Below are 50,792 nucleotides of genomic sequence, written 5' to 3' on the forward strand. Positions count from 1 at the left end.
CCCCCCCCCCCCCCCCCCCCCCCCCCCCCCCCCCCCCCCCCCCCCCCCCCCCCTCGCCCCCCCCCCCCCCCCCCCCCCCCCCCCCCCCCCGCTGCGCAAGATCGGTGCGATCGACTTCGCCACCACCATCGCCCCCGGCCTGCGCGACGTCCTGCTCACCGGCAAGGTGAAGGAGGCGACGACCCGCTCGTCGGACGGCCGCCGGGTGTACGACGCCGTCGTGCTGGACGCGCCGCCGACCGGCCGGATCGGACGGTTCCTCAACGTCACCGCGGAGACCGCCAAGCTGGCCAAGATGGGTCCGATCAAGACCCAGAGCGACGGGGTGGCCTCGCTGCTGCGCTCTCCGATGACCGCCGTGCACGTGGTCACGCTGCTGGAGGAGATGCCGGTCCAGGAGAGCCTGGACGCGATCGGCGAGCTGTCCGCGCTGGGCATCCCGGTCGGCCGGATCATCGTCAACGGCGGCCGGCCGCCGCTGCTGGCCACCGGCAAGATCACCAAGACCGAGCTCAAGCGTGGGCTGGCCGCCGCCGGCCTGCCCACCGACGCCGCGACGGTCAACGGCCTGCACGCCGAGGCCCGGGCCCACCTGACCCGCCGGGAGCTGGAGGAGTCGCTGCGCTCGGAGCTGTCCGAGCTGGGCCGCCCGATGCTGGAGCTGCCGCTGCTGGCCGGCGGGGTGGACCTCGACGGGCTGCACGAGCTGGCCGACCTGCTGCTGAGCGCCTGACCCGGCCGGTCACCCGGGCGCCGGAGTGTCTGACCCGCCACACACCGCAGTGCTGCACGCCGCGCGAGGGGCTACGAGTCAGTACGCTCGGAACGTGGCCGCTGATCAGACCGCCCCTCGCCTGGACGTCGACGCTCTGCTGGCCGATCCGGCCACCAGAATCGTGGTCTGCTGCGGCGCCGGCGGCGTGGGCAAGACCACCACGGCGGCGGCGCTCGGCCTTCGCGCGGCGGAGCAGCACGGCCGGCGCACGGTGGTGCTCACCATCGACCCGGCCCGCCGGCTCGCCCAGTCCATGGGCCTGACCGAGCTGGACAACACCCCGCGGCAGGTCAAGGGCATCGACACCGAGGCCACCGGCGGCGAGCTGCACGCCATGATGCTCGACATGAAGCGCACGTTCGACGAGGTCGTGCAGGCGCACACCTCGCCGCAGCGGGCCGCGGAGATCTTCGCCAACCCGTTCTACCAGGCCATGAGCTCCACCTTCTCCGGCACGCAGGAGTACATGGCGATGGAGAAGCTGGGCCAGCTGCGCGCGGGCGACGAGTGGGACCTGATCGTGGTCGACACCCCGCCGTCCCGCTCGGCCCTGGACTTCCTGGACGCCCCGGCCCGGCTGTCCCGCTTCCTGGACGGGCGGATGCTGCGCCTGCTGATGGCCCCGGCGCGCGGCGGCCGGAGCATGTTCAGCCTGGTCACCGCCTCGTTCGGGATCTTCTCGCGGGCGGTGCAGAAGATCCTCGGCGCGCAGCTGCTGACCGACCTGTCGGGCTTCGTGGCCGCGCTGGACTCGATGTTCGGTGGCTTCCGGCAGCGCGCTGACGAGACGTACCGGATCCTGCAGGACCCGCAGACCGCGTTCCTGCTGGTCGCCGCCCCGGAGCGGGACGCGGTCCGGGAGGCCGCGTATTTCGCGGAGCGGCTGGTCGCGGAGCGGATGCCGCTCGCCGGCCTGGTGCTCAACCGCACCCATGAGACCGCGTTGCCGACCGTGACCCCGGCCGAGGCCGAGGCGGCGGCCGCCGAGCTCGACGCGGCGGGCGATCAGCAGGCGACCGCGGACGCGCTGCGCATCCACGCGGCCCTGCTGCGGCAGATCGACCGGGAGGTACGGGTGGCGGCCACGTTCACCGAGGCCTTCCCGGACGTCCCGGCCGTCGCAGTGACAGCGCAGCCCGCCGACGTGCACGACGTCGACGGGCTCCGGACAATCGGTGCTGCCCTGTCCCGGGACCAGGTGTCCCGGTCCTGAAGAATCAGCGGGTGGAGACGAGCACCTTGTCGGCGCCCTTCTCCCGCAGCGCGGCTTCGAACATCTTCCGCCAGCTCGCCACGTGCGGGTGCCGGCGCAGCAGTGCGCGCCGCTCCCGCTCGGTCATGCCTCCCCAGACGCCGAACTCGATCCGGTTGTCCAGAGCGTCGGCCAGGCATTCGTAGCGGACCGGGCAGCTGCGGCAGATCCTCTTCGCCACGTTCTGCTCGGCGCCCTGCACGAACAGCGCGTCAGGGTCGCCACTCTGACATGCCGCCATACTGGGCCAGTCGCTGATCATCCCCATCTGTTCACGTCCCCCCTTGCTTCCCCTGACGCCGGCGGACTCATGTCCCCTCAAGTCACACAGGCGTCGTGCGATAGCTCGCCGGATCATCATGCTCTGTAGTCGGGCGATTACGCAACGTTGTCCCTCAAAAACGTATACCTCGGTAGTTCCGGGCATCTCGGGCTGACCGAACGACGGGAAGTTCGCGAAAACTCTGGAAAAACGCCACACCAGGCCGAGGTAAGAGGCAGAATCATTCTGGGCAAACCGTAACCTTCGCGACGGGCGGTCACGGGTATCTTTCGCGTACCCTGCTCAGGTGACCTCCTGGATGCGCAGACGCGATCACAACATCTTCGCCAACGCGACCTCGCTGCTGATCTGCGGCCTGCTCGCAGGCGTGGTGGTGGCCGCCGCGGCGTTCCCCGCCGTGGCCATGTCCGGCCTCGCGGCCAAGGCCGGCGGAGAGACGTTCGCCAGCCTGCCGAGCGAGCTCAAGCAGGCGAGCGCCCCGCAGATCAGCCGGGTCTTCGCATCGGACAACAAGACGCTGATCTCGGCGTTCTACGACGAGTTCCGCAGTGAGGTCCGGCTGGCGGACATCTCGATCAACATGCAGAACGCGATCATCGCCGCCGAGGACCACGAGTTCTACAAGCACAACGGCGTCGACATCAAGGGTGTCGCCCGGGCGTTCGTCAACAACAAGAGCGGCAAGTCCCAGCAGGGCGCCTCGACGCTGACGATGCAGTTCGTCCGGATGTCGCTGGCCTACTCGGCGACCAGCCCGCAAGAGGTCGTCGACGCCACCAAGGACACCCCCAAGCGCAAGATCAACGAAATGAAGTACGCGCTGCAGATCGAGAAGGATCTCTCCAAGCAGAAGATCCTCGAGGGCTACCTGAACAAGGCGCCCTTCGGCAACGGCTCGTACGGCATCTTCGCCGCCAGCCAGGTCTACTTCAGCAAGAAGCCCAAGGACCTCACGGTCGCCGAGTCCGCCCTGCTGGCCAGCATGGTGAAGGCCCCGACCGCGTTCAACCCGACCACCGCCAGCGGCTACCCGCAGGCGCTGGACCGTCGCAACTACGTCGTCAAGCAGATGCAGGACCTCGGCTTCGTGACGGCGGCGGACGCCAAGAAGGCCACGGACACGAAGATCAGCCGCACGGTGAAGCGCCCCGGCAACGGCTGCGTCTCGGTGGCCAAGAACCACTGGGGCTTCTTCTGCGACTACTTCTACCGCTGGTGGCTGAGCCAGGACGCCTTCGGCGCGACCACGTACGACCGGGAGCGGCGCCTGAAGAGCGGCGGCTACCGCATCCAGACGTCGATGGACATCAAGGCGCAGCAGGCCGCCCGGGACAACATCGGCGAGCACATCTCGCAGAACAACCAGAACGCGCTGCTGCTGGCGGCCATCCAGCCCGGCACCGGCAAGGTCCGGGCGCTGGCGGCGAACCGCAAGTTCAAGCTGGACGATCCCGCCGACCCGAAGAACAAGATCTCCTCGGACCCGGCCAAGGCCCGCAAGAAGATCCGCGGTACGTACCCGAACACCACCAACCCGCTGCTCACCGGCGGCGGCGACATCACCGGCTACCAGGCCGGCTCGGTGTTCAAGATGTTCACCCTGGTGGCCGCGCTGGAGAACGGCTATCCGCTGGCCTACTCGATCAACGCCCCGGCCAAGGCCATCACGAAGTACCGGATCGCCCCGGGGCGGTCGACGTGCAACGGCATCTACTACTGCCCGAGCAACTCGGGCGGCAAGGCCGGCGGCGTCACGAACATGTGGACGGGCTTCAGCCGCTCCATCAACACGTTCTTCGTACCGCTGCAGGAACGGGTCGGCGCGGAGAAGGTGGTCGACGTCGCCCAGCGCTTCGGCGTGAAGTTCCGCACGAAGACGGACATCGACCTCGCGTCGAGCCGGGACGCCGCCCACCAGTGGGGCGCCTTCACCCTCGGCGTCTCGTCCTCCACCCCGCTGGAGATGGCAAACGCGTACGCCACGCTGGCCGGCGACGGCATGTACTGCGACCCGACCCCGGTGCAGCAGATCATCTCGCGGACCAACGAGAAGATCGACATCGGCAAGCCGCACTGCACCCGCGCCACGTCCCCCGACGTGGCCCGCGCGGCGCTGGACGCGGCCCGCTGCCCGGTGGGTGACAACGCCCAGCTCGGCAGCTGCGGCGGCAGCCGTACGGCCGGCGCCGCCCGCGGCATCATCGGGCACCCGATCTTCGGCAAGTCCGGCACCACCGACAACGACAAGACCGCCGCGCTGATCATCGGCAGCAGCTCGCTGACGGTGGCCGGCTACCTGGTCAACCCCGACTACCAGAACCACAAGGACCGGATGTCGCACGGCATCGTGAACCCCGCGGTCTGGAACACGATGGCCGACTACATGCGGGGCAAACCCAAGGTCCAGTTCAAGAAGCCGGGCAGTTCGAAGATCTCGATCGGCGAGCAGCGCTCGATCCCAGGCGTGGAATGCGCGACCATCGCCGGCGCGATAGCCCGCGTGGAGAGTGCCGGCTTCACCGCCTCGGTGGGCCAGGAGGTCGAGTCGGACTGCCCGAAGGGCACGGCGGCGGGCACCAATCCGCCCAACCGGACCATCAAGAACGGCTACGTCAGCATCGAGATCAGCAAGGGCAAGGGCGACGACAAGCCGGAGGGCCCCGAGAAGCCGAGGCCACCAGGACGACGCTGAACGAGGACGGGCGGGCCACCTTCGGGTGACCCGCCCGCTGCGTATCAGGGGTGTTGCACGAGCCCTTCGGGCGGCCCGGCCGCCGCATCCGGCGGTGCTTCGTCAGCCTTCGGCCGGCCCCGGCCGCTGCGCTCCTGGCGGTGCTTCGTCCGCCTTCGGCCGGCCCCGGCCGCTGCGCTCCTGGCGGTGCTTCGTCAGCCTTCGGCCGGCTCCGGCCGCTGCGCTCCTGGCGGTGCTTCGTCAGCCGAGCTGCTTGCGTACCGCTGCCGCCACCCGGCCGCCCTCGGCCCGGCCGGCCACCGCCGCCTGGGCCGCCTTCATGGCCGGGCCCATCTGGGCCTTGCCGGTGAAGCCACCGGCCTGGAGCGCCCCCGCGACCAGCTCGGCGATCTCGTCGTCGGTGAGCTGCGCGGGCAGGTAGCGGTCCAGGATCTCGCCCTCGGCGTTCTCCTTCGCGGCCTGATCGGTGCGGCCGGCCCCGGCGAAGGCAGTCGCCGCCTCCCGGCGCTTCTTCGCCTCCTTGGTCAGCACGGCGAGCACCTCGTCGTCACTGAGCACCTTGGCCGCGTCCCCGGCCGTCTCGGCGTTGCGCACAGCGGTCAGCGCCATCCGCAGCGTCGAGGTGGTCAGCTCGTCCCGGCTCTTCATGGCGGAGTGCAGGTCATCGTTCAGGCGGTCTTTCAGCGTTCCCATGGACGCCCAAACTACTCTGGCCTCCATGCGCAAGCGTCCCTTTATCTCTCTGGCCGCCGGTGTGACCGCCGCCGGTGGCGCCGCCCTCGCCTACGCCTCGCTGATCGAACGCAACCTGTTCACCCTGCGCCGCATCGACGTCCCGGCGCTGGAACCGGACGCCGAGCCGATGCGCATCCTGCACATCTCGGACCTGCACATGATGCCGGACCAGCGCCGCAAGCAGGCCTGGGTGGCCGCGCTGATCGGCACGGACCCGGACCTGGTGGTGGTCACCGGGGACAACATGGCCTCCCCGGAGGCGATCCCCGGCGTCCTGCGCGCGCTGGACCCGCTGCTGCACCTGCCCGGCGCCTTCGTCTTCGGCTCGAACGACTACCGCGGCCCGCTGTGGAAGAACCCGCTGCAGTACCTGCTGCCGGAACGCGAATACGTGCAGGGCGTGGAACTGCCGGCGGAAGACCTGCGAGCGGCCTTCACCGACGCAGGCTGGACCGACCTGAACAACGCCCGAACCGTGATCAAAGCCGGCGGCCGCTCGGTGGAACTCGTCGGTGTCGACGACCCCCACGTGGACCGCGACGACTACCCGTCCGTGTCCGGCCCGGCCTCAACCGGCGCGGACCTGCACATCGGCGTGACCCACACCCCGGCCTCCCGCGTCCTGGACCCGATGGCCGCAGACGGCTTCAACCTGCTGCTGGCCGGCCACACCCACGGCGGCCAGGTCTGCGTCCCCGGCTACGGCGCCCTGACCACGAACTGCGACCTCCCGACCGCGATGGCCAAGGGCCTGCACCGCTGGCCGGGCTCAGACGCCTGGCTGCACGTGTCGGCCGGCCTGGGCACCCACCCGACGGCACCGATCCGTTTCGCGTGCCGCCCGGAGGCCACGATTCTGACGCTGATCCCGCGCTGACCTGCGGTTTTACGGACCAGGGATACCGATTTCGCGACGGCCGAAGCGTCGGCTAGTATTGCTGAGCACGCTCGGGGTGTGGCGCAGCTTGGTAGCGCGCTTCGTTCGGGACGAAGAGGCCGTCGGTTCAAATCCGGCCACCCCGACCACGAGAAAGTGCAGGTCAAGGCCCCTCCACGGAGGGGCCTTCGCCATATCCCGGGTTGGGCGCGTCAGACCAGCATGAGGCCGCTCGGAACAAGGGGCGCAACCAGGCAGGCGGTCCAGTACCAGGACCCCGGAACCGGCGTCCTGCGGCGGAGCCACACGTTGACCAAGCCCCAGAGCGAACCGAACCCCAGCACGCCGACGGCGGCGATGAGATACCAGACGAGCATGCCGTCGTTCTCAGTCGGTTCGCCCACCGTCCAGCCGAGGGACGCCAGCGGCCCATTGGACAGCGCGTACCAGGCAAGAAAGATCACGACGACGGCCGGAACGCCCAGCAGGACGTTGACGCCGACGGGGACGATCATCAGTCGCAGACCATTCGGCGCCGGGCTCATGGCGGCGAGGGTACGGGGCTCCCGCAACGAAATGTCATCCGAGGCTGCGTTGAGCCAGTGGCCAACGCCCATCGATGACCGCCGCGGTCCTGGCGCACGTCGGAGGTTGCGCAGACCGGGCACGCCGACTTGACCACGCAGACAGCCTACGGAAGTCCGAGGCAGCTCAGGTGTCGTAGATGCCGCAATCCCACGGCGCCGCGAACGCCATGTAGTTGCCCGGCTCAGCCGTCACCCACCAGATGTCGTCAGGGCCTTCCGGCGCCTGAGCGATGAGCCCGAATTCCGCACCGAACCGCGTGACGGCGAAGGGGGCTCGACCTCGATCCGGCCGAATGAGACCTTGCCGAGCTCGTCGAGGCGGGTTCGGTACACCCGATCCACCTCGGCACCAGCCAGTTCGTCGATTTTTGCTTCCAGGAATCGCCCGTCCTGATCGAACAGGTATTGGGCCACGAAATCGCGGTTGGTGGGATTGCTGTCGGTGCTGTCCTCGTCCGGCAAGAAAGGCGTGGTCAAGAAGAACTGACGGCCGTCCGCGAGGCGCCCGACGTACCGCGCATCGAAGTCGTCGTGGTTGATGGCGATGCGGCTCGGCCGGCCTGCCGCGCCGGAGGCGGGCTCACCGTCGCCGGCACATTCGTCGGCGAAAGCGCCCGGGGAGCATCCTCCGGCAAGGCCGGCTCCTGCGACCAAGGCCACGACAACACTGGTTGTGCGCCACCGCGACCAACGCCCCACGCCGACTACCTCGTCACTCTCGACCTACACGCGGCCATGAGCGTACGCAACAGCCCAGGGCCTCATTCTGTGTCCGCGAGTTTCTCAGCCAGGAGCCGCTGTCCGTCCAGATTCAGCGCCACCTGACTGTTCACGTGTTGCCGGAGTACTTGCTTCAGGCCGTCGACGTTGTGAGCCTGCTCCAAGATTTCGGCCAACGGCGCTACGATCTGCCCCGCCACCGCCTCTCGCCATGCGTCCGCCCCGAGGCTTTGCCGCAACTCGCCCTCCAGCAGATGAAGACTCTCGACCGGAATGGGCTTGATGCTCTCCGCACGGATCCCCACGCCGCACTGGTGGCAGGGCCGCCATCCGGAAGGCACCTGGTCAGCGCCGGCGAAGCCGATATTGAGATACCAGCGGTCACCCCAGTCCGACTTCTGGACGTTGACCACCGAATACAGGCTCGAGCCGAGGCGGTACCAGTTGTACCGCCGTTTGCGGTAGCCCATCGGCTTGAGCCGGACACCCAGCTCCGCCGTCAGATCATCTTGCAAGGTCACGAAGATCTCACCGGTCCTCCGATGGCCGGGCTAAGCCCACGTGAGCGCGGATCGGGCCAGAGCTAGAAGCACGCAGGTGGCCCCGGAGAGACCGCCGATCAGCAGCCACAGCGCCAGCGGGCGAGTACGCCGAACCAGCGCCGCACCCAGAGCCACCGAAAGCGTGGCCGGGATGATGACCAGCTCAGCCCGGCTGAAGCGGGCGTAAGGAATCCCCGCCGCCTCGGAGCCTTCCGTCCAGGTGAACCAGACGGTGTGCGGCCACCACCAGTACCCGAGCACGACCAGATTCGGTGCGGCCCCGAGAAGGATCATCAGCCACCGGAGGGGAAGCCCCGCTGACGGCCTCGCCTCCTCGGTCACAGGGGTCAAGTTAACCCAAGCCGGGGCCGGTCTGCCCCGGGAAAGCGGGGAAGACCGGCCCTGACAGCAGCTCACTTACAGGCGAGGTCCTGAGCCGGAAGCTCACCCGTCGTCAGGTACGCCTCAAGCGCCCCCATCGCACAAGCACTAGGCCGAGGGTGAACCACCACCCCATGCCCACCAGCATCAACAGTCACCAGCACCGAATCCGCTCCCATAGCCCGCCGCATCCCCTGCGCCGTCCGCAGCGGCGTAGAAGGATCCCGCTCGTTCTGCAGAATCAGCACGTTCCGCTTTCCCGTCTCCTTCACCACCGGCTCCGGCCCCGCCGGCCGCACCGCCCAAGCCGAGCAAGGCGCAACATTCGCCGGAGCCCCACCCATCAACGGATGCGCCGCCCGGTCAGCCGCCACATTCCGCGCGTACGTCCGGACATCCCGCGGCCAAGCCTTGTCCCCGCAGCTGTACGCCCACCCAGCCGAAAACAGATTGTCCTGCGGCACATCAGCCAGCGTCCCGTGCGCAACCAGCCCATTGGCCAGCCCCGCCAGGAACGCGCGGTCGTCGTCAGTGGCCCGCCCCGCCGCCACATTCCCGGCGGCCCGCCACAGCTGGGCCATCGGCGCCGAGGCACCCATCAAACTCGCGTCGCTGTACGACAACTGCCACGTGAACATCCGGACGAAGTTCCCGTTGATCGGCGCCTTCGTCTCCGCCAGCTTGACCGGCTTGCGATCGAGGGCAGCCGTCAGCGCCAGGTAGTTCTTCCGGACCTGCCGCGCGGTGCTGCCCAGGTGCACGGTGTCAGCGTTGGCGACACCGAACGCGGCCAGATCCGGCCACCGGTCCTCCATCGCCCCGCTGAAGGCCTGGAAGTCGGCGTAACCACGCTCGTTCGGGTCCACCGAGCTGTCGATGACCATCCGGTCGATCGTCTGCGGGAACTGCGCCCGGTAGGTGGAGCCGACGTAGGTGCCCCAGGAGATGCCGTAGTAGGAGACCGTGCGCTCGCCGAGGGCCCGGCGGATCTGGTCCATGTCCCGGGCGACGTTCGCCGTGGTCAGGTGTTGCAGCATCGGGCCGGAGTGGGCGGCGCACTGCTCGGCCATCCGCTTGGCGTAGGCCACGTTCGCGCCGATCGAGCCGTCGGCGGACGGGAAGGACAGGATGCCGTACTGGAGGTCGCGGACCAGTTCGTCGGCGCCTCGGCCGCAGCTGATCGGGGTGCTGTAGCCGATGCCTCGGGGGTCGAAGGCCACGAGGTCGTAGCTCGCGCGGACCTCGGCCGGCAGCAGCCCGCCCAGCGCGGTGGGCACGTCGAGGCTGGCGCTGGGGCCACCGCCGTTGGTCATCAGGACGCCCTTGCGTTTCGCCGGGTCGGCCGCCGGGATCCGGGAGATCTCGATCGCGATGGTGCGCCCCCGCGGGTGACGGTAGTCGAGCGGCACCTGCAGCGTCGCGCACTGCTGGGGAGCCGGTGCGCCGGTCGGGCAGGAGCCCCACTTGACCTCGGATCCGGCCGGGCGGGCGGTGGGCGTCGCGGCTCCGGCCGGTGCGAACGAGGTGACCGCGACTGCTGCCGCGGCGGCGACCAGGGCCAGGCGGCGGAGGGACGAGGTGTGTGAACTCATGTCCGAAACCCTAGGAAAGACGGGTACGGGCATCGATCCATCTGGCTGCCCACCGCAGGTACAGCCAGCTGGAAGGCGTCACGTTTCGCCGCGCCGGCTCGTCCTTCTCCCAACAGGTCCAGGAGGGACGTTCATGTTCGCTGCTTACGTCACGGTCACCGTCATCGGCGCCGTCTTCACCGGCACCGCCGCCGTCTTCTATCTGATCGGCCACGACTTTCCCCGGGCTCAGGCCGACATGAAGCGGGTGCCGCGGTCGTGGCTGCCCTGGCTCGGTTCGTGCCTGGCGGCCGGTTCACTCGGGCTGCTGGCCGGGTTCGCCGTACCGCTGCTCGGCATCCTCGCCGCCGCCGGCCTCATCCTCTACTTCGTCGGTGCGTTCGTCGCGCATCTGCGGGTGGGCTCCCGCCAGCTCGTGGGCCCCGCTGTCTTCCTCACCACCTCGGTGGCCGCCTTCGTGCTGAACCTCAGCTACCACTCGTGAGCTGCCAGACGTTGGCCCGCCCGTTGCGGTTCGCGCAGGCCAGGTAGGCGGCGACGGCCAGGCACCGTTCCAGGGACATGCCGTCGAGGCGCCCGATCGTCCGCAGTTCGCCGACGGTTCCGACCTGCTGGATCCAGGTGCGCCCGGGCTCCGCCGTGTCCAGCCGCAGCAGCAGAGCACCCACCTGCTCACTCAGGCCCAGCATCAACCGCACCTGACCGGTGGCCGGATCGAGCAGGGCGCGCCGCGGGGTGTCCCCGACGTCGGTGACCAGCAGCCGGGGTGGCCCAGGAATCCCCAGCGCGACGGAGTCGAGACCCGACCGCCAGCGGGTGCTGGTCCAGCGCGCTGCACCGGTGCCGGCGTCCAGCACCGTCATGCCCGAGACCGTCGACAGGCACAGGTACGCGCCACAGCCCGTCGGCTGGCCGAACACCCTCGCCGGGCTGCGCCACAACAGCCGCAGGTCGGTCAGCCGGTACGCCGTCACCGAGCCGACGCCACGCTCCCGGCGGGTCAGGTACAGCCGGTCGCCGTTCGTCTCGAAGCGCACGGTGCCGCCGTCACCGACGTACCGTTCCGGATCCCATTCGAAGCCCAGGTCCGCGGTCGCCCGCACCGCGCCGTCGGCGGCGTCCAGCACGGCGGCGTGGCCCTGCCGGTCCACGGTGATGATCCCGCCGGCGTCGTCGACGTCGAGGTAGCCGGCGGCGTCCAGGCGGCGGGACCACAGCGGTTCCCCGGTACGCAGGCTGGTCCGCTCCAGGACGGCGTATTCGATGGCGGCGCGGGTCGAGGTCAGCAGAACGCTGTCGCCGAGCACCCGCAGCACCGTGGTGGCGCCGGATGTTCGGCGCCACAGGAGGGTGCCCGTGTCGCTGTCCAGGAACGACACCTGGGCGTACTCGGGCGAGATGACGGCCAGGACGCCGGCGTCGGTGAGTTCGAGGTCGCCCACGGACTGCGGCAGGGCGGTGGTCCACTGGACCGACCGGTCGGCCAGCGAGTGCCGGCGTACCAGGGCCTGCCGGCCGACGAAGCTCGACGTGAACAGGGCCGACGGCGCGAGCGTGAAGGCTCCGGCCAGGTCGTCGGTGACCAGGATCGGGCGCAGGCGTGGTGGCTCGGCCGGCACGGACCCCGCCAGCGCCAGCGAGGCCAGCACGACCAGACCCAGGGCCGTCGGCCGCCTGCGGATGGTGCCGGGAGGCGGTGGTGTCTCCGGTACGGCGGAAGCGTCACCGAGATCGATCACCACCAGTCGAGCATCGCACCGCGGCAGAATCCTGGCCATGACCGACGAACAGATCTGTGAGGTTGTGGTCACCGCGGCCGACGGCGAGTGGCTGGCCGGTTTCACCCGGCGCCTCGTCGAGGACCGGCTCGCCGCCTGCGGGCACCAGACCACCGCGATCCGCTCCATCTACCGCTGGGAGGGTGCAGTGCACGACGATCCGGAGGCCCGCGTCGCCTTGCACACGCGGGCCTCACTGGTGGAGCGGATCGTCGCCCGGGCCGACGCCGAGCATGCTTACGACGTACCGTGCGTGCTCGCCCTGCCGGTGACCGGGGGTAATCCCGCCTACCTGGAGTGGGTCCTGGCTATGACAGATCAGCCCGGGTGAGCAGCGCCCGCAGCTTGATGCCCTCCTGGGCCAGCGACTCGGCGCCGCCCTCCTGGCGGTCGATCACGCACAGCGCGTGGTCGACGTGGGCGCCGAGCTTGCGCAGCTCGCCCGTGGAGATCACCACCTGGCCGCCGGAGGTGACGACATCCTCGACCACCAGCACCCGGCGGCCGGCCACCTCGGCGCCCTCGGCCAGGCGGGCGGTGCCGTACTTCTTGGCCTCTTTGCGGACGAAGGCGCAGGGCAGCTTCGCGTGCCGGCCCAGGGCCGTCACCACCGCGATGCCGCCCATCTCGAGCCCGGCCAGCACCTCGGTGCCCTCGGGGATCAGCACCGCCATCTGCTCGGCGAGCTGGTCCAGCAGCACCGGGTCGGCCTCGAACTGGTACTTGTCGAAGTATTCCGTGGCGGTGCGGCCGGAGCGGAGCACGAACTCGCCGGTCAGCCGGCTCACGTCGCGGACCTGCCGCGCAAGGTCAGAGTCAGTCACCGGAACAGCCTGTCAGGCGGTCTGCCGACGGTGCCGCCGGGGGCCCGGCGGCGCCGCCCAAACAAAAGTCACCCGTACGCGTAGTTGATCTGCGGGCGCGCATTAATGGTGTCCCGTTTCGGCTATTTTGCGGGCTATAGGCCGTCAATTTCGCTGAAAGGCTTGTCGTGACACCCTTCGCGCTGCTCTTCCTCTTAGCCCTCGCCGGTTCGTCCTGTTTCGCCATCGGTCGTGCTCTCGGTCGCGGCGAACGCTATGAAAAGGGCTATCGCGAGGGCTTCCGGGACGGCGAGACCGGCTCGCTGGCCCGGGCCGCGCGGCTGATCCAGATCAACGAGCGCCGGTCGATCGCGCCCGCGCTCGAATCGATGCTCGTGCCCAGCACCGTGCCCCAGCAACTGCCCGCCCGGTCGGTCAGCCCGGCCGTCGTCGGGGTCCCGGCCCGGCCGCAACTCGCGCTCTGAGCAGGACAAACGGCAGCGGGGGTACGGCCGCAGCGACCGTACCCCCGTGCACCCGGCGAACAAAGATCAGCAGGACAGGTTGCCGCCCGGGCTCACGCCGAGAATGCTCGTGAACCGGTTGTAGGCGTCGATCCGGCTCTGCACCTGGGCGGGATTGCCGCCGTTGCACTCCAGCGAGCCGTTGATGCTGCGGATCGTCTCACCGAAACCGCGGCTGTTGACCATGGCGTCGTGCGGAGTCATCGAGCCCGGCCCGCGCTGGGTCATCCAGTACCAGACGGCGGTCTGATAGGCCACCGACGCCTCGTTCTTGACCCGGTCCGGGTTGTTGAGCAGGTCGATGCCGAGCGCGTCGCCGGCCGCCTTGTAGTTGAAGTTCCAGCTCAGCTGGATCGGGCCGCGCCCGTGGTACGCGTTCTGCCCGGCCGGGCAGCCGTACGACTGGGACCGGTCGCAGTAGAGCGGCCAGTTCGCCTGGTTGATCTCCTCGACGTAGACCAGGCCACCGGACTCGTGGTTGACGTTGGCCAGGAAGGCCGCGGCCTCCTGCTTCTTCACCGTGTCGCTACCGGTTTTGGTGAACGCGGGGTACTTCTTGACCGCGTCGATCAGGCCGGCGTACGAGTAGAACCCGATCCGGTTCGGGAACATCTGGTTGAACTGCGCCTCGCTGACCGGGAAGTCCCCGGATCCGACGGGCGGCGGAGTGGTCGTGCCGCCGCCGCTGCAGTTGTACGGCTCCCAGTACCAGGTGCTGATGACCGGGTCGTAACCCGGGTTCTCGTTCTTGGCCCGGTAGTAGCCGCCGTTCGTGTACCGCACGATCGAGCCGGCCGGGTAGAACGTGCCCGCGGCCCAGTTCGGGTAGTTGCAGGTGGTATTGCCGGGCGGGGGCGTGGTGCCGCCGCCGCAGGCGCCGTTGTCGGCCCAGACGCCCGAGCCGCCGGTGCTCGGCGCCTCGCCCTGGGTCCACCACTTGGCGGTCCAGTTACGGCCGTTGTACGAGGCCCGCTGGCTTCCGGTGTAGACCGTCGAACTGTTGTAGGCGGCGACGCAGGCCTCGGCCGCGTTCGATGCCGTCATGGGCAGCACAGCCGCGGCGGCGCCGGCCAGGGCAACGCTGAGCGTGGCCACGATCGATAGGAGCCGTTTTTTGGACATGGCTCACCTTCCGTGCGTCGGGGGACGCGCACTGGCGCGAGAAAAGCGGGGAGTTACATCGACTCAACTAGATGCGGAGGTATTTGTAAAGAAACTTCAAGGATTAATTCGGGCGGCAACCGGGGAGCTACTGCCGGACACCGGCGACGGCACCGCGGGCGGCACATCCTGATCCAGGACCCCGCCATGTGAAAGGTGCACCGATGACCCTGCTCAGCCGCCTCGTACTCGACGTCACCCTGTCGGAGGAGGCATTCGCCGCCCGGCACCGCGTGCTACGGCTGCTGCTGTGGACGCACGTGCCGGTGATCCTGACGCTCGGCTTCTTCAGCGGCGAGCTCAGCCCGGGACACCACGCCACTCTGCTGCTCTGCGTACTCGGCGCGGTGCTGGTGTGCGGCGTCGTCTCCGGCACCGCGGCGACCCAGCGCGGCCGGGCCATCGCCACCAGCGTCGGCTTCCTGCTGGCCGCGGACGCCCTGGTGCACGCCGGCGGCGGCATGATCGACCTGCACTTCCACTTCTTCGTGGTGATCGCCCTCATCGGCCTGTACCAGGAGTGGATCGCCTTCGCCCTGGCCGTGTCCCTGGTCGCCGCGCACCACTTCGGCATCGGCCTGATCGCGCCGGAGCTGGTCTTCGCCCACACCGACCACAGCACCAACGGCGTGCTGGGCCGCGCGTTGCTGCACACCTTCTTCGTGCTGGCGATGGCCGCCGCCCAGATCACGTACTGGCACTTCGACGCCGCGGCCCGCCGCGAGAACGAGCGCCGGCAGGCCGCGCAGGCCGAGGAGAACGCGAGCCGCCTCCGCGCCGCCGCCGACGAGGCCGCCCGCCGCGAGGAAGCGGCCCGCGCCGAGGCCGCGTCCCAGCTGGACCGGGCCGAGCAGATGGCCGTCCGGTTGGAGAACGTCCTCCAGCACACCAGCGAGACCGGAGCCCGCCTGCGCACCGACGCCGACGAGGCCCTGAGCGGCTTCGAATCCGCCCTGTCGGACGTGGCCCGCACCGTCGAGCACGCCAGCGACCAGGTCGGCACCACCCTGACGGACGCCGACGTGGCCCTGAAGTCACTCGAGGAGCTGCGCACCTCCGTGGCCGACATCGCCACGATCGCCGGCCTGATCCAGGCGGTCGCCGACCAGACCAACCTGCTCGCCCTGAACGCGACGATCGAAGCCGCCCGCGCCGGCGAGGTGGGCAAGGGCTTCGCGGTCGTGGCCAGCGAGGTCAAGCAGCTGGCGGGCCAGACCGCGGAAGCAACGGCCCGGATCGAATCCACGGTCAACGAAGTGACCACCGGCGCGGCCGCGGTCGGCGCGGCGGTGTCGGGCATGACCAGCCGGCTCAGCTCGGTGGCCGACGCCCAGCGGCTGGCGTCCTCGGTCATGGGCGAGCAGGTGACTCTGGCCGGCCAGACCCGCGGCCTGGTCATCGACGCGGCGGACGAGGTGGCCCGCTCGGCATCGGCCGTCAGCGTCCGCTGACCCGCCGACGGGACACAAACGCTCCTCGTGACGGCCCGATCCAGTTCCGCTGACCGGCTCGTCCCGGCAACCTTTGTCGGCCGGTCGATGCCGTTCGGCTCGATCGGGTCGTCACCAGGCGGAGTCTCCGACGCGCCTGCGTTGCGTCGGCGTGTTGAGCACCCAGGGTGATTGCGCGGCCGGGTTTCTTGGACTGGGGCCCGGCCGCGCACCAGTCCTCACCCGGTCCGCCTGGAGCTACTCCATGTCGTACGACCCCCAGCAGCCGTACCAGCCGCCAGTGGCACCCGGCTACGGCCCGCCACCGCCGGGATATCCCCCGGCCGGACAGCCACCGGCGCCGAAGAAGGGCAACGCGAAGCTCATTCTCGGCATCGTCGCCGGCTTGTTCGGTCTCTGCTGCGCCGGCGGAGTCATCGCCGCCGTCGCCGGTGGAGGGGACGAGACGAAGGCAGTCGCTGAGGAGGCCGCCGCACCCGCCGCGCAGGAGACCACCACCGCGGCGAAGGCGGCGCCCGCCGAGAAGACAGCGGCACCGGCCAAGAAGACACAGGCCACGAAGTCCGCGCCCGGCCTCGGCGATCCGGTGCGTGATGGAAAGTTCGAGTTCGTCGTCACCAAGGTCGACTGTGCCAAGACGAAGGTCGGCAACGAATACCTGAACAAGAAGGCGCAGGGCAAGTTCTGCATGGTCAGCGTGACCGTGAAGAACATCGGCAAGGAAGCTCAGCTGTTCCATGGTTCGTCCCAGAAGGCGATGGACGCGCAGGGCACCGAGTTCTCCAACGACGGCGCGGCCGAGATGTACGCCAACCAGGACAACGCCACGTTCCTGAACGAGATCAACCCCGGGAACAGTGCCAAAGGCCGCCTCATCTACGACGTGCCCAAGTCCGTCAAGCTCACCAAGATGGAGCTGCATGACAGCCCGTTCTCGGGCGGGGTCGAAGTCAGTCTCTCGTGAACCGGTAGTCGCAGGGTGGGATCCCGGCAAGGGCTCCCACCCTGGGGCTCAGCCCTTGGCGATCTCGGCCGCGAGCAGCTCGGCGATCTGCACTGTGTTCAGCGCCGCGCCCTTGCGCATGTTGTCGCCCGTGATGAACAGGTCCAGCGCCCGGGGGTCGTCCATCGCGCGGCGGATGCGGCCGACCCAGGACGGGTCCGTGCCGACCGCGTCGATCGGCATCGGGTATTCGCCCGCTTCCGGGTCGTCGACCAGGATCACGCCGGGGGCGTTGCGCAGCACCTGGCGGGCCCCCTCCGCGTCCAGTTCCGAGCCGAAGACCGCGTGCACCGCGATCGAGTGGCCAGTCACCACCGGGACCCGGACGCAGGTCGCGGAGACCTTCAGGGCCGGCAGGTTGAGGATCTTGCGGCTTTCGTTGCGGAGCTTGAGCTCCTCCGACGACCAGCCGTCCGTGGCCAGCTCGCCCGACCACGGGACCACGTTCAGGGCCATCGGCGCGGTGAACGGGCCGAGGTCGTCGCCGACCGCCTGGCGGACGTTGCCCGGGCGGGAGCCCAGCGTCCGGTCGCCGGCCACCTTCATCAGCTGGTCGTGCAGGGTGTCCACCCCGACCTGACCGGCTCCGGAGACCGCCTGGTAACTCGCCAGGACCAGCTCGCGCAGGCCGTACTCGCGGTGCAGCGGGGCGATGGCCATGATCATCGCCATCGTGGTGCAGTTGGCGTTGGCGACGATGCCGCGTGGGCGGCGCCGCAGCTCCTCTTTGTTGACCTCCGGCACGACCAGCGGGACGTCGGCCTCCATCCGGAACGCCGACGAGTTGTCGACGACCGTGACGCCGCGCTCCACCGCGATCGGGGCCCACTGGATCGACACGGCGTCGGGCACGTCGAACATCGCCACGTCGACGCCGTCGAAGACCTCGGGGGTCAGCTCCTGGACGACCAGCTGCTCGCCGCGGCAGGACAGCTCCTGGCCGGCCGAGCGGGCGGACGCGATCAGCCGGATCTCGCCCCAGACGTTGCGGCGGGAGGTCAGCAGCTCACGCATGACCGTGCCGACGGAGCCGGTGGCTCCGACGACAGCCAGCGTGGGCTGCTGCTGCGGCATCCGCCGGCTACCGGCCGGTCCCGGCGTAGACCACAGCGGTCTCGTTGCCACCGAGCTCGAACGTGTCGTGCACTGCGCGTACCGCCGTGTCGAGGTCGCTGTCGCGGCAGACGACCGAGACGCGGATCTCCGAGGTCGAGATCATCTCGATGTTGACCCCGGCCTCACCGATGCAGGCGAAGAACGACGCGGCGACGCCCGGGTGCGACCGCATGCCGGCGCCGATCAGCGACACCTTGCCCACGTGGTCGTCGAAGAGCAGCGACTTGAAGCGGGTCTGCTCCTTGATCTTGTCCAGGGCGGCCATCGCGGTGGGGCCGTCGGCCTTGGGCAGCGTGAAGGAGATGTCGGTGCGGCCGGTGCCCTCGGTCGACACGTTCTGCACGATCATGTCGATGTTGATCTCGGCCTGGGCGACCGTCTCGAAGATGCGGCCCGCGGCGCCGGGCTCGTCGGGCACGCCGACGATCGTGATCTTCGCCTCGCTGCGGTCGTGGGCGACCCCGGTGATCAGCGCTTGTTCCACTCCCGCGTCCTCCATCGATCCGGTGACCAGCGTGCCCTGCTTGTTCGAGTACGAAGAGCGTACGTGGATCGGCACCTTGAACCGCCGTGCGTACTCGACACATCTCAACATCAGCACCTTCGCCCCACCCGCGGCGAGCTCGAGCATCTCCTCGTAGGTGATCTGCTTGATGTGCCGGGCGTTCGGGACGATCCGCGGGTCGGCGGTGAAGACCCCGTCGACGTCGGTGTAGATCTCGCACACGTCGGCGTGCAGCGCGGCGGCCAGCGCGACCGCGGTCGTGTCGGAGCCGCCGCGGCCCAGGGTGGTGATGTCCTTGGTGTCCTGCGAGACGCCCTGGAAGCCGGCCACGATCGCGATCGCGCCCTCGTCCAGCGCGGTGCGCAGCCGGCCCGGGGTCACGTCGATGATCCGGGCCTTGCCGTGCACCGAGGTGGTCAGCACGCCGGCCTGCGAGCCGGTGTAGGACCGGGCCTCGTACCCCAGGTTGTGAATGGCCATGGCCAGCAGCGCCATCGAGATGCGCTCGCCGGCGGTGAGCAGCATGTCCAGCTCACGGCCGGGGGGCAGCGGGCTGACCTGGTTGGCCAGGTCCAGCAGGTTGTCGGTGGTGTCGCCCATCGCGGACACCACGACCACCACGTCGTCGCCGGCCTTGCGAGCGGCCACGATGCGCTCCGCCACGCGCTTGATGCGCTCGGCATCAGCGACGGACGAACCGCCGTACTTCTGCACCACGAGGGCCACGGCAGCCGGCTCCTTTCCACCCCACACGTGCCGACGCCGCCTGGCCAGGAGATCAGCGGCCGGGCGGCGCCAGTCGGTCAATCGCCACCCAGACTAGCGGCGGGCGTCCCGATCGCTGACACGCGATCCCAGATTCCGGCCGTTGCGACATACGACACGCCGGGAAAAGGTTCCGGTGCCCGCAACGACCGGTCCGGGCGACGAGAGGCGAGAATGTCTCGATGCGCTCCCGCCCCGCCAAGCGTGTGTTGCCCGCGCTGGCCGCCGCCCTGCTCACCCTCGGCGTCTCCGCCTGCGGTGACTCGGCGCCCGCGCAGGAGCCCACCCCGTCCCCGTCGGCGTCCGCGCCGGCCCCCGACCAGGACGCCCGGGTCGCGCTGGCCGCGCGGGCCGCGCTGGCCGAGGACCACCGCTTCTCCGCGATGTACACCCTGGAGACGCCGGGCTTCGCCCCGCGCGCGGTCCTGGCGACGGTCGCGGTCGACGGATCGTGGCGGGTGGACATCCCGTCCGGCGCCCTCGGCGGTACGGCTGACGTGTCGATCGCCCAGCTCCCGGCCGGGTTGTTCGAGTGCGCCATCCCCTCGGCGACCAACCCGGTCAGCCCGTCCTGCGTACGGGTGGCCGACGCCGGCAAGAAGGTCCCCCGCGAGTACGACCCGAAGGTGCAGCGGGTCTTCCGGCAGTGGCTGCCGGTCTTCACCGATCGCCAGTCGGCCCTGTCGGTGACCGCCGCCCAGCCGCTCCAGGGCTCCACCGGGCGGTGCTTCTCCGTCGACACGATCTCCGCCTCGCTGTCCGCGCCGGTCGACGTCGGCATCTACTGCTACGCCGACGACGGCCTGCTCACCGCGGCCCGGGTCAAGTTCGGCACGCTCACCATCGCGGGTGCGCCGGCCGCGGCCCCGCCGACCATCGACCTGCCCGGCCCGGTGACCGGTGGCGAGCCGATGGGCCAGGATGCCCCGCCGCCCCCGCCGGTGGTCGAGCAGCCGGTGGTGCCGTCGCAGCCGGTACCGTCCGCGTGAAGCCGTCCGCCTGACCTCCTGCTTCCCACGATCCGGGCGTAGGGTTGGGCAGGTTCACAATGATCACGTAGGGTGACGTTCGACATGTGGCAGGCGCTTCTCCTTCGCTGCCGCGACGAGGCCCCATCCCAGGCCGGCACCTCGTCGCGGAGTTGACGCGCGCCGGTCGTTCCTCGGAACTGACCACTTTTCAGGAGCCCTCACCATGTCTTCCACCACGGATGTAACCGGCGACCCCATCGCGCGTCAGCGCCCCAGCCGGATGCCGTTCCAGCGTTACCAGCCCTACCAGCAGCAGTTCGCAGTCGATCTGCCCGACCGGCAGTGGCCCGCCCGCCGCATCGAGGCCGCGCCCCGCTGGTGCGCGGTCGACCTGCGCGACGGCAACCAGGCCCTGATCGACCCGATGTCCCCCGAGCGCAAGCGGCGCATGTTCAACCTGCTGGTCGCGATGGGCTACAAGGAGATCGAGGTCGGCTTCCCGGCCGCCAGCCAGACCGACTTCGACTTCGTCCGCCAGCTCATCGAGCAGGACCTGATTCCGGACGACGTCACGATCCAGGTGCTGGTGCAGTGCCGCGAGCACCTGATCGACCGCACCTTCGAATCGATCCGCGGCGCCAAGCGGGCCATCGTGCACTTCTACAACTCGACCTCGACGCTGCAGCGCCGGGTCGTCTTCGGCCTGGACAAGGCCGGGATCACCGACATCGCGACGACCGGGGCGCGGCTCTGCCAGAAGTACGCGGAGATCCACACTCCGGACACCGAGATCTTCTACGAGTACTCCCCCGAGTCCTACACCGGCACCGAGCTGGAATACGCGCTGGAGATCTGCTCGGCGGTCATCGACGTCATCGACCCGACGCCGGACCGCCCGCTGATCATCAACCTGCCGGCCACCGTCGAGATGGCCACCCCCAACGTGTACGCCGACTCGATCGAGTGGATGCACCGGCACCTGCCGCGGCGCGAGAGCATCATCCTCAGCCTGCACCCGCACAACGACCGGGGCACCGCCGTCGCCGCCGCCGAGCTGGGCGTGCTGGCCGGCGCCGACCGCGTCGAGGGCTGCCTGTTCGGCAACGGCGAGCGCACCGGCAACGTGGACCTGGTGACGCTGGGGCTGAACATCTTCTCCCAGGGCATCGACCCGATGATCGACTTCTCGGACATCGACGAGGTCAAGCGCGCGGTGGAGTACTGCAACCAGCTGCCCGTGCACGAGCGTCACCCGTACGTCGGCGACCTGGTCTACACCGCGTTCTCCGGTTCGCACCAGGACGCGATCAAGAAGGGCCTGACCGCGCTGCAGGAGGACGCGAACGAGGCCGGTGTGGCCGTGGACGCCTTCGCCTGGGGCGTGCCGTACCTGCCGATCGACCCGAAGGACGTGGGCCGCAGCTACGAGGCGGTCATCCGGGTCAACTCGCAGTCCGGCAAGGGCGGGGTGGCGTACATCATGAAGGAGGAGCACAAGCTCGACCTGCCGCGCCGGCTGCAGATCGAGTTCTCCGGCGTGGTGCAGCACTTCACCGACACCGACGGCGGCGAGGTCGGCCCGCAGCAGATGTGGGACATCTTCGCGGGCGAGTACCTGGTCGACCACCAGCAGTTCGGCATCATCGAGCTGGAGCGCTACAGCACGGCCACGGTGGACGGCAAGGTCGAGATCGACGCCGAGGTCCGGCACCGCAACACCCGGCGCCCGGTCGTGGGGGTCGGCAACGGCCCGATCGACGCGTACGTGCAGGCACTGCAGCCGCTGGCCATCCAGGTACGGGTCCTCGACTACGCCGAGCACGCCCTGTCCTCCGGTCACGACGCCCAGGCCGCCGCGTACGTGGAGTGCGAGGTCAACGGCCAGACCGTGTGGGGCGTGGGGCTGGACGCCAACATCGTCACCGCCTCGATCAAGGCCGTGACGAGCGCGGTCAACCGCGTCCGCTGAGTATTTGTTCCGCGCGCCGCCCAGGTTCACCCGGGCGGCGCGCGGGACGTATCCGGCACGGATGACGACTTTCGCCAAGCGGGCGTAGGGCGCATACGCTTACTTCGTGCCCCCTCGTATCACTCCTTTGTGGACCCTGCGTGTCGCCGCCGCCCTGTTGACCGTGACCGTCGCCGCCGGTTGCCAGATACCCGCCGAGAACGGCTCGGGCTCCGGCTCGGACTCGACCGGTGGCACCACCACGACGATCGATCCCACCGAGGCCCGCAAGAAGCTCGACGCCCTCAAGGTCGTCACGAGGACCGGCTCGATGCGCGGCTACAGCCGCGCCAAGTTCCCGCACTGGAACAGCACCGGCAGCAACTGCGACGTCCGCGACACGGTCCTCAAGCGCGACGGCACCAAGGTCAAGGTCTCGGGGTGCAACGTGGTCGCGGGCACCTGGATCAGCGTCTACGACGGCGACAAGATCACCGACCCGGCCAAGGTGGACATCGACCACGTGGTGCCGCTGGCCAACGCCTGGCGCTCGGGCGCGGCCGCCTGGACCACGGACCAGCGCGAGGAGTTCGCCAACGATCTCGACGATCCCCAGCTGGTGGCGGTTTCGGCCGCGTCGAACAGGTCAAAGGGTGACCAGGACCCGTCCACCTGGAAGCCCGAGCAGACCGGCTCGTGGTGCCAATACGCTCAGGACTGGATCGTGGTGAAGAGCCAGTGGAAGCTCACGGTCACCACCAAGGAGAAGGTCGAGCTGAAGAAAATGCTGGAGAAGTGCCGATGACCAAGCACAAGCCCGCCACCGAGACCACCACCGAGCCCGCTGCTCCGGCCGCGACTCAGCCCACCGCCACCACGCCGGCGGCAGCGGCCACGCCCGCGGCTGCGGCCGCTTCCGCTCCTGCCGAGTCGGCCGCCGCTCCCGAGGCCGCCGCCGAGCCGGCCCCCGCAGCTGAGGCCGCGGCCCCCGCAGCCGCCGCCGCCCCCGCAGCGGCGACGAGCCGGACCACCGACATCGTGGCCGGTCAGGGCGGCGTGATGACGGACGAGGCCGGTGTCATCACGGGCGACGTGACCCTCCAGACGGAACTCTCCGGCGACCAGGTCACCATCCGCGCGCAGTACAAGGACGCCGACGAGTGGTATGCCGTGACCGGCGCGAAGACCACCCTCAAGGACCCGGCCGACCTCGACGCCGTCCATGCGATCGCGGTCGGGCTGTTGAACCGGCCCGAGGGCTGATCAACTGCACGGAACCTTTACAGATAGACGAGCCCGAATGTAGCGTCGGGCTCGTGGCCAGACCTGTCGTGACCCGCATGCTCATCGTCGCAGCTCTCGGGCTGCCCACCGCCGCGCTGCCCACCGCCGCCTCGGCCGCTCCGGCGGCGGGCGCGGTCCCGGCGCTCAGCAGTGTCATTCCCGCGCCCGTCGAGGTGCGGCCCGTCGCCGGCGCCGATTTCCGGCTCGGGCCGCTCACCGTCATCCGCACGCAGCCGGGTTCGGCCGCGGCCCGGGCCGTCGGTGATCAGCTCGCCCGCGCGCTGCGCCCGGCGACCGGCTATCCGTTGCCTGTTCTGCCCGCCGCCCCGCGCGTGCTGCCGACCATCTCGCTGCTCCTCGGCGCCGATGACGCCCAGCTCGGGGACGAGGGCTACCGGCTCAGAGTCGACCGCCGGAGCGTCACCATCCGGGCCAACAAGCCGGCCGGGCTCTTCGCCGGCACGCAGACCCTGCGCCAGCTGCTGCCGCGGGAGATCGAGTCCCGGACCGTCGTGCGCCGGGCGTGGAGCGTGGCCGGCGGCAGCATCGTGGACCATCCGCGGTTCGCGTACCGGGGGGCGATGCTCGATGTGGCGCGGCACTTCCACACCCCGGACGAGATCAAGGCGTACGTCGACGAGATCAGCCGCTTCAAGATCAACTACTTGCACCTGCACCTCACGGACGACCAGGGCTGGCGGATCCAGATCGACAGCTGGCCGCGGCTGACCACGGTCGGCGGCGGGCCCGGCACCGGCGTCGACGGCACCGGTCCCGGCTACCTGACCAAGGCCGACTACCGGGACCTGGTCCGGTACGCGGCCGCCCGGCACGTGACGATCGTGCCCGAGATCGACATGCCCGGGCACGTCAACGCCGCCCAGGTGGCCTATCCCGAGCTGACCTGCGACGGCGTGGCCCCGCCACCGCGTACGGACACCGCGGTCGGCTACAGCTCGCTGTGCATCGGCTCGGAGACGACGTACCGCTTCGTGGAGGACGTCATCCGTGAGCTCGCCGCGCTGACGCCGGGGCCGTACCTGCACATCGGCGGCGACGAGGCGCACGCCACCACCGATGCCGACTACCTGACCTTCCAGCAGCGGGTGCTCCCGCTCGTCACGAAGTACGGCAAGACCGCGTACGGCTGGAACGAGATCACCAAGTCGCCGGCCTCCGCGAACGCCGTGGCCCAGTTCTGGGACACCGCGACCACCAACCCGACCGTGGTGGCCGCCGCCGCCCGGGGCACCAAGGTGGTCATGTCCCCGGCCAACAAGGCCTACATCGACCAGAAATACGACGCGAACACGCCGCTCGGCCTGTCCTGGGCCGGCTACATCGAGGTCCGCACCGCGTACGACTGGGATCCGGCGGCCCATCTCACCGGCCTGCCCGCCACCGCGGTCCTCGGCGTGGAAGCGCCGCTCTGGTCGGAGACGCTGCGCGACCTGGACGACATCGAGTTCATGGCGTTCCCCCGCCTGCCGGCGATCGCCGAACTGGGCTGGTCACCGCGGAGCACCCACGACTGGGCGTCGTTCCGCGAGCGGCTCGCCGCGTACGGCCCGAGATGGACCGCACGCGGCGTCGACTTCTATCCCTCGCCGCAGATCGACTGGAGTTAGGGGGTCGGCAGGTCCGTCGGGGTCTGGATCAGCTCCCCGCCCGCGGAGGGCGCGGTGGCCGAGTCCGGGCGGACGATCTCCGCGCGTACCTCGTGCATCTTGAGCTGGCCGCTGAGGATCTCCTCGGCGTAGTGGCAGGCCACCCGCTGGCCGGAGTCGTCGAACACCCGCAGCTCCGGGCGTTCGCTGGCGCAGCGGGTCGGCTGCGCCCACGGGCAGCGGGTGTGGAACCGGCAGCCGTTCGGCGGGTTGGCCGGCGACGGCAGGTCGCCGGCCAGCAGGATCCGCTCCCGCCGGTCCTCCACCTGCGGGTCCGGGACCGGCACGGCCGACATCAAAGCCCTGGTGTACGGGTGCAGCGGCCGGTCGTACAGCTGGTCGCCGTCCGCCTCCTCGACCAGTGAGCCCAGATACATCACGCCGATGGTGTCGGAGATGTGCCGGACCACGGCCAGGTCGTGCGCGATCACCAGGTAGGTCAGCCCCAGCGAGTCCTGCAGGTCACCGAGCAGGTTGACCACCTGCGCCTGGATCGACACGTCCAGCGCGGACACCGGCTCGTCGGCCACGATCAGCTCGGGGCCGAGCACCAGGGCCCGGGCGATGCCGATCCGCTGCCGCTGCCCGCCGGAGAACTCGTGCGGGTACTTGTTCAGCGCCGAGGCCGGCAGACCGACCGAGTCCAGGGTGGACTTCAGCCGCTTCTGCACGTCGGCCTTGTCCTTGTGCAGGCCGTGCGCCTTGAGCCCCTCGACGAGCAGGGACTCCACCGACTGTCGCGGGTCCAGGCTGGACAGCGGGTCCTGGAACACCATCTGGATGCGGCGCCGGAACAGCCGCATCTGCTCGCCCTTGAGCGAGCGCACGTCGGTGCCGTCGAAGGTGATCCCGCCGCTGGTCGGCTCGACCAGCCGGAGCAGGCCGCGGCCCAGCGTCGACTTGCCGCAGCCGGACTCGCCGACCAGGCCGTAGGTCTCGCCCCGCTTGACCTTCAGGGAGACACCGTCAACGGCGTAGACATGACCCACCGTACGGTCGAAGAGCAGTCCGCTCTTGATCGGGAAGTGGACCTTGAGGTCGTCGATCTCCACGAGTGCGTCGCTCACACCGGCACCTCCTGCGGTACGGGGTTCGTGCACCGCAGCGCGCCGCCGCGGAAGGTGGGCTCGAGGGGCACCGTGTCGCCGATGCAGGCGTCGATCACCCGGTCACAGCGCGGCGCGAAGGCACAGCCCTCCGACCACGGGATGTTGTCGCTGACCGAGCCACGGATCTGGTGCAGCCGCCCACCGCGGTCGAGGTCCAGCCGCGGCACCGACTGCAACAACCCGTGCGTGTACGGGTGCCGCGGCTCCGCGAACAGGTCGTGACGCTCGGCCCGCTCGACCACCTTGCCCGCGTACAGGACGTTGACCGTGTCGCAGAGACCGGCCACCACCCCGAGGTCGTGGGTGATCATCACCAGCGCCGTACCGGACTCTTCCACCAGCTGCTTGAGCAGCGTGAGGATCTGGGCCTGGATGGTCACATCCAGGGCCGTCGTCGGCTCGTCGGCGATCAGCAGGCGCGGCTTGCAGGCCAGCGCGATGGCGATCAGCGCCCGCTGCCGCATACCGCCGGAGAGCTGATGCGGGAACTCCTTGAGCCGCCGCATCGGGTCCGGGATACCGACCGCGTCGAGCAGTCCCCGGGCCTCGCGCAGCGCCGCCTGCCGGGTCCGGCCCTGGTGGCGTTCCAGCACCTCGGCCACCTGCAGGCCGAGCGGGAGCACCGGGTTCAGCGAGGACAGCGGGTCCTGGAAGATCATGCCGATGTCCCGGCCGCGCCGGTCCCGCAGCTCCTGCGGGCGCAGCTTGAGCAGGTCGGTGTCCTCGAAGCGGACCTCACCGGTGACCTTGTTGCCGCGGCGCGGCAGCAGACCCATGATCGCCAGGCTGGTCACCGACTTGCCGCAGCCGGACTCGCCGACCAGCCCGACCGTCTGGCCGGGTTCCACGGTGAAGCTGACACCGTCCACCGCGGTGAAGGGCTTGGCGCCCTTGCGCTGGAAGACGACCGACAGATCACGAACGTCGAGCAGAGGCATGACTGATCACCGCCGGTTCTTCGGGTCGAGCGCCTCGCGCATGCTCTCGCCGAGCAAGGTGAAGCCGAGGGCCACAAAAATGATCGCCAGGGCGGGGAGATAGGCCAGCTCGGGGCGGACCTCGAAATACCGTACGCCGTCCACGCCCAGCATCAGGCCCCACTCGGCCCGGTTGATGTCCGGGTCACCGAGGCCCAGGAACGACAGCGCGGCCGCGTCCAGGATCGCCACCGCGAAGGTCAGGGTGGCCTGCACGATCACCGCGGTGAGCGAGTTCGGCAGCATGTGCCGCAGCACGATGTCGCGCCGCCGCACGCCCAGCGCGCGGGCGGCGAGCACATGGTCGCTCTCCCGTTGCGCCAGCATCGACCCGCGCAGCAGCCGGGCGAAGATGGGCACGTTCACCACCGCCACGGCGATGATCACCGTCCATTGGGTGGACCGGCTGGCCAGGGCCACCAGCGTGATCGCCAGCAGCAGGCTGGGCAGGGCCAGCATGACGTCGGTGAGCCGCATGATCAGCACGTCGAGCCAGCCGCCGACGGCGCCGGCGATCGCGCCGAGCACGACGCCGAACAACAGGCCGATGAACGTGGCCAGGACGCCGACGAACAGCGTCTGCCGGGCGCCGTAGATCATCCGGGACGCGAAGTCGCGGCCCAGCGGGTCACTGCCCAGCGGATGCCCGGCGGTGGCGCCCGGGATGGTGTCGACGGTCAGGTCCTTGGTCAGCTCCGGGAACCGCTGCACGGGGTCGTGCGGGGCCACCAGCGGCGCGAAGATCGCGATGATCAGGAACAGCAGGATGATGATCGCGCCCACCACGGCGGTGGGGTTGCGCAGCAGCCGGCGGCCGGCGTCGCGGATCAGGCTGACCCCGCCGGCCTCGGAGGTCCGTGCGGTCAGCTCTTCGATCCGGCGGCGCTTGTGGTCGGCGAGCGTCGCCAATCCTCCGGTTCCGCTCACTGCACACGCACCCTCGGGTCGATGACGGCGTACGAGAGGTCGACCAGCAGGTTGACCACGATGAAGATGAATGCGGCGAGCAGGATCAACGCCTGCAGCACGGGGTAGTCGCGGCCGCCACTGATCGAGTCGGTGATCAGGGTGCCCAGACCGCCCCAGTTGTAGACCTTCTCGGTCAGCACCGCGCCGGCCAGCAGGGCACCGGTCTGCAGGCCGATGGTGGTGACCACCGGCAGCAACGCGTTGCGCAGCACGTGCCGCTTGCGGATGGTGGCGTTGCGCAGGCCCTTGGCGTCCGCAGTACGGATGTAGTCCTCGTCCAGGACGTCCAGCACGCTGGCCCGGGTGATCCGGATGATGATCGCCAGCGGGATCGTGGCCAGGGTGAGGGCCGGCAGCACCAGGTGCCAGAGGGCGTCGGCGGAGGCGTCGAACTCCCGGGTGAGCAGCCCGTCCAGGACGAAGAAGCCGGTTACGTCCGTGTTGTCCGTACCGGTGGTGATCCGGCCGGACGGCGGGAAGATGTGGATGTTCTGGGTCAGCACGTCCTTGAGCAGGTAACCCAGGAAGAAGATCGGGATCGAGATGCCGATCAGCGTGACGATGATCGTGGCGTTGTCCAGCAACCGCCCGCGGTACCGGGCCGCGATGTAGCCCAGCGGAATGCCCAGCCCGATCGCGATGATGATCGCCGCGACGGCCAGCTCGATGGTCGCCGGGAAGGACCGGCTGATCACGTCCATCACCGGCTCGCCGGTGCGGATGGAGTTCCCGAAGTTGCCGGTCACCACGTTTTTGACGAAGCGGCCGTACTGCGTCCAGATCGGCTGGTCATAGCCGAGGGCCCGGGTCAGCAACTCGCGGGTCTGCGGGGTCGCGCGTTCGCCCAGCAACGCGTCGACAGGCCCGCCGGGAAGGCTGCGCAGCCAGAAGAAAACCAGGGTGGTCAGGGCAATGAGGGTGACGACCAGCTGGATCAGGCGGCGCAAGATGACTCTCACCATAAGGAATGACGCATCCTGTCAGAATCGCGCCGGACGGCCCGGACCGGGAGATCATCCCGGTCCGGGCCGCGGCGGTGCCTGGTGCTACGGACTACTTGGTCAGCGTGACGGTGTTGAATTCCTCGTTGGTCAGAGGACTCGGCACCAGACCCTCGACGTTCTTCGTCGTGACCAGCGCCGGCGGGGCGTGCCAGAGCGGGACGGCCGGCAGCCACTTGGTGGCGAGGTCGCGGTTGACCTGCTCCCACGCGGTCTTCTTGGCCGCCTGGTCGACGGTCGCGTCGGCCTTGCCGATGGCGTCGAACATCTCGGTCATGCCCTTGTCGCCGAACTCGACCTTCTCGCGGCCGAAGAACGTGCCGACGAAGTTGCCCGGGTCGTTGTAGTCGCCGGTCCAGCCGAGGATGTGCAGGTCCTGCTTGCCGAACTGCTGCACGTCGTCCTTGAAGCCGCCGTTCCACGGCCGCGGGACACCGTTGACCTTGATGCCGGCAGCCTGCAGGTCATTCGCGAGGACGGTGAAGATCTCCTGCGGGTTCGGCATGTACGGCCGGGAGACCTCGGTCGGGTAGTAGAAGTTGAGCGTCAGGCCGGTCGCGCCGGCCTCGCTCAGCAGCTGCTTGGCCTTCTCGAGGTTGTAGTCGTACTTCTGCACGTCCGTGGCGTAACCGAGGACCGTGTTCGGCATGAACTCGTCGGCCACCGTCGCGCCGCCCGGGCCCTTGGTCTGCACCAGCTGAGCGCGGTTGAGCGCGTACGCGATCGCCTGCCGGACCCGCAGGTCCTTGAGCTTCGGGTTCTTCTGGTTGATGCCCAGGTAGAGGATGTTGAAGGCGGGCCGGTCGAGCACCTTGTAGCCCTCGCCCGCGAGCGCCTTGCGGTCGGCCGGGGCCGGGAAGTCGATCGCCTGCACCGTGCCGGCGCGCAGCTCCTGCTTCCGGGTGTTCTCATCCTTGATGACCTTGATGATCATCTTGTCGACCTTGGCCTTCTCGCCCCAGTAGTCGGGGTTCTTGTTCAGCGTGATCTCGCCGGTCGCCTTGTTCCAGCCGCCGTACGTGAACGCGCCGGTGCCGGTCGGGTGCTCGTTCGCGAACGCGCTGTACGCGAAGGAGTCGCCGTTCTGGGTCACCTTGTCGGCGTCGTACTGCTTCAGCGCGGTCGGGCTCGCGATCGAGAACGCGGTCAGCGCGAACGCGCCCGGGAAGGCGCCCTTGTACTTCTTCATCGTCACGACCGCGGTGTTGGCGTCCTGCGCCTTGCAGTTGTCGTAGACGGCGTCCGGGCTGCCGGCGAAGCCGCCGAACACGTCGGCGTAGTAGATCATCTGGGACTGGGCGGCATCGCCCTTCATGTTGTACCAGCGGTCGAAGTTCGCGCAGACCGCAGTGGCGTCGAGCGCGCTGCCGTCGTGGAACTTGACGCCCTGGCGCAGCTTGAACGTCCAGATCTTGCCGGTCGGGTCGTTGCTCCAGCTCTCGGCCAGACCGCCCTGCAGCTCGGCGGTGCCGGGCTTATGTTCGATCAGGGTGTCGTACATCTGCCGGATCGGCCGGAACGACTCCCCATCATCGTTGAAGATCGGGTCGAAGTTCTTCGGGTCTCCGGCGCCCGCGAAGATGAAGGTACCGCCGGTAGCGGCCTTGCCTTCGTCGCCACCGCTGTCGCGGTCGCTGTCGGCGCAGCCGCCAGCACCGATCGCCAGAGCCGCAATGACACCGGCGGTGATGACCGTCCGGAGCCTCTTCGCCTGCATCCTCGATGCACGCATCGTGTTCACCTCGTCCTGTGGGTACGGACAAACGCGGCGACCATTGGCCACCGTTGGCGCGACCCTAACCGCTGATGGCGAACACATCGTGGGTTGGTATCGGATCGTGTCTTTTCCCAGTCTGCGGAACAAGGTCGCAATGCACGGTCAGACGGCGCGACGTCCCTCGAAAGCACGACCGAGGGTGATCTCGTCGGCGTACTCGAGGTCGCCGCCAACCGGCAGACCGCTGGCCAGCCGGGTGACCGCGATGCCCATCGGCTTCACCATGATCGCGAGGTAGGTGGCCGTGGCCTCGCCCTCGGTGTTCGGGTCGGTGGCCAGGATCAGCTCCTTGACCTCGCCGGTGCCGAGCCGGATCAGCAGCTCCCGGATCCGCAGGTTGTCGGGCCCGATGCCCTCCAGCGGATTGATGGCGCCACCCAGGACGTGATAGCGACCGCGGAACTCACCGGTCCGCTCGATCGCGACGACGTCCTTGGGCTCCTCCACGACGCAGATGACCTCGCTGCTGCGACGGGTGTCGCGGCAGACCCGGCACTGCTCCGACTCGGCGACGTTGAAGCAGGTCGTGCAGAAGCGGACCAGCTCCTTCACCTTGCGCAGGGAGCTGGCCAGCCGGTTCACGTCGGCGGGATCGGCGGACAGGACGTGGAAGGCGATCCGCTGGGCGCTCTTCGGGCCCACACCCGGCAGGCGGCCCAGCTCGTCGATCAGGTCCTGGATGGCGCCCTCGTACACAGGCTCAGAATCCCGGGAGGGACAGGCCGCCCAGGCCGCCGGTGGCCGGACCCATCTTCTGCTCGGTCAGCTCCCGCACCGCCTCGGACCCGTTGTGGATGGCGGCGAGCACCAGATCCTCCAGCGTCTCGACATCCTCCGGGTCGACCGCCTTCGGGTCGATCTTGATGGACTTGAACTCGCCCAGCCCGGTGACGACGACGGTGACCAGGCCACCGCCGGCCGTACCGGTGACCTCGGCCTCGGCCAGCTCGGCCTGCGCCTGCGCGACCTGCTGCTGCATCTTCTGCGCCTGCTTCATGATCTGCTGCATGTTCGGCTGTCCACCGGGGCGCATCGCATAGCTCCTTAAAACGGGGGTAGTCCCGACCATTGTCCAGTGCCCCGCACGCGCGGCCCGGAACCGGGTCAGGACTCGCTGATCTTCTCCGCCCCGAGGGCGTCCCGGAGCAGCTGTACGGCCTGCTGCTCGCTGCTCTGCCGGGCGGTCTTCTCATCGATCACGTCATCGAGCGGCTCGTCGCCGGGGTCGAAGCCCTCGAACGCCGGGCCGCCGCCCTTCGCCTGGCCGCCGCTGCTCGCTGGGCCGCCGCCGTTGGACCGGCCGGTGTCAGGGCGGGGTGGGCCGTCGTACTCCGGGTCGTAGGGGGCTTCCTCGGTCGGTGAGCCGTCGGACCAGGCGCCGGTCTTGGCCGGTGGGGCCGCGTTGGTGCCGCGACCGGCGCCGGCGGCAGCGGCTCGGGCTGCGGCCAGACCGCTGGACGGGGGTCGTCCGCTGGTCACCGGGGCCGCGGCGGCCGCAGGTGCGCTGTTGCGGAATCTCTCCGCTGCGGCGCCGGGCTGTTCGGCTGGGCGCGCTCGGTCGTCGGTGGTGTTCGGGCCTGGAGCGTCCGAGACGACGCGGTTGCCCGGGGCGGTGTTGCCCGGGACGGTGTTGCCCGGGCCACCGGTGCCTTGGCCGCCGCTCGGACCGCCGCCCGGGCCATTGCCCGGGCCGCCGCTCGAGCCACCGCCGTGTCCACCGCCCGGGCCACCGCTGTGTCCGCCGCCCGGGCCGTTGCCTGGGCCACCGCTCGCGCCACCGCCGTGTCCGCCGCCCGGGCCGTTGCCTGGGCCACCGCTCGGGCCGCCTCCTTGGCCGCCGAAGCCCTGGCCGCCGCCCGGGCCGTCGATTTCGACGCCGATCGGGGCGGTCTGACCGACGCTCGGGTCCGCGAAGGCCGGCCCGCCGGACCGGCCGGCGACCGCGGCACCACCCGGCCGGGCCGTCTCCGGCCACTCCTCGTCCTCGACCGCGGGTGCTGCGACCTGGGTGGCCACCACGGTGGCAAGTCCTCCGGGACGGGCCGGCTCCGGCCACTCGTCGCCGGCGTTGCTCGCGACAGTCGCCGAAGCGCGGGGCGCGGGGTCCCGCTGCCGCGCTGGGGCCCCACCGGTGGCCGGTGCGGTGCGAACCGTCTCCTGGCGAGGCGGACCGTCCTGAGCCTGCGGTGAACGCTGAGCGGGACCGGCCGGACCGCCGCGCGGGCCCAGCGGGGCGGAACCGCCGGAACCCGGCGACGGGCCGCTCTCACCGGCGACGTCACAGCGGATCTGCCAACGGCCGCCGAGTGCCTCATAGAGGGCGTCGGAGATCAGCGTCGGCTCCGCGGCGACCATCTTGGCGTGCGCGGGGAAGCGGAAGGTCAGGACGACGGTCTGGCCCTCGAGGTCGCGCACGGTTGCGCCCTGGGCGAGGGCGGCGATCTTTTTGCTCTTGCGGCTGACCGCCGTCATGATCTCGGGCCAGACCTCGCGGATCGCCGCCGCCGACAGCTGCCCGGGGACCTCGGCCTGCGGGGCATAGCCGGGCTCTTCGGGCGCGTCGGGCATGAGGCCGGCGGGCTCGGGCCGGCGGGCGGCTGGGCCGCCGTTCGGGCTGCCCGAGACAGGACCCGTCGGGGTAGGACCGCCCGAGACAGGGGTTGTCGAGACCGGCGTCCCGGAAGTGGGGACGGCGGAAACCGGAGACGCGCCGGAATCGGCCCGCGCCGAAGTGCTCACAGCGGACCTCCCACCGGCGGAGACCGGCGCGGCCGGAGATCCCGAACGCGGCGTCGACGTGGCCGACCCGGACTCCGTCGCCCATGGCGGCTCAACGTCCGGTTCCGTCTCCCAGGGCGGCCCTGGATCAGGCTCCGGCTCCGTGTCCCAGGGCGGCGCAAGATCAGGCTCACCGGCGACCGTGGAGGCAACTCCAGCAGCAGCGGGCCCACCGGAGACCGGCCCAGCAGCAGCCGGGCGCGCGGACGTCGAGCCACCGGACGCAGGCTCATCGGAGGCCGGCCCAGCGGCGGCCGGCCCAGCGGCGGCCGGCCCAGCCACGGACGGCCCAGCGGCGGCCGGCCCAGCCACGGACGGCCCAGCGGCGGCCGGCCCAGCCACGGACGGCCCAGCGGCGGCCGGCCCAGCGGAAACCGGCGCAGCCGCGCCAGGCACCGCCGAAACCGGCGCAGCGGAGCCCAACCCAGCCGACGAAACCGGCGCAGCGGAGCCCAACCCGGCCGACGAAACCGGCGCAGCGGAGCCCAACCCGGCCGACGAAACCGGCGCGGCGGCTCCAACAGCCAACGCAGCCGACGCAGCCGACGCAGGACCCGGGACGGAACCGGACGGAACGCCCCCTGCGGGCGCCCGCCGACCGGCCGCAGCAGCAGCGGCACGAGCAGCGGAGATACCCCCAGCCGGGGACTGCGCTGCGGTGGTGGGCTCCGGGCGTACCTCATCGGTGGTCAGCGTGAGACGCCGCTCCATCCGCTCCAGACGCTGGAGGAGCGCGTTGTTCGCGTCGTCCGCGCCCGGCAGCAGCATGCGGGCCGTGATCAGCTCGAGGAGCAGCCGCGGCGCGGTTGTGCCGCGCATCTCCACCAGGCCGTTGTGCACGATGTCCGCGCAGCGGGACAGGGTCGCCGGGCCGAGCCGGGTCGCCTGCGCGCCCATCTGCTCGAGCTGGTCGGCCGGGCCGTCGATCAGGCCCTTGCTGACCGCGTCCGGCACCTGTTGCAGCACGATCAGGTCGCGGAAGCGTTCGAGCAGGTCGGACGCGAAGCGCCGGGGATCGTGGCCGGCTTCGGCCACGCGGTCGATGGTCTGGTACGCCGCCGCGCCGTCACCAGCCGCAAGCGCGTCGCACATCTCGTCGATGAGCGCCACATCGGTCACGCCGAGCAGCGAGACCGCCCGCGGGTAGCTCACTCCTTCGGGGCCGGAGCCGGAGATGAGCTGGTCGAGCACCGACAGGGTGTCCCGGGCGCTGCCCCCGCCGGCCCGCACGACCAGCGGCAGCACGGCCGGGTCGACGTGCACGCCCTCGGCCTCGGTGAGCTGCTGCAGGTACGGCCGGAGCACCGCCGGCGGGATCAGCCGGAACGGGTAGTGGTGGGTGCGGGAGCGGATCGTGCCGAGGACCTTTTCCGGCTCCGTGGTCGCGAAGATGAACTTCACGTAGTCCGGCGGCTCCTCGACGAGCTTGAGCAGCGCGTTGAAGCCGGCCGACGAGACCATGTGCGCCTCGTCGATGACGTAGATCTTGTAGCGGCTGCTGGCGGGCGCGAAGAACGCCTTTTCCCGCAGGTCACGGGCGTCGTCGACACCGCCGTGGCTGGCCGCGTCGATCTCGATGACGTCGATCGACCCGGCGCCGTCGTTGGCCAGCGACTTGCACGATGCGCAGACCCCGCACGGCTCGGGGGTCGGGCCCTGCTCGCAGTTGAGCGAGCGGGCGAGGATGCGCGCGCTGGACGTCTTGCCACAGCCGCGCGGTCCGGAGAACAGATAGGCGTGATGCAGCCGGCCGCTGCGCAGCGCCTGCGACAACGGCTCGGTGACGTGCTCCTGCCCGATGACCTCGGCGAAGGTCCGGGGCCGGTACTTGCGGTAGAGGGCGAGTGCCACTCCTGCCACCTCCTGCGACGACCGCGCCATTCTCCGTCGAGGGTGTGACAACAACAAACCCCGGGGAACGAAAGGACCCCCCGTGCACCCGCCAGAGCTCGCTTATCCTTGCTGCCTTCCGGCCCTGGGGAGGTTCACAAGATGACGCCGCACGAGGGGCTGCGGACAGAGTACCTGGCGCGGCGGGGACGCCGTGCGGCCCTCCCGCGCAACGCGGTCCGGGCGGGCCTGTATTCTGTCCGACGGAGGATTCGCCTAGAGGCCTAGGGCGCACGCTTGGAAAGCGTGTTGGGATAAAACCCTCACGAGTTCGAATCTCGTATCCTCCGCCAGCCAGACGTCGAAGGCCGGTCCCGTCGGGACCGGCCTTCCGCCTTGAGCGGTCCCTTTGTCACACCCACGTTGATCTCGGCTGTCACGATGCTCGTACTGCCGGACATGGGACCCACGTGAGCTCCGACATCGACGACGACCCGGCCCGGTTCCGGCGCGTCTACGCGGACAACTTTCCGCTCCTGCTGGCGTACGCCGTGCGGCGGGTCGCCCAGCCGGAGGATGCGGCGGACGTGGTCGCCGAGACCTTCCTGATCGCCTGGCGGCGGCACCGTGAGCTGCCGCCCGGCGACGAGGCCCGGCTGTGGCTGTACGGCGTGGCCCGCCGCGTGCTGGCCAACCACCACCGTGCCGGGGTCCGCCGGGAACGGCTCGGTACGCAGTTGCGGCAGCGCCTGACCACCGTGTTCGCCGCTGATCCGGGCGCCGAGGTGCCGGAGCGGCTGGCCGTGCAGGCTGCTCTGGCCAGGCTGGGTGGGCTCGACCGGGAGGTGCTGATGCTCACCGGGTGGGAGGGGCTGGAGCCGCGGGAGGCGGCCGTCGTTCTCGGGGTGAGTGCGGCCGCTGTGCGTACCCGGCTGTCGCGGGCCCGGGCCCGGTTCCGCGAACTGGCCGGTGACGATCTCGGGCCGCCCGGACATGTGCTCGACGTCCTGACCGCGCCCGTCCCGAAGGAGGCCCGATGACCGACGAGCGGCTCGATCAGAAGCTTCGCGCAGCCGACCCCTTCCGTCCGGAGATCACCGCCCGCCTCCAGGGGGCGGAGCAGCATCTCCTGGAGGAGATCATGTCCGTGCCGACCCTGACGGTCGTCAAGACGTCGCCGACGAGGAAGCGGCTGCTCGTGCCGCTGGCCGCTGCCGCGTCTTTCCTCGGCGTTCTCGCTCTGCTCATCCCCTTCCGCCCGCAACCCGAGCCCCCGCAGGCTCCGCCGGAGCGGACTCCGGTGGCGTGGCAGAAGTTCGCCGAGGACAGCCCGCGCCTGCTGATCGCCCAGGACGGCTGGAAGGTCGTCAACGTCGACGGCTTCGGTGTCGGCGACCGGAGCGGCGCCGTGGGGTTCAAGAAGGGCGGGCTGACCCTGGACATGGACTGGTTCGACGCGAAGTACTACCCGGCCTACCGCGACGACCGGGCGGGGCAGAGCCCGCCCGAGCCGGTGACGGTCGCCGGTTGGCCGGGCTTCACCATCCGGTACGCGGACAGCGACTTCGCGACCATGCTGGAGCCGCGGAACGGTGTGTTCGCCGAGTTGCGCGTCCAGGGCGCGGCGGGCAAGGCGCAGTACGACGAGATCCTGCTGCACGTGAAGCGGGTCGACGTGCCGACCTGGCTGGCCGCGATGCCGCCGGAGATCATCACGCCGGACGAGGTGCGGCAGGCGGCGGCCAGGGCGCTCGCTGACGTGCCGTTGCCACCCGGCTTCGACGTCCGGTCGCTGAACGGCCTCGGCACGAACGACGCGTACCAGTTCAACGCCCGGGTGATCGGCGCGGTCGGCTGCGGCTGGATCGAGGAGTGGAAGCGGGCGAAAGAGGCCGGCGACGACGCGGCCGTGACGAAGGCGCAGGCAGCCCTGAAGGGCAGCCACCGCTGGGCGGTGCTGAAGGAGATGAACCCCGAGGGCTATCCCCGGATGTTCTGGTTCTACACCGATCCGGTGGCCGCCGGTCGCGAGCCGGGAGCTTACAAGCGAGCGTTGTCTTGCTGAAGGTGCGCTGGTCGCCGTCGCTGGCTCTGATCCTGTTGCTGGTCGTCGCGGCCGCCGTCCGTATCGGTCTGCTGGTCCGGGAGTGGCCGGCCAGCAACAGCGACGAGGGCACGATGGGGCTGATGGCGATGCACATCGCCGAGGGCCGCCACTTCCCGAGCTTCATGGACGGCCAGTCGTACATGGGCACAGCGGAGGCCTATCTCGCCGCCGCCGTGTTCCGGGTGTTCGGCCCGTCGCTGGCCGGGTTGCGCGTCCCGATGCTGCTGCTGTTCCTGCTCTTCCTCATCGCCATGTACGTGCTGGCCCGGCGCCTGTACGGCACCGCAGTGGCGTTGGTGTCGGTCGGGCTGCTGGCGCTCGGGTCACGGGAGCTGTACGGCCACGAGCTGGTGGCCCAGGGCGCGATCCCCGAAACACTGCTCGCCGGCACGCTGCTGCTTCTCCTCGGCCACCGGCTGCTGGCCACACCGGACGATCCCGGCCACGCGGCCGCGCAGCGGTGGCGGCTGGCCGGCTGGGGCGCCACCGCCACCCTCGGGCTGTGGAGCACCATGCTGACAGCCCCGTTCGTGCTCACCTCGGCAGTGCTGGTCTGGATGACCATCCGGCGGCGGGCGGCCGCACGGCCGGGCGGGCTGTGGGCGCTCGGCGGTGGTCTGCTCACGGGTGCTGTGCCGTGGCTTCTGCACGACTTCACCCACCCCTGGCGGGACGGCGGGGTGGTCGGCGTGGTGAACATCTACCTGATGGGTGGCACCGGGCTCAACGGCGGACAATCGGCCGGGCTGGCCAGCCAGGTGACCAATACGGTGACGACCAGCCTCGCGTACGTCTCCGGCGGCTCGGCGATCGCCCACCCGTACTCCCGGCCGGCGTGGCCCCTCGGTTTCTCCGGAAGCTGGCGTCCACCGACGGACGACGCCATAGCCACGCTGTGGGGAATCGCCTTGATCGTGCTGTGGGCCGCGGGAGTGGCTACCTGTATCCGCGCACTGCGTCGCCGGCGCCACGCGCCGGAGGAGCGAAGTGCCGAGGTGTACGGCCGGTTGGCGATGCTGGCCGCAGCTGCTCTGACCGTCGCGGCCTTCGCGGCCGGCTCCACACCAGGCGTCGCTCCGGCCAACAACTTCCGCTACATCATCGGTGTCCTCGTCGCCACCCCAGCCGTCACAGCCTCCTTGTGGAGCCTGCGCTCCGTGGCGCCGAGAGTCGGTGGTCCGCTGCGGGCTGCCGTGCTCGGGTTCGCCGCGATCACGCTGGCTCTCGGCACTGTGCAGGCTTACCGGGATTCCGCCCGGGGCCCCGGCGAGGCTGACAGCCGACAGCTGATCGATGCTCTGCGCCGCGCAGGGGTGACCCACATCTACAGCGGCTACTTCGACTGCAACCGGCTGACCTTCATCAGCCGGGAACAGATCGTCTGCGCCGTCCTGTTCCGCGATGCCGCCGGCGGCCTCCGTCCGGGGTTCGACCGCTACCTGCCCTACCGGACCGAAGTGCGGGCCGACCCTCGAGCGGCCTACGTGTTCCGCTCCGGCGACTCCCGCAACACCGCCCTGGGCCGCTCGACCTGCCACTGGCAGAAACGGTGGCACCTGGTTGGTTACGAGATCTGGGAACCTGCAGCCGGCTGCCCCCCAGCAGTGACCCTCCAGTGAATTCGGTGGTCGGATCCGGATGGGCGGGCGAGCATGGTCGCCATGGCGAGGGACCGGGTGTGGTTGCCGCTGCAGGGCGGCCTGCCGCCGGTCGATGCGGTGTCCGGCCCCGTCGTGGAGATCGCCTGCGACGAGTCCGGCTTCTCCGGCAGCAATCTGCTCGACCCCACCACCCCGGTGATCACGCATGCGAGCGTCGACCTGAGCGTCGGCGAGGCGGTCGGATTGATCGCGGCGCTGCGGTCCGGGTTCCGGTATTCGCCGTACGAGTTCAAGTCGGGGCAGTTCCTGCGGAGTCCACGGGCGGGCGAGGCGCTGGAGTGGTTCCTCACCGAGCTGCGCGGCCGGGCGCACGTTCAGCTGGTCGACAAGGAGTTCTTCCTCGTCACGCGGATCGTCGACTTCTTCCTCGGGGAGCCTTCCTACGCGGCCGGCACCCGCCTCACCCAGCAGAATCGGCCGGCGGCTTCCCGCCTGTACCGGGCCGGGCGATCGGCCGGGGACGCGTGGGGCGTCTTTCTCGCTGCGTTCGTCGAGCTGGTACGGCTCAAGCGGAGGCACCGCCCCGACCCGGAGGCCTTCGCCCAGTTCTTCCGGGCGCACGATGAGTTGGGGCCGGACGGACTTGACGGGCTCGACCGGGCGCGGGTGCAAACGGTCCTGGCCCGGCTGTTCGACGACGACCGGTCGATCCCGCCGCCGCTGGAACCGATGCTGCCCGCGCTGACGGAGACCGTGCTGTTCTGGAGCGACGGGCAGCGGCAGGTCCTGGTGATCCACGACGAGCAGAGCGCCCTCACCGCCGGACGGTTGCGGCGGCTGCAACAGTTGCTGGCCGACGAGGCCGGGTTGCCGCCGGGCCGGGTATCGCCGCTGGCCGGACTGGTCACAGTGGACTCCCGCGATGATCCTCGGGTGCAGGTGGCCGACCTGCTCGCCGGGGTGGCGCGGCGGTTGCCGGGGACCGCCGGCGACGGGCACCTTCAGCCGTTCCTCTCACCGACGTCACTACGCGATGGGCAGCCATGAGCCGTGTGGTCGTCCCGGCATTCGGCCGGACAAATGTCAGTGACCGATCGGCTTAATTCGGCTTGCGCTTCCTTTCGGCTCATCACGCCTGAGAGCGATACATGCACCGGGATCGACTGTGCGACGGTCTGGGCAAGCGAAAAGGAATCCGGACGGAAGTGAGATCCCATGTCTTTACGGCGAATTGCTGCCCTGGCCCTGGCACTGTGCGGCGCGGTTTCGGTGACGACGGCGATATCCTCACCGGCGCAGGCCGGCAGCGGAGTTTGTGTGGCCGGCCGGGATGTCGCCTACGCCTGCAACAACGTCTCCGGCAGCGGCGGGCGGGTCGACAAGGTGCAGGCGGTCATGACCCTGCCGATGCGGGCCAACATCTGTGACTACAGCGCCCGGGTGCGGATCTCCGCGTACGGGAACAAGAACTTCCGGTCCTGGTCCAGGTCCGGCGGCCGGAGCTGCTCGTTCGTCCGGGCCTGGCTCGACTTCCCGGTGCACGAGACCTACCCGGTCAACAGCAGCTACGTGTGCCTGACCGCCTACTACAAGGGAGTGCAGCAGGGGCGCGAGATGTGCGTCAAGCTCACCGGGAAGGTGAAGCGGATGCAGTCGATGGTGTGGCGCACGAGCTACAACGGCAAATGCGTCGACGCGGATCTGAACACCATGAACACGAATGGCACCAAGGTCCAGCTGTGGGCCTGCAACAATCAGCTCCAGCAGCGGTGGCACACCTGGTCGGACGGCACCATCCGGTCTCCTTTCCGGGGCCGCTGCCTGGATGCCGATCTCAATACGATCAACGGTAACGGCACGAAGGTTCAGCTCTGGGACTGCAACGGATCCCGGCAGCAGCAATGGATCGTCGAGGGCCGGGACAGCCGGGGCCTGATCATCCGCAGCGCCTACAACGGACGGTGTGTCGACGCCGACCTCAACGCCATCAACCGGAACGGCGCCAAGGTGCAGCTCTGGGACTGCAACAACCAGACGCAGCAGCGGTGGCGCACTCTCTACCTGTGACGCACCGCGCTACGCCGCCGGCCGGACGTTCGCCAGTTCGGCCGGCGGCGCCAGCGACTCCATCGTGCGTACCCCGGGCAGCGGTGACCGCAGCAGCCACCAGGACCCGAGCATCCCGCCCACGGCGGCGATCAGCAGGGTCGGCCGCAGGCCGATGCCGCTGCCCAGCAGGCCACCGACGACCGCGCCCAGCGGCCGGGCCCCGTAGTTGATCGTGCCGAACACCCCGGCCACCCGGCTGCGCATCTCGTCGGCCATCACCGCGGCCTGCACGGAGTTCAGGTTGATGTCCATCATCATCACGCCGAAGCCGGCGATGGCCTCCGCGGCGGCCAGCAGCGTGGCGGCCAGCCACACCGGCCCGCCGGCCAGGGCGATCACCGCGGTCGGGGCCGGGAAGAGGGCCGCGCCGAGCAGCATCATCCGGCCCACCCCGAAGCGCCGGGAGAGCCGGGGAGCGAGCGCCGCCCCGGCGAGGCCGCCGAGAGCGCCCAGCCCCAGCGCCAGGCCGATGACCCCGACCGGCAAGCCGAGCGTACGGGTGGCGAAGAGCACCACCAGCGCCTGCGCGACGTAGCCGAAGAAGTTGACCGTGGTGACACAGCCGAGCCCGGCGCGCAGGTACGGATGGCCGAGCACGTACCGCAGGCCGTCGCGGGCGTCCGCGAGCAGCGACCGGCGTGGTTGGACCGGCACGGGCGCCACCTTGATCCGGCCGATGAGCAGCGCCGAGCCCAGGAACGACACGGCGTCCACCAGCATCGCCACCGGCGCGGTCACTGCCTGGATGAGCAGGCCGCCCAGCGCCGGACCGGCCACGAAGGACGCCGACCGGCTCACGCTGAGCTTGCTGTTCGCCTCGACGTAGCGGCTGCGGTCGACCAGGGCCACGAAGAACGAGGGATACGCGGCGGAGAACATCACCTGCCCGGCCCCGGCCAGCAGTGCGACGGCGAACAGCTGCGCGAGGGTGACGACGCCGAGCCAGTGAGCGACGGGCAGGCTGAGCAGGGCGGCGGCGCGCAGCAGGTCAGCGGCCACCAGCAGGCGCTTGCGGTGCGCCTGGCGGTCCACCCACGAGCCGACGAGCAGCGACAGCAGGTTCGGCGCCCAGACCGCGGCCGTCAGCAGGCCGACCTCGGTGGGCGTGGCGGACAGGGTCAGCACGGCGATCAGCGGCAGGGCGAGCTCGCTGATCCGGTCGCCGAACTGGGAGATCGTCTGCCCGGCCCACAACCGCTCGAAGCGCCTCACGACTCCTCCCCCGGGGCCGGCCGGAGGTCGTCCGCTCCCGGCAGGTAGTGCCGCAGGATCCGCACGATCCGGGCGCCGGCCGGTGCGTCCGCTTCGGCGCGGTGCACGTACGGCGCGATCAGTTCGTCGATGCGGCCGCTGAGCTCCGCCAGCTCCTCGGGGGTGAGCGGCACGCTGGTGTTGGAGATGCCGGCGACCTGCTGCCACTGCGCCGGCAGAGTCGGCCCGACGTCGGCGATCCAGGCGTTGACCTGCTGCTGGGCCGCCATGGCGAGCTGCTCGCCGAGGGCCCGGGCGGCCAGCTGCGACTCGGGGTCGTCGCCCATCGTCACCGAGAAGCCGCGCGCCTTGGCTTTCCACCAGCGCTGCCGGCGGTCGCCCGGCACCTCGTCCGGGTCGGCGTCGGTGACCAGGCCGAAGCCGGCCAGGTGCCGCAGGTGCCAGCTGGTGACCGACGGCGTCGCTCCCACGTGCGGCGACAGCGCGGTCGCGGTCGCGGGTCCGTTGCGCTGGAGATAGGACAAGATCGCCAGCCGTACGGGGTGAGCGAGCGCTCGCATCGCCTGCGGGTCGGTGACCTGCAGATCGCCGAACGGATTCGTGAGAGACATGTTTCGAGAGTAGTCTCTCACATCTCAGGTCGCTACCCCTGGGCCGCCGCGATCGCCTCGTCGACGGTCGGGAAGATGGCGAAGTACCGGCTCAGGCCCACGGTCTCCAGCAGCGAGACGAGGAACCGGTTGGCCCCCGCAAAGCTCAGCCACCCGCCGCGGGCAGCGATCACGTGCTTGGCGGTGATGAACGCGCTGAGCCCCACGGAGTCGCAGAACTTCAGGTCCGCCAGGTCCACGACGATGCGCGGCACCGGCCGTTCCAGGAGTTCGGCCAGCAGCTGGTGGAGCTGGGTGGCGGTGTCGGCGTCGAGTTCGCCCTTCAGGCGCAGCACGGCGACGTCGGAGCGGAGGTCGGTCACGGTGGCCTGCATGGGGCATCACTTTCGTCCTGGTTAAGGGGATTCACAGCGTAGATCCACCCGAACGGCCGATGGCGGACAGTTCGTCCGCTCCTTCACCTTCGCGGCGTCGCGTTGTGCAACCGGATCCCGCTGAACCGCAACGAGCTTGCGGCGACCTCGTCCATGACCGCCCACAGGTTGCTGACCAGCCGCAACTGGATCCCGGCAGCCTCGTGGAGGGCGAGCAGGTCACCGACGGGCTCAGCCGGCCCGAGCGGGTTCACGGCGGTGGTGGCGACCATCGCGTACGGCTCCGGAGAGCCGAAGGGGCGGAACGGTGCCGCGTCGAAGCGGTACGCGTACAGGCGGACTGATTGCAGGGCCGGCAGCCAGCCGTACTCGATGGCATGCACGCGCCGGTCGCAGAGCAAGCGGCGGTCGGCCGCGGTGGTCTCCGGGCCCGTCCAGGCCAGCACCCGGGGGCAGTCGCGCGGGAACCAGTAGGCCGGCGCCTGCTCGGCGTCGACGGCCCACACGTACGGCTCGGGCTGCTGGGCCGTGGCCGCGACGTGCGGCACGAAGCGGGTGATGGCGGGGTCTTCGGAGAAGTGCAGAACCTGACCGGCGAGGGGACGCACCGCTGGTTTCTAACAGAATCGGGCCGGACCCCGCAGGGTCCGGCCCGATCGAGATATGTGGCTGGCCGAGAAGTTCAAGCGTGCGGCACAGCCCGGCTCCTGGCGCTCAGAGCTTGCGCCACTGCCAGCGTGGACCGCGCCACGCGTCGGCCAGGATCAGCGCGGACGCCTTTCCTGGACACTGCTGCACCTTGGATTTGCCCTGGGGGCCACCCATCTGGGCTTCGACCTCCCAGACTTCGCCGTCGGTGCGGACGTAGACATCCCGGCGCGCGAGCCGGTTGTCACCATTCCACCAGTGCTGCTCAACTCTCACCTGACCAACCTTAGGGCAGACATAGACACCTTTGCGCGAGGCCGTCGTGTGAAACTTTTTCGCCGCCAGGGTGGGACGGGTTGTCCGATCCGGTGGATTTCGGCCCTACGCCTTGCGTAGACGCGACATATTAGGGCGGCGCCTTAACTGTTACTCCGGGTAATCTTCGCAGGTAACAACGTCGCTCCGCCAGGGACGAAACGGTACCGACACGCATCCGTCACCTGATCAGCGAATTTGATCATGGCGGGGTGGCGGCGGAAGGGTCCCGAGGCCCGGCGTCGACTCCGGCCAGACAAGGAAAATTTGGCACGGTGCGTGATCGACGACGAATCGCGTGTGGTGTCCGAGACTGCGCGGCCCGAGCCGGCTGCGGTCACCGTCGCGGGCCAGCACCAGAAGATCCACATCGGCGCACGCGGCCACCACTTCACGCTCCGGGCGGCCCCGCCGTACCTCTCGGGCAGCGTCCCGGCCGAGCCGGGCCGCCGCCGCATCCAGCAGCTCGGTCTCGGCCCGGGCCAGCAGAAACTCACCCTCATCGGCCGAGCTGGAACGGCCGAGCAGACCCACCGGGCCACTCAGTGCGGCAGCCGTCGCGACATCCACGACGTGCAGGAGCGTCACGTCACCGGGCAGGGGGCGCACCGCATCGACACACGCCGCCCAGGTGCCCTCCGCGACCCATACCAGGATCCTCACACCCCAGACACTCGCAGACTCACCCACAGTGACGCCACCCCGACGATCAGGCAGGCCGGCACGGTGAGTGCACCCAGCCGCAGAAATTCACCCGTCACGGGCGGGTGACCACTCTTGTGCAGGATCTGGCGCCACAAAAGGGTGGCGAGCGAGCCGGCGTAGGTCAGGTTCGGCCCGATGTTGGCGCCCAGCAGCACGGCCAGCACCAGACCGGGACTGTGCGCGGTGAACGGCAGCAGCATCAGGGTCGCCGGCAGATTGTTGAGCACGTTCGCCAGCAGCGCGGCCAGGAAGGCCATGGCCAGCAGGCCGAGCAGATCGGCGTGGTGCGGCGCGACCCGGTCGACCAGCGCGCCGAAACCGCCCCGGCTCACGCCCAGCACGACCACGCCCAGCGCCAGGACGAAGACGCAGAAGCCGGGATTCGCCTTTCGCACCAGGGTGGGCACGCCCACCCGCAGCCGTACGGCGAGCACCAGCGCACCGGCCAACGCCACCCACGCCGGGTGGACGCCCAGCGGCGACGCCAGCGCGAAGCCGGCCAGAGTCACCCCGAGCACCGCCAGGGCGAAGCGCGGGGCCGGCACCGCCTCGACCGGCGGCCGGTGTGGCGGCGTCGCGAGATCGTCGGCGAAGAAGCGGCGCAGGATCACGTACTCGACCGCGATGACGGCGAGCCAGGGCAGCGCCATCAGCCCGGCGAAACTGAGGAACGACAGGCCGGCCGCGGACATCGCCAGCAGGTTGGTGAGGTTCGACACCGGCAGTAGCAACGAGGCGGAATTGGCCAGGTGGTTGCAGGCGTACACGTGGGGTTTGGGCCGGATGGCCAGCGCCGAAGCGGTGGTGAACACGACCGGCGTCAGCAGCACGACGGTGGCATCGAGGCTGAGCGCGGCGGTGACTGTGGCGGCGATGACGAACACCAGGCCGAGCAGACGCCGCGGCGAACCCCCGCTCCACCGTGCCGCGACCGCACCGGCGAACCGGAAGACCCCGCTCCGGTCGGCCAGGTACGCGAGCAGCAGCACAGCGGCGAGGAAAGCCACGGTGGGACCGAGATCACCCAGCTCGTGGAGCGCATCACGCCACGGCACGAGCCCGGCCACGACGGTGAGCACCGCCGCCGGTACGGCACCGACGGCCTCGGGCAGCCCCCGGGGCCGTACGACAGCAAAACCGAGCACCGCGAGGAGCAGTAGCAGGGAGATCGCGGTGGGCACGAATGGGCACCCTACGGCCAGTCGCGGCGCCGCGCACAGCTCGCGTAGCGTCCCCATCATGCTTCGTCGATGGGGTCAGGCCGGCCTGTTCCTGGCGCTCGGCGCCCTGCTCTGGATCATCAGCGGGTCGGTGTTCTCCTTCGTCGCCTTCGCCCTGCTGGCGGTGTTCGTGTCGCCGCTGGTCTTTCCCCGGTCGATGCCGGCGGCGGAGGCCCAGCGCCGCAGCGCCGCGGACGGTCGCGCCATCGTCTACTGGCGGCCCGGCTGCCCGTTCTGCATGCGCCTGCGCGCGGTGCTGGGCGTCACCTCACGCCGCGCCTACTGGGTGGACATCTGGAAGGACCCGGAGGGCGCGGCGGCGGTCCGCGCGGTGGCCGACGGCAACGAGACCGTCCCGACAGTCATCCTGGCGGGGAGCCCACACGTGAATCCCGACCCGCTGTGGCTGCGGCGCCGGCTGCACGGCGGCTGACGAGCAGGTGCAGGACGACGAGCGGCACGACGCCGACCGGATACCAGGCGACGTCCACCCAGTCGAAACTCGCCCCCAGCACCAGCCGCGCCGCCGGACTCCGCTCGGACAGCGCGGCAGGAACGCCGGTGAGCTGGAAGAACTCCACCGCCCAGCAGAAACCGACGGCGAAGACCCCGGCCCGGACGGGCGGGACCGCCGGCCACAGCAGGAAGACCCCCGCGTAGATCATCGAGGCATAGAGCGCCGTGCCGGAATACTGCTCGAGCCCGCCGTCGCTCACCGACCGGATCCCGAGGGCGACCCCGACAATCACCACGACCGCGGCAAGCGCCGGCAGTCGTCTCCGCACCATCCGCAACTCGTCGCTCAGGTGCCGCGGATCGTGAAGGCCTTGGACACTCCGCCCACCGCATAACCGTCGCCCGGCGCGTACACCCGGTAGGAGTACGTGGCCTTGCCCGGCGGCGTGGCCGCGAGAGTGAAGCGGCCGCTGTCGCGCACCTTGGCGGTGCTGACCTTGCGCCAGGTCTTGTCGGGGTACAACCGCTGCAGCTGCATGACCTTGCCCTTGTGCAACGGGGTGGCGCTGCCGTTGACGTTGACGCTCTGACCGACCGGCGCCGACTTCGCGGCCGGCGTCGCACTGACGGCATAGCGCTGGGTGCGCACGTGCCCGCCGTCCGAGGCGATGACCGTCATCGGGTACGACATCGCCGGCTGATCGACGCCCGGCACCCAGACGCACTGCAACCACTGCCGCTGAGCGGCACTGAGGGTCCGCTGGTACGTGCCGTCCGCGCGGGTCCTCACCGTGGTGATGTTGCCCGGCTCCGCGCAGCCGTTGTCGGAGCTCAGCCGCAGCGACAGATTGGCCCAGGGCTTGCCGGTGGTGGTGTCCCAGGCCCGGACCCGCTGGGTGACCGGCTTGCCGGCCGGAGCCGGCTCCGGCGAGAACGTCATGTCCAGCCCCGGCCGATGCGAACTCTGCACCTGGAGGCTGGGCGTGTCGACCAGTGTCCGCGGATCGGTGTTCAGCACATTGGCATAGGTCTGATCCGCGGCATAGATGCTGATCGGCTGAACTGCCCCGCTCCAGGCCGAGGTGACCGGAAGCGTGCCGGTCCAGATCCCGTCCTTGTCGGTGCCTTCGGTCAGTCTCAGCAGAATCAGGGAATTCCACGAGGCGTTCAATCGGAGCCGGGGCGACGCCAGCTCCTGGCCCGCCACATACTCGATCGGCTGGACGCCGGTCTCGTCGGTCAGCCGCACCCGCACCCCGACCAGCCGGGTCTGGGTGCCCGACACGGTCACCGAGGGAAGCTCCAGCGTGATCGACTCGAGCCGGGGCGGCGCGGTGTCCGCAGCCGGCGCGGCGGATGCCGGCCCGGCGGGGATGAGGGACAGCACAAGAACTGCGGCTGCCGGCGCGACCAAAGACGTTCGCATGATGCGCACTGTACGGACCACGCGTTGCCCTGTCCGACCTGTTGGAAGGGAACCTCCCAGGCCCTTCGATGTCTTTGTCACTGCGGACCGGAAACCGCGGAACAGACGGGACCAACGATGACGGAACGAATCCGCGAACTGCTCGACGAGGCGGTCGCCGGGGTGGGGCCGCGCAGCCCTGATCCCGTACCGGAAGTGCTGCGCCGTGGGCGGGCCCGGCGCCGGCGGCTGGCCGTGGCCGGGGCGGCCGCCGCGGTGGCAGTGGCGGTGTTCGCCACGGGCGGTATCACGGCAACGAATCGTGGTGCGCCGGTCTCACACCCGTCGCCGGCCCCCTCCAACGCCCTTGTCGCCACGGTGAGCGGGGGTTTCGTCCGTACCGGCGGGCTGGCCGTGCCGATCCCGCCCGGCTGGCCGGTGATCCGGGACAAACGGCTCAACTATTGCGAGGTCCCGGCGAACGCGTTCCTGGTGAATGTCGAGATGACAGATGCACCCTGCGACCCGACCTCCAAGGCCTCCGTGCATCGCTGGCGTCCTTACGGCACCCCTGCATCAGTCGCGGAACTGGCCCTGATCAACGAAGTGGTCCTGCCGGGCGGGCAGCCGCTCTGGCTCAGCAGCAACGAACTGGCCAACGTGCGGGCGGCTCCGTCAGCCAACGTGAACGCGCCGTGGGCGGCGGCGAGCGTCTCCATCCGCGGGCAACGGTCGCAGGTCGAGGCACTGCTGCGCGGCATCACCGCCGACCCGGTCGCCCCGGCGCGACTGACGCTGCCCGCGACCTCACCGGCCGTGCAGCTCAGCGTGAGTGCCGAGAAGCAGCTCACCTCGACGGATCCCGCGGTGATCGAGGAGGTCCGGGCCCTGCTGGCGGCCCTGGATCAACCGGTACGGCCGGACGAGCTGCCGTGTCCGGGAGCGAAGAAGGTGACCGGCACCTGGAAACTGGCCGGCGCCGCCATGGCCGCACTGACCTTCACCGACGCGAGAGGCCACCAGGCAACGGCAAAGGTGGCGATCAGCGCCGGAAACACCTGCGCATTCGCCACGTCGTCGCTGGGCGGCCGGGTGCACCTGCCGGCCGGCTTCCTGGGCCGCGTCGAGCAGCTGCTCGGAGGCCGCTGATGAACGCACCCGACGGCTTCGCCGAATTTGTGCACGCCCGGTACGCCGCCCTGGTCCGGCACGGAACGCTGCTGACCGGCGACCACGGGCACGGTGAGGACCTGGTGCAGGAGGCGCTGGTGAAGACCCTGCGGGCGTGGTCCCGGCTGCACCCCGACGGGGACCCGGACGCATACACCCGGCGCGTGATGGTGCGGGCGGCATGGCGGGCGGGCCGGCGGCTGTGGCATCGGGAGGTGCCCACTGACGTGCTGCCGGAGGGGACGGGCGGGGACCCGTACGAGCCGCAGGACACCGCCCGGCTGGTGCTGGGGGCGCTGCGGGCGCTGCCGGCCCAGCAGCGGGTGGTGCTGGTGCTGCGGTACTGGGCCGGCCTGAGCGAACTGGAGATCGCGACGATGCTGAGCTGTTCGACCGGCACGGTGAAAAGCCGGGCGAGCCGGGCGATAGCGGCCCTGCGCCAGGCCGACGGACCGCTGGCCGAGGAGTTCGAGAGGGTCCGCGCCTAGCCCGGAAAGAGAGACGCCCGGTGACTCGCGAGGAGTCACCGGGCGTCTTCTGCTTGCTGGCGGTGGTGAAGGGATTTGAACCCTTGGAGGGCTTGCACCCTCACACGCTTTCGAGGTCTGCCACCCCTCATGCGCACGAGTCCGCTGGCGTCCGTGGGCTGCGGCACAGTCCTCGGTCAGAACACACCCGGATGCCCGCGGACGGCGCTGAACGAGACGACGAATGAGACGACGCGATCCTGGTTTGGGTTGCCATGGTCGCGGAGTTCGCGGTTGCGATCATAGCCCTGCTCGAAATGCTTCTGGTCGGGCGTCGACGCTGCGAACGGATCGGCCGCCAGCGCGTCAAGTCCTCAAGTCATCGCTTGCCGCGAGCGTGTCGGGGTGTTCGGGGCCGAGGATCCGTTCACTGTCGGCGAGGACCTGCTCGAAGATGGTCACGGCGTCATCGGTGCGGCCGGCCTGCCGGTAGGAGGCGGCGAGGTGGGCGCGGACGTTCAGAGTGTCGGGATGTTCGG

The 50,792-nt window shown here is 70.0% G+C and carries 51 protein-coding genes, 2 tRNA genes, 1 other RNA gene and 1 pseudogene; 24 read left to right on the plus strand and 31 right to left on the minus strand.

Annotated elements, in window-relative coordinates; translation table 11 throughout:
* Positions 1–91 precede the first annotated feature (91 nt).
* Positions 92–733: pseudogene (locus ACZ6S4_RS40370) on the plus strand (ArsA family ATPase); the annotation flags it as partial.
* 94 nt (positions 734–827) lie between these two features.
* Positions 828–1,988, plus strand: a complete 1,161-nt coding sequence (gene bagB, locus ACZ6S4_RS40375) for an ArsA family ATPase (protein WP_360819641.1) — start codon at positions 828–830, stop codon at positions 1,986–1,988.
* Between the two features lie 4 nt (positions 1,989–1,992).
* Here the strand turns inward: bagB and ACZ6S4_RS40380 are convergent, their stop codons facing one another.
* On the minus strand, positions 1,993–2,295 hold the full coding sequence (locus tag ACZ6S4_RS40380) for a WhiB family transcriptional regulator (RefSeq protein WP_041832981.1): 303 nt from the start codon (positions 2,293–2,295) through the stop codon (positions 1,993–1,995).
* A gap of 313 nt (positions 2,296–2,608) precedes the next feature.
* Here ACZ6S4_RS40380 and ACZ6S4_RS40385 point away from each other — a divergent pair, with 313 nt between their 5' ends.
* Positions 2,609–5,002 (plus strand): transglycosylase domain-containing protein, encoded by a 2,394-nt coding sequence (locus ACZ6S4_RS40385; RefSeq protein ID WP_465480037.1) that lies wholly within the window; start codon positions 2,609–2,611, stop codon positions 5,000–5,002.
* 240 nt (positions 5,003–5,242) lie between these two features.
* On the opposite strand, the gene ACZ6S4_RS40390 is transcribed toward ACZ6S4_RS40385, so the two are convergent.
* Entirely contained in the window at positions 5,243–5,695 is a 453-nt protein-coding gene (locus ACZ6S4_RS40390; protein ID WP_360546177.1) for a GatB/YqeY domain-containing protein, read from the minus strand.
* A 25-nt stretch (positions 5,696–5,720) separates the two neighbouring features.
* Here ACZ6S4_RS40390 and ACZ6S4_RS40395 point away from each other — a divergent pair, with 25 nt between their 5' ends.
* Positions 5,721–6,614 (plus strand): metallophosphoesterase, encoded by an 894-nt coding sequence (locus ACZ6S4_RS40395; RefSeq protein WP_465479969.1) that lies wholly within the window; start codon positions 5,721–5,723, stop codon positions 6,612–6,614.
* Between the two features lie 72 nt (positions 6,615–6,686).
* Positions 6,687–6,763 (plus strand) — tRNA-Pro (locus ACZ6S4_RS40400).
* Positions 6,764–6,826: 63 nt separating this feature from the next.
* On the opposite strand, the gene ACZ6S4_RS40405 is transcribed toward ACZ6S4_RS40400, so the two are convergent.
* The 5 genes from ACZ6S4_RS40405 to ACZ6S4_RS40425 all read right to left on the minus strand — a co-directional run bounded on the left by ACZ6S4_RS40405 (position 6,827) and on the right by ACZ6S4_RS40425 (position 10,436).
* Positions 6,827–7,159, minus strand: coding sequence for a hypothetical protein (locus ACZ6S4_RS40405; RefSeq protein WP_465479970.1), 333 nt, complete (start codon positions 7,157–7,159; stop codon positions 6,827–6,829).
* Between the two features lie 231 nt (positions 7,160–7,390).
* Positions 7,391–7,861, minus strand: a complete 471-nt coding sequence (locus ACZ6S4_RS40410; RefSeq protein ID WP_465479971.1) for a hypothetical protein — start codon at positions 7,859–7,861, stop codon at positions 7,391–7,393.
* 101 nt (positions 7,862–7,962) lie between these two features.
* Positions 7,963–8,442 carry a DUF4304 domain-containing protein gene (locus tag ACZ6S4_RS40415; RefSeq protein ID WP_465479972.1) on the minus strand — a complete coding sequence of 160 codons (480 nt, stop codon included), beginning with the start codon at positions 8,440–8,442 and terminating at the stop codon, positions 7,963–7,965.
* 30 nt (positions 8,443–8,472) lie between these two features.
* On the minus strand, positions 8,473–8,757 hold the full coding sequence (locus ACZ6S4_RS40420; protein ID WP_465479973.1) for a hypothetical protein: 285 nt from the start codon (positions 8,755–8,757) through the stop codon (positions 8,473–8,475).
* 119 nt (positions 8,758–8,876) lie between these two features.
* A complete protein-coding gene (locus ACZ6S4_RS40425) occupies positions 8,877–10,436 on the minus strand; it encodes an alpha/beta hydrolase (protein ID WP_465479974.1) in 1,560 nt (519 codons plus the stop codon).
* Between the two features lie 133 nt (positions 10,437–10,569).
* On the opposite strand from ACZ6S4_RS40425, the gene ACZ6S4_RS40430 reads away from it, so the two are divergent.
* Complete coding sequence (locus tag ACZ6S4_RS40430; protein WP_465479975.1) at positions 10,570–10,920, plus strand: DoxX family protein; 351 nt, start codon at positions 10,570–10,572, stop codon at positions 10,918–10,920.
* Here ACZ6S4_RS40430 and ACZ6S4_RS40435 read toward each other — a convergent pair.
* A complete protein-coding gene (locus tag ACZ6S4_RS40435; RefSeq protein ID WP_465479976.1) occupies positions 10,904–12,178 on the minus strand; it encodes an outer membrane protein assembly factor BamB family protein in 1,275 nt (424 codons plus the stop codon). The two genes, ACZ6S4_RS40430 and ACZ6S4_RS40435, sit on opposite strands and share 17 nt — an antisense overlap.
* A 34-nt stretch (positions 12,179–12,212) precedes the next feature.
* Between ACZ6S4_RS40435 and cutA the strand changes: the two genes are divergently transcribed.
* Positions 12,213–12,545 (plus strand): divalent-cation tolerance protein CutA, encoded by a 333-nt coding sequence (gene cutA, locus ACZ6S4_RS40440; RefSeq protein ID WP_360546189.1) that lies wholly within the window; start codon positions 12,213–12,215, stop codon positions 12,543–12,545.
* Here cutA and pyrE read toward each other — a convergent pair.
* Positions 12,523–13,038, minus strand: a complete 516-nt coding sequence (gene pyrE, locus ACZ6S4_RS40445) for an orotate phosphoribosyltransferase (protein ID WP_360818734.1) — start codon at positions 13,036–13,038, stop codon at positions 12,523–12,525. The two genes, cutA and pyrE, sit on opposite strands and share 23 nt — an antisense overlap.
* Positions 13,039–13,205: 167 nt before the next feature.
* Between pyrE and ACZ6S4_RS40450 the strand changes: the two genes are divergently transcribed.
* Entirely contained in the window at positions 13,206–13,502 is a 297-nt protein-coding gene (locus ACZ6S4_RS40450; protein ID WP_360546193.1) for a hypothetical protein, read from the plus strand.
* A gap of 66 nt (positions 13,503–13,568) precedes the next feature.
* Here ACZ6S4_RS40450 and ACZ6S4_RS40455 read toward each other — a convergent pair whose 3' ends face one another.
* Positions 13,569–14,663, minus strand: a complete 1,095-nt coding sequence (locus ACZ6S4_RS40455; RefSeq protein WP_465479977.1) for a glycoside hydrolase family 19 protein — start codon at positions 14,661–14,663, stop codon at positions 13,569–13,571.
* A 203-nt stretch (positions 14,664–14,866) separates the two neighbouring features.
* Between ACZ6S4_RS40455 and ACZ6S4_RS40460 the strand changes: the two genes are divergently transcribed.
* Positions 14,867–16,153: a methyl-accepting chemotaxis protein gene (locus tag ACZ6S4_RS40460; protein WP_465479978.1), complete on the plus strand. Its 1,287-nt coding sequence runs from the start codon at positions 14,867–14,869 to the stop codon at positions 16,151–16,153.
* A 244-nt stretch (positions 16,154–16,397) separates the two neighbouring features.
* On the plus strand, positions 16,398–17,117 hold the full coding sequence (locus ACZ6S4_RS40465; protein WP_465479979.1) for a DUF4352 domain-containing protein: 720 nt from the start codon (positions 16,398–16,400) through the stop codon (positions 17,115–17,117).
* A gap of 48 nt (positions 17,118–17,165) precedes the next feature.
* Here ACZ6S4_RS40465 and ACZ6S4_RS40470 read toward each other — a convergent pair whose 3' ends face one another.
* Entirely contained in the window at positions 17,166–18,230 is a 1,065-nt protein-coding gene (locus ACZ6S4_RS40470; protein WP_465479980.1) for an aspartate-semialdehyde dehydrogenase, read from the minus strand.
* A 7-nt stretch (positions 18,231–18,237) separates the two neighbouring features.
* Complete coding sequence (locus ACZ6S4_RS40475) at positions 18,238–19,503, minus strand: aspartate kinase (RefSeq protein ID WP_212987807.1); 1,266 nt, start codon at positions 19,501–19,503, stop codon at positions 18,238–18,240.
* A gap of 221 nt (positions 19,504–19,724) precedes the next feature.
* Between ACZ6S4_RS40475 and ACZ6S4_RS40480 the strand changes: the two genes are divergently transcribed.
* From ACZ6S4_RS40480 to ACZ6S4_RS40500, 5 genes are all read left to right on the plus strand, one after another.
* On the plus strand, positions 19,725–20,531 hold the full coding sequence (locus ACZ6S4_RS40480; protein ID WP_465479981.1) for a hypothetical protein: 807 nt from the start codon (positions 19,725–19,727) through the stop codon (positions 20,529–20,531).
* A 205-nt stretch (positions 20,532–20,736) separates the two neighbouring features.
* A complete protein-coding gene (gene leuA, locus ACZ6S4_RS40485) occupies positions 20,737–22,482 on the plus strand; it encodes a 2-isopropylmalate synthase (protein WP_465479982.1) in 1,746 nt (581 codons plus the stop codon).
* Positions 22,483–22,636: 154 nt separating this feature from the next.
* The gene (locus ACZ6S4_RS40490; protein ID WP_465480038.1) at positions 22,637–23,266 is read left to right on the plus strand and encodes an HNH endonuclease family protein; all 630 of its coding nucleotides are present in this window, start codon (positions 22,637–22,639) and stop codon (positions 23,264–23,266) included.
* Positions 23,263–23,724: a hypothetical protein gene (locus tag ACZ6S4_RS40495; RefSeq protein WP_465479983.1), complete on the plus strand. Its 462-nt coding sequence runs from the start codon at positions 23,263–23,265 to the stop codon at positions 23,722–23,724. Before ACZ6S4_RS40490 ends, ACZ6S4_RS40495 begins: the two co-directional genes overlap by 4 nt.
* A 53-nt stretch (positions 23,725–23,777) precedes the next feature.
* Positions 23,778–25,373 carry a beta-N-acetylhexosaminidase gene (locus ACZ6S4_RS40500; RefSeq protein WP_465479984.1) on the plus strand — a complete coding sequence of 532 codons (1,596 nt, stop codon included), beginning with the start codon at positions 23,778–23,780 and terminating at the stop codon, positions 25,371–25,373.
* Here the strand turns inward: ACZ6S4_RS40500 and ACZ6S4_RS40505 are convergent.
* The 9 genes from ACZ6S4_RS40505 to ffs form a co-directional block, all read right to left on the minus strand.
* Positions 25,370–26,479 carry an ABC transporter ATP-binding protein gene (locus ACZ6S4_RS40505; protein ID WP_465479985.1) on the minus strand — a complete coding sequence of 370 codons (1,110 nt, stop codon included), beginning with the start codon at positions 26,477–26,479 and terminating at the stop codon, positions 25,370–25,372. The genes ACZ6S4_RS40500 and ACZ6S4_RS40505 overlap by 4 nt on opposite strands.
* Complete coding sequence (locus tag ACZ6S4_RS40510) at positions 26,476–27,459, minus strand: ABC transporter ATP-binding protein (RefSeq protein WP_465479986.1); 984 nt, start codon at positions 27,457–27,459, stop codon at positions 26,476–26,478. Before ACZ6S4_RS40510 ends, ACZ6S4_RS40505 begins: the two co-directional genes overlap by 4 nt.
* Before the next feature lie 6 nt (positions 27,460–27,465).
* The gene (locus ACZ6S4_RS40515; RefSeq protein WP_465479987.1) at positions 27,466–28,425 is read right to left on the minus strand and encodes an ABC transporter permease; all 960 of its coding nucleotides are present in this window, start codon (positions 28,423–28,425) and stop codon (positions 27,466–27,468) included.
* Entirely contained in the window at positions 28,422–29,429 is a 1,008-nt protein-coding gene (locus ACZ6S4_RS40520) for an ABC transporter permease (protein ID WP_465479988.1), read from the minus strand. Before ACZ6S4_RS40520 ends, ACZ6S4_RS40515 begins: the two co-directional genes overlap by 4 nt.
* Positions 29,430–29,520: 91 nt before the next feature.
* Complete coding sequence (locus ACZ6S4_RS40525) at positions 29,521–31,200, minus strand: ABC transporter substrate-binding protein (RefSeq protein ID WP_465479989.1); 1,680 nt, start codon at positions 31,198–31,200, stop codon at positions 29,521–29,523.
* 147 nt (positions 31,201–31,347) lie between these two features.
* Positions 31,348–31,941: a recombination mediator RecR gene (gene recR, locus ACZ6S4_RS40530; protein ID WP_212987800.1), complete on the minus strand. Its 594-nt coding sequence runs from the start codon at positions 31,939–31,941 to the stop codon at positions 31,348–31,350.
* 4 nt (positions 31,942–31,945) lie between these two features.
* Positions 31,946–32,254 (minus strand): YbaB/EbfC family nucleoid-associated protein, encoded by a 309-nt coding sequence (locus ACZ6S4_RS40535; RefSeq protein WP_239130031.1) that lies wholly within the window; start codon positions 32,252–32,254, stop codon positions 31,946–31,948.
* A 95-nt stretch (positions 32,255–32,349) separates the two neighbouring features.
* Positions 32,350–35,874 (minus strand): DNA polymerase III subunit gamma and tau, encoded by a 3,525-nt coding sequence (locus ACZ6S4_RS40540; protein WP_465479990.1) that lies wholly within the window; start codon positions 35,872–35,874, stop codon positions 32,350–32,352.
* A 68-nt stretch (positions 35,875–35,942) separates the two neighbouring features.
* Positions 35,943–36,038, minus strand: an RNA gene (gene ffs / locus ACZ6S4_RS40545) — signal recognition particle sRNA small type.
* 80 nt (positions 36,039–36,118) lie between these two features.
* Here ffs and ACZ6S4_RS40550 point away from each other — a divergent pair.
* The 6 genes from ACZ6S4_RS40550 (at position 36,119) to ACZ6S4_RS40575 (ending at position 41,628) form a co-directional block, all read left to right on the plus strand.
* Positions 36,119–36,206 (plus strand) — tRNA-Ser (locus tag ACZ6S4_RS40550).
* Positions 36,207–36,323: 117 nt separating this feature from the next.
* The gene (locus tag ACZ6S4_RS40555) at positions 36,324–36,893 is read left to right on the plus strand and encodes an RNA polymerase sigma factor (RefSeq protein ID WP_465479991.1); all 570 of its coding nucleotides are present in this window, start codon (positions 36,324–36,326) and stop codon (positions 36,891–36,893) included.
* Positions 36,890–37,918: a hypothetical protein gene (locus ACZ6S4_RS40560; RefSeq protein ID WP_465479992.1), complete on the plus strand. Its 1,029-nt coding sequence runs from the start codon at positions 36,890–36,892 to the stop codon at positions 37,916–37,918. Before ACZ6S4_RS40555 ends, ACZ6S4_RS40560 begins: the two co-directional genes overlap by 4 nt.
* A gap of 2 nt (positions 37,919–37,920) precedes the next feature.
* The gene (locus tag ACZ6S4_RS40565; protein ID WP_465480039.1) at positions 37,921–39,579 is read left to right on the plus strand and encodes a glycosyltransferase family 39 protein; all 1,659 of its coding nucleotides are present in this window, start codon (positions 37,921–37,923) and stop codon (positions 39,577–39,579) included.
* Between the two features lie 42 nt (positions 39,580–39,621).
* Positions 39,622–40,608, plus strand: coding sequence for a DUF3800 domain-containing protein (locus ACZ6S4_RS40570; RefSeq protein ID WP_465479993.1), 987 nt, complete (start codon positions 39,622–39,624; stop codon positions 40,606–40,608).
* Positions 40,609–40,878: 270 nt separating this feature from the next.
* On the plus strand, positions 40,879–41,628 hold the full coding sequence (locus tag ACZ6S4_RS40575) for a ricin-type beta-trefoil lectin domain protein (protein ID WP_465479994.1): 750 nt from the start codon (positions 40,879–40,881) through the stop codon (positions 41,626–41,628).
* Positions 41,629–41,637: 9 nt separating this feature from the next.
* Here the strand turns inward: ACZ6S4_RS40575 and ACZ6S4_RS40580 are convergent, their stop codons facing one another.
* The 7 genes from ACZ6S4_RS40580 to ACZ6S4_RS40610 all read right to left on the minus strand — a co-directional run bounded on the left by ACZ6S4_RS40580 (position 41,638) and on the right by ACZ6S4_RS40610 (position 46,716).
* Positions 41,638–42,882 (minus strand): MFS transporter, encoded by a 1,245-nt coding sequence (locus ACZ6S4_RS40580; protein ID WP_465479995.1) that lies wholly within the window; start codon positions 42,880–42,882, stop codon positions 41,638–41,640.
* Positions 42,879–43,493: a helix-turn-helix domain-containing protein gene (locus ACZ6S4_RS40585; RefSeq protein ID WP_465479996.1), complete on the minus strand. Its 615-nt coding sequence runs from the start codon at positions 43,491–43,493 to the stop codon at positions 42,879–42,881. Before ACZ6S4_RS40585 ends, ACZ6S4_RS40580 begins: the two co-directional genes overlap by 4 nt.
* A gap of 32 nt (positions 43,494–43,525) precedes the next feature.
* Positions 43,526–43,867 (minus strand): STAS domain-containing protein, encoded by a 342-nt coding sequence (locus ACZ6S4_RS40590; RefSeq protein WP_465479997.1) that lies wholly within the window; start codon positions 43,865–43,867, stop codon positions 43,526–43,528.
* Positions 43,868–43,950: 83 nt separating this feature from the next.
* Positions 43,951–44,475 carry a DUF6886 family protein gene (locus ACZ6S4_RS40595; RefSeq protein ID WP_465479998.1) on the minus strand — a complete coding sequence of 175 codons (525 nt, stop codon included), beginning with the start codon at positions 44,473–44,475 and terminating at the stop codon, positions 43,951–43,953.
* 106 nt (positions 44,476–44,581) lie between these two features.
* On the minus strand, positions 44,582–44,791 hold the full coding sequence (locus tag ACZ6S4_RS40600) for a hypothetical protein (RefSeq protein ID WP_203768881.1): 210 nt from the start codon (positions 44,789–44,791) through the stop codon (positions 44,582–44,584).
* A gap of 228 nt (positions 44,792–45,019) precedes the next feature.
* Positions 45,020–45,493, minus strand: a complete 474-nt coding sequence (locus ACZ6S4_RS40605) for a universal stress protein (protein ID WP_465479999.1) — start codon at positions 45,491–45,493, stop codon at positions 45,020–45,022.
* Positions 45,490–46,716: an ArsB/NhaD family transporter gene (locus ACZ6S4_RS40610; RefSeq protein ID WP_465480000.1), complete on the minus strand. Its 1,227-nt coding sequence runs from the start codon at positions 46,714–46,716 to the stop codon at positions 45,490–45,492. The genes ACZ6S4_RS40605 and ACZ6S4_RS40610 overlap by 4 nt, the downstream gene beginning before the upstream one ends.
* Before the next feature lie 58 nt (positions 46,717–46,774).
* On the opposite strand from ACZ6S4_RS40610, the gene ACZ6S4_RS40615 reads away from it, so the two are divergent.
* Positions 46,775–47,188, plus strand: a complete 414-nt coding sequence (locus ACZ6S4_RS40615; protein ID WP_465480001.1) for a glutaredoxin domain-containing protein — start codon at positions 46,775–46,777, stop codon at positions 47,186–47,188.
* Here ACZ6S4_RS40615 and ACZ6S4_RS40620 read toward each other — a convergent pair.
* Entirely contained in the window at positions 47,118–47,543 is a 426-nt protein-coding gene (locus ACZ6S4_RS40620; protein WP_465480002.1) for a ribosomal maturation YjgA family protein, read from the minus strand. The genes ACZ6S4_RS40615 and ACZ6S4_RS40620 overlap by 71 nt on opposite strands.
* A 14-nt stretch (positions 47,544–47,557) precedes the next feature.
* Positions 47,558–48,637, minus strand: a complete 1,080-nt coding sequence (locus tag ACZ6S4_RS40625; protein ID WP_465480003.1) for a hypothetical protein — start codon at positions 48,635–48,637, stop codon at positions 47,558–47,560.
* A gap of 117 nt (positions 48,638–48,754) precedes the next feature.
* Between ACZ6S4_RS40625 and ACZ6S4_RS40630 the strand changes: the two genes are divergently transcribed.
* Together ACZ6S4_RS40630 and ACZ6S4_RS40635 are read left to right on the plus strand one after the other, a co-directional pair.
* Positions 48,755–49,765: a hypothetical protein gene (locus ACZ6S4_RS40630; protein WP_465480004.1), complete on the plus strand. Its 1,011-nt coding sequence runs from the start codon at positions 48,755–48,757 to the stop codon at positions 49,763–49,765.
* Positions 49,765–50,274 carry a SigE family RNA polymerase sigma factor gene (locus ACZ6S4_RS40635; protein ID WP_465480005.1) on the plus strand — a complete coding sequence of 170 codons (510 nt, stop codon included), beginning with the start codon at positions 49,765–49,767 and terminating at the stop codon, positions 50,272–50,274. The genes ACZ6S4_RS40630 and ACZ6S4_RS40635 overlap by 1 nt, the downstream gene beginning before the upstream one ends.
* 345 nt (positions 50,275–50,619) lie before the next feature.
* Here the strand turns inward: ACZ6S4_RS40635 and ACZ6S4_RS40640 are convergent, their stop codons facing one another.
* Complete coding sequence (locus ACZ6S4_RS40640) at positions 50,620–50,775, minus strand: tetratricopeptide repeat protein (RefSeq protein WP_465480040.1); 156 nt, start codon at positions 50,773–50,775, stop codon at positions 50,620–50,622.
* Between the last annotated feature and the right edge of the window lie 17 nt (positions 50,776–50,792).

Source organism: Actinoplanes sp. NPDC051405 (assembly GCF_055586185.1).

What these genes read in the sequence shown, in the direction of transcription:
- ACZ6S4_RS40380 (WP_041832981.1), bottom strand. Translation starts at nt 2,295, where the DNA reads ATGGGGATGATCAGCGACTGGCCCAGTATGGCGGCATGTCAGAGTGGC.
- ACZ6S4_RS40385 (WP_465480037.1), top strand. Translation starts at nt 2,609, where the DNA reads ATGCGCAGACGCGATCACAACATCTTCGCCAACGCGACCTCGCTGCTG.
- ACZ6S4_RS40390 (WP_360546177.1), bottom strand. Translation starts at nt 5,695, where the DNA reads ATGGGAACGCTGAAAGACCGCCTGAACGATGACCTGCACTCCGCCATG.
- ACZ6S4_RS40395 (WP_465479969.1), top strand. Translation starts at nt 5,721, where the DNA reads ATGCGCAAGCGTCCCTTTATCTCTCTGGCCGCCGGTGTGACCGCCGCC.
- ACZ6S4_RS40405 (WP_465479970.1), bottom strand. Translation starts at nt 7,159, where the DNA reads ATGAGCCCGGCGCCGAATGGTCTGCGACTGATGATCGTCCCCGTCGGC.
- ACZ6S4_RS40420 (WP_465479973.1), bottom strand. Translation starts at nt 8,757, where the DNA reads ATGATCCTTCTCGGGGCCGCACCGAATCTGGTCGTGCTCGGGTACTGG.
- ACZ6S4_RS40425 (WP_465479974.1), bottom strand. Translation starts at nt 10,436, where the DNA reads ATGAGTTCACACACCTCGTCCCTCCGCCGCCTGGCCCTGGTCGCCGCC.
- ACZ6S4_RS40430 (WP_465479975.1), top strand. Translation starts at nt 10,570, where the DNA reads ATGTTCGCTGCTTACGTCACGGTCACCGTCATCGGCGCCGTCTTCACC.
- cutA (WP_360546189.1), top strand. Translation starts at nt 12,213, where the DNA reads ATGACCGACGAACAGATCTGTGAGGTTGTGGTCACCGCGGCCGACGGC.
- ACZ6S4_RS40455 (WP_465479977.1), bottom strand. Translation starts at nt 14,663, where the DNA reads ATGTCCAAAAAACGGCTCCTATCGATCGTGGCCACGCTCAGCGTTGCC.
- ACZ6S4_RS40460 (WP_465479978.1), top strand. Translation starts at nt 14,867, where the DNA reads ATGACCCTGCTCAGCCGCCTCGTACTCGACGTCACCCTGTCGGAGGAG.
- ACZ6S4_RS40465 (WP_465479979.1), top strand. Translation starts at nt 16,398, where the DNA reads ATGTCGTACGACCCCCAGCAGCCGTACCAGCCGCCAGTGGCACCCGGC.
- ACZ6S4_RS40470 (WP_465479980.1), bottom strand. Translation starts at nt 18,230, where the DNA reads ATGCCGCAGCAGCAGCCCACGCTGGCTGTCGTCGGAGCCACCGGCTCC.
- ACZ6S4_RS40480 (WP_465479981.1), top strand. Translation starts at nt 19,725, where the DNA reads ATGCGCTCCCGCCCCGCCAAGCGTGTGTTGCCCGCGCTGGCCGCCGCC.
- leuA (WP_465479982.1), top strand. Translation starts at nt 20,737, where the DNA reads ATGTCTTCCACCACGGATGTAACCGGCGACCCCATCGCGCGTCAGCGC.
- ACZ6S4_RS40495 (WP_465479983.1), top strand. Translation starts at nt 23,263, where the DNA reads ATGACCAAGCACAAGCCCGCCACCGAGACCACCACCGAGCCCGCTGCT.
- ACZ6S4_RS40510 (WP_465479986.1), bottom strand. Translation starts at nt 27,459, where the DNA reads ATGCCTCTGCTCGACGTTCGTGATCTGTCGGTCGTCTTCCAGCGCAAG.
- ACZ6S4_RS40520 (WP_465479988.1), bottom strand. Translation starts at nt 29,429, where the DNA reads ATGGTGAGAGTCATCTTGCGCCGCCTGATCCAGCTGGTCGTCACCCTC.
- ACZ6S4_RS40525 (WP_465479989.1), bottom strand. Translation starts at nt 31,200, where the DNA reads ATGCGTGCATCGAGGATGCAGGCGAAGAGGCTCCGGACGGTCATCACC.
- ACZ6S4_RS40535 (WP_239130031.1), bottom strand. Translation starts at nt 32,254, where the DNA reads ATGCAGCAGATCATGAAGCAGGCGCAGAAGATGCAGCAGCAGGTCGCG.
- ACZ6S4_RS40560 (WP_465479992.1), top strand. Translation starts at nt 36,890, where the DNA reads ATGACCGACGAGCGGCTCGATCAGAAGCTTCGCGCAGCCGACCCCTTC.
- ACZ6S4_RS40570 (WP_465479993.1), top strand. Translation starts at nt 39,622, where the DNA reads ATGGCGAGGGACCGGGTGTGGTTGCCGCTGCAGGGCGGCCTGCCGCCG.
- ACZ6S4_RS40585 (WP_465479996.1), bottom strand. Translation starts at nt 43,493, where the DNA reads ATGTCTCTCACGAATCCGTTCGGCGATCTGCAGGTCACCGACCCGCAG.
- ACZ6S4_RS40590 (WP_465479997.1), bottom strand. Translation starts at nt 43,867, where the DNA reads ATGCAGGCCACCGTGACCGACCTCCGCTCCGACGTCGCCGTGCTGCGC.
- ACZ6S4_RS40615 (WP_465480001.1), top strand. Translation starts at nt 46,775, where the DNA reads ATGCTTCGTCGATGGGGTCAGGCCGGCCTGTTCCTGGCGCTCGGCGCC.
- ACZ6S4_RS40620 (WP_465480002.1), bottom strand. Translation starts at nt 47,543, where the DNA reads ATGGTGCGGAGACGACTGCCGGCGCTTGCCGCGGTCGTGGTGATTGTC.
- ACZ6S4_RS40625 (WP_465480003.1), bottom strand. Translation starts at nt 48,637, where the DNA reads ATGCGAACGTCTTTGGTCGCGCCGGCAGCCGCAGTTCTTGTGCTGTCC.
- ACZ6S4_RS40630 (WP_465480004.1), top strand. Translation starts at nt 48,755, where the DNA reads ATGACGGAACGAATCCGCGAACTGCTCGACGAGGCGGTCGCCGGGGTG.
- ACZ6S4_RS40635 (WP_465480005.1), top strand. Translation starts at nt 49,765, where the DNA reads ATGAACGCACCCGACGGCTTCGCCGAATTTGTGCACGCCCGGTACGCC.